We start from the raw sequence: 56,492 nt of genomic DNA on the forward strand, positions 1-56,492 counted from the left end.
GTTATACATATGTTTTATAATTATAAATTTTCTTTCAAAATGGGACTCTTCTCTTTTATAAGAAAATGGTACGATAGCTATAATGTAAATATTTTCTTAACTTCTATGGGGGGTCTTATGATTTACCGAGTAAACAATAATCTAGTAAAGCAGAAATGGATGACTTATAGAATTACTATACTCTATGAACTTATAAATAACCTCCCCGATACAGTATGTTTAAAAGACGGGGAAGGGCGCTGGCTGGAAGCTAATACAGCTACTCTTCAGATCTTTGAAATCGAGGATATTCATTACAAGGGCAAAACGAACTCTGAGCTGGCAAGCTTATGCAAACATACTCATAATGGATTTGCTGTTTGTAGTGATTCAGACAAGCGAGCCTGGGAAGCGGGCAAAGCAATTCGGTGCGAAGAAGTCTTTGGAACCAAAGAGGATTTTCCCCTGTTACTGGTTCCTAAAGGTAAAAAAGAGGCCGTAAAAAATTTAGAGGCGAAAGAAGAGGGAGAAACGATGAATATCGATCGATTAGATCATTTTGTGCTCACGGTTCAAAATATGGAAGCAACATGCCGGTTTTATTGTAACGTACTTGGAATGGAAATGGTCACGTTCGGCAATGGGCGCAAAGCACTTCAATTTGGGCGGCAGAAAATAAATCTCCATCAGGCAGGCAAAGAGTTTGAACCAAAGGCGCTTTATCCAACCCCCGGCTCGGCTGATTTATGCTTTATAACGGAAACACCGCTTGCTGAGGTGCTGAGCCACCTGGAACAGGAGGGGATTTCCATTGAGGAGGGACCTGTAGAAAGAACAGGAGCAACCGGGAAAATTGTCTCTGCATACATCCGGGATCCGGATCAGAACTTAATTGAAATCTCAAATTATGTGGGATAAGGAGCGATAGTAGAAATAACCCCTGGACCTATTTATTTGCAGGGGTTAAGCCAGTTTTTTCCTTCCTAAGAGTGTTCCATGAAATTATATAATCAATAAAAGCCCTAACAGGAGGGGAACACGATTCAAAAGAGCAGCTTGCCACTCCGATTTCCCTGTGGATTTCAGGTGCGAGGGCAGCGGTTAAGTGTGAATAAGCGTCCGGTACGGATAAACGGGGTTTTATGTGAAAAGCCGCTTGCAAATTCTTTAAAACAGGCGGAAGAAATGCGAGATGGGGCGAAAAAAGCCGGCGTTGTCCATGCAATGAATTTTCCAACGTATTACCGCAGCGCTTTTAAGCAATTGGAGAGGCTCGTTTTCGAAGGATACACTGGCAAAATTAGAAGAGTGGAGGTTCAAGCGCACTTCCACAGGTGGCCGCGCGACTGGCAGCACAATGCCTGGATTTCAAGCCGGGAGCAGGGCGGTTTTGTACGCGAAGTCATCCCGCATTTCATCCAGTTGATTGAATACTTATTCGGAACGATCACAAACGTCCGCTCTCAAATCGAATATCCTTCAGACGTGGAGCTATGTGAGATCGGGCTTCTCGCAACAATGGAAGTGCAGGGCGGCATCCCCATTCTGGTAAATGGGCTCAGCCAGATTGCAAAACACGAAGAGGTGTCATTCACGGTGTACGGCACGGAAGGAACACTATCCCTTATCGATTGGAATCGGCTGAAAGGAGGCAGGGCAGGGGAGTACATGGAAGAAATACCGCTGCCGGGCAAAGACCATCTGGAAGACTTAATTACAAATTTGATTAAGGCTGTGAATGGGAAGGAAGCCCGATTGTTTGATTTTGGTGTAGGGTATGATGTGCAGCGAGTTCTGGAAGCTTTGCTGCACCCCGAAAAGAGATGAGGAGGAATTCGTTCATGCGGCTCCCCTCAGCTTTAAATTGTTCTTTAACAATACGGCGAACAGATTGCCCCAGGGGAGGACGAACTGCTTTTATCTATTGCCCTGCGGCAAATGACAGACGAATTTTCCAAACATACGGGTACCAGGGTTCATTTTCAAATACAAGGAGAAGAACGCGGGCTTACTCAGCATGGCAAGCTGACCATCGTTCGCTGCCTGCAGGAGGCGCTGACGAATGCCAAGCGGCATGGAGAGGGGACCGCAATCACTGTCATTCTCGCCTTTCATTATGAAGAGCTGGCTTTAGAGGTGCATGATAATGGCCATGGAGCGGAAGCGATACATACGGGCTTCGGTCTAAAAACGATGAAAGAGAGGCTTGAGATGCTGCAGGGAAAACTGGAAATTACGTCCTCTTCCGGAAGCGGAACAAAGGTAGTATGTTCGATCCCGATAAAAGGGGAGGTGGTCTCGTGAAAAAGATAAAGGTAGTCATTGTTGAAGATCAAGAGCTCGTGAGGGAAGGGCTGCACATTTTGCTAAATACCGAGCCTGACATAGAGGTCATAGGAACCGCGGGAGATGGAAGAGCGGGTGTTACCATGTGCCAGAAGCTGAAGCCGGACATCGTGCTGATGGATATTCATATGCCTGGGATGGATGGGGTGGTGGCAACCGGGCATATCAAAAAGCTCTATCCGGAAATCAAAGTCATTATTCTTACAACCTACCAGGAAATTTCCTATGTTATTGAGGCGCTTAGTGTTGGAGCAGAAGGCTATCTGCTGAAAGCGATTCAGCCAAAGGACCTGTCAGCCGGAATCCGGCTCATTCACCACGGCGGCACGCTCATTCCGCCGGAAATGGCGAGAGGAATTGTTGCAGAGCTGAAGGAATTGAAGACTTTGGTAAAGGCGCCGAAAGAACAGAGGTTATATATCCACGATTTATTCCAAGCTGGAAGTACATAACCGCAAGCAGGTGACAAAAAAAGCGAAGGAAGAAGGTATCGTGTAAGCCCCCTGCGCGTCCGTTTCTGGATGACTGCCTATGGAACAGAGGCTGTATCATATAAAAATAAACAGGTGATACGAAAGGGCGGTGACATAGGCACCTTCCATTCAACCATGTGGCTCCTGCCCAAAGAACGGCTTGGAATCTTTATTACGGCATCGGCGGATGTGAAAGGGATAGGTGAGTTTATTACAAGCTTCATTGATACGCACTACCCTGCTTCAAAGGCTGACAAAGGCCAAAAGGCATATGTAAAGACGCCCGCAGAAGAGCTCACCCAGCTCACAGGGACCTACCGCTATATTCGTTATTCAGAAACAACGTACGGGAAAGTGATAAACTTCTTTCGGCCTTATGTACAGCTTAAAGTTGCTGCTGAGGACGGAGGGCTGCTGGTAGAATTGATGGGGGAACACAGGCAGTTTCGTCAAATAACTCCCCTTGTTTTTGAAGAGAGGAACAGGGAAACCGTAGGAAATCAAAATCGCTTAACCTTTGTCGCAGACAAAAGAAACAATGTCCTTTATTTGCAAATGCCGGAGGAAGCGACGTATTTTAAAAAGGTGGAAGGGTACGAAGACATAACAATTCATAAGTGGCTTGCTATCTTCTTTACGGCTGCATTTCTCATCCTTTCCATCCTTCTGTTTGTGCAAAGAAAACGAGGGGAAAGTTCGCTGCTGAGGAGAATCGCACTGTGGAACTGTCTCGTCCACCTTGTCTTTATTCCTGTTTTTGTCGTAATTGCAATGAAGGTAATGGCGGGAGCTTCTACGGCACTTTTGTACATTCCTCTTACACTCCCGCTGCTGGCGGTTCCCTTAACAGCCTTGTTGATTACACTTGCCATAAAGGATTGGAGCAATAAGGGATGGAGAGGTGGAGTAAGGTTCGTTCCTGTTGCGACCTGCTTTGTAAGCTTCCTGTTTCCACTGTTTTTACGCTATTGGAACTTACTTGGTTATTGACAGAACAAAACAGGGCGGCTTTAAAAAGCCTGCCCTGTTTATTTTCATTCATATATATTGTTTTCTCCACATTCGCCTCAGTCAGACTTTGTAATGTATCAAATAATGTGCGCCAGCCATCCTCCCACATTTGCAGTAAATCGGCTGCGGTTGTATTTGCAGACTCAAATTCGGTGTTCCGGTTTCGATCCGGTTTTTCGCCGTCGGCCGTTAAGAAATCAGTCCACCTGGAAACCATGTTCCCGCTCATATGCCTTATAATGGTGGCAATGCTGTTGGACTCGCTTGCAGGGGACCAGTTCAACTGTTCATCGGTCAACCGAGTGATTGTTTTGTCCCCCAGGCTTTTTGTACTCTGAAAGTTTGCGATACAGCAAGACAGATATTCCCTTTCGATGCTCATTGTTTCCTCTCCTCTCCGATTTGCGCTACTCATATAATTATCCGTAAGAGGAGAAAAAAACTTCCTGCAAAGAGCTACTGCTCTGAGCTGTATAAAATTCCAAGAAAATAATCGGATTCTCTCATAATGTGGTGGATGACAACTTGAACGGTCGGATTTGCCTTTACCGCCTGGCTGTTTTGCAGCATCATTTCAAGAAATCGAATAAACTGCCTGCTTTGTTCAATGCTGAAACAAATGAGCTGGTGAATCGTAGAATGAATCCATGGATTTGCCTGGTGTGTGGATGTAAGTTCGGCCTGAAGGTACTGGCGGGCCGTATTTTCCGTTTCTGTGAAGGAGCCTTCCCATTTTTCCAGTGCCTGGACGTAAACCGGCTCAAGTTGTGTGAGTGCACGAATGACTACCGTATGTTCTCTCTCTTGTGTTTTCCAAAAAACGATTTCTTCTAGGGTTCGAACAGGCATATATGGCCCGTAGACGTGTAACATGCGTTTAGCCTCCTCTTCTAATCAGACAATAACAGGATATTCGCGGAGAAAAGGGAGGTGCACAGGAAGTTAAGGAAATTAAGAACATATAGGCAATACCTATTAATGAGGTAGAAAGTAACTATTTTATTTATTGATAAAAAAATGATATAAATATAATAACTATTTTTCAAAAAATTAATTTTTTCAAAATGAAGCATTGAAGAGGTGTAGAGAGATGGAGCATGAGCTTACAATAGAAAAAACAAAAGAACCGAAACAAAAGCCGGACCAAAACAATTTGGGATTTGGACAGTATTTCACTGATCATATGTTTTTAATGGATTATACAGGCGAAAAAGGATGGCATGATCCGAGAATTGTTCCTTATGCTCCCCTAATGCTTGACCCTGCGTCCATGGTTTTTCATTATGGGCAAACTGTATTTGAAGGGTTGAAAGCTTATAAGGCAGCGAATGAACAAATCCTCTTATTCAGACCTGACAAAAATATGAAGAGAATTAATATATCTAACCAAAGGCTTAGCATGCCGCCTATTGACGGGGATTTTGTCATTAAGGCTATAAAAGAACTAGTAAGCATAGAGAAGGATTGGATTCCTGATGAGGAAGGGACCTCCCTTTATATTAGACCCTTTATTATTGCAACGGAGCCTTGTCTCGGCGTTCGTCCCTCTAACCATTACCATTTTATCGTAATCCTCTCACCTGTCGGCGCCTATTATCCAGAGGGAATTAAACCGATTAAAATTAATGTGGAAAGCAAATATGTTCGTGCTGTACAAGGTGGAACAGGATTTGCCAAAACAGCCGGGAACTACGCTTCCAGTTTAAACGCACAGGTAGAAGCAAAAGAGAATGGATATACTCAAGTGCTATGGTTAGATGGGATCGAAAAGAAGTACATAGAAGAAGTGGGGAGTATGAATGTATTTTTCAAAATAAACGGTGAGGTGTTCACCCCCGCGTTGAATGGAAGCATTCTGGACGGCGTTACAAGGGACTCTGTGATTAAATTGTTACAGGATTGGGGGGTTCCTGTTAGCGAGAGAAAGATTTCCATAGAGGAATTGTATGCCGCTTATGACAGCGGAACACTGGAAGAAGCATTTGGCACAGGAACAGCCGCTGTTATATCCCCCATTGGAGAATTAAATTGGATGAATAAAAGGATGCTGATTCATGGCGGAAATACAGGTGAACTAACTAAAAGGCTTTATGATGCCATTACAGGAATCCAGAGTGGAAAAATCGAGGATAAGTTTGGATGGACAGTTGAGGCGAAAACAATGAATTACACATCATAAATTCCATTTTGTTAAGTAGAAAGAGTCGTTTCCAAGAGAACAAAGAAGAAGATCAATAAAAGAAGGCGTTCTTACAACTATGTAGGAACGTCTCTTTTGATCTGACCCTAGTTGATTTCTTTTTTATGTTTATGTTTTTCTTCTGCTGTAAGAGGGTAAATTAAAACTAAACAGAATTTAAAGGATAGTCTAACACCAAAGGAGACTACAACGATGAATTTCTTTAATAAATTAGAACAAAAGAGCATGTTGGCAGACTATAATGTTGGTGATCGAATTAATCATAAACTGTTTGGGGAAGGCACAATCAAGGAAATTTGTGAGAAGAAAACGCTTATTGACATTGATTTTAACGGAACTACAAAGAAGATGAATTTAGAAGTCCTTACGGTAGGCGACCTTGTTGAAAAAGTTGAGTGATTTATATTCACAGTTCCTTCAACAACTACTCAAGATACAGTTACAACTCACTAAGTAGAACAGAGGAGTCGGGTGATTACACTTGGCTCTTTTTCTTTTGTTATTAAGCTGAGGGAGTTTAGTTCGGTAAATAATGAGGCGAGGTGCTTATGGAAATTACAGTTTGGATTGGCTTCGTCTTAAAATTAACGTTGACGTAAATGTTAGTTATATGGTATTTTATTCCTTGTTACGTCTAAGCAATTGAAGGGAGATGAAATGAAAATTTACAAAATTGAAGATGTTGCCAAACAATGTGGATTAACGAAGCGCACGATTCGATACTACGAGGAAATTGGCTTGCTTTTCCCTCCTGAGAGGAGCGAGGGTGGATTTCGTTTGTATTCCGACCAACATGTTGAACGTCTTAAGAAAATTATTAACGCACGTGATGTGCTTGGCTTTTCATTGCCAGAACTTCAGGAATTCCTTTCGATAAGTGAGGAAATCAACAACCAGCGTCTAGAGATCAGGCAGATTGAGGATATAGAGCTGAAATTGGAGAAGATTACGGAGATGGAGCAAACCGTTGGAAAACAACTAAGAATCATTGATCAAAAGCTTGAGAAGCTGACACTCATTCAGACAGAGTTTCACCAACTGTACGAACGGATTCTTGAAGCCAAAATCAAATATAAATCAGATTAGGAGTGAGCGATAACATGGCACGTTCTTCTGAGGATACGGCAGTAACTGCCGTAACAAAAAATTCTGTCCCAAACGAGGCAGGTCTTCTGCAGCAACCCCGCTCCGTATGGGCTGTTTTTTTTGCCGGGATTATCGCGTTTATGGGGATCGGCCTGGTTGATCCCATTTTACCGGCCATTGCCCACAAAATGCAGGCAACACCCAGTGAAGTAAGCCTGTTGTTCACCACCTATAACGCTGTCATGGCTGTAGCTATGCTGATTACCGGCATGATTACATCCAGAATTGGAGTCAAAGGGACGTTGCTTATGGGCATCATTATCATTGCCGTATTTTCAGGGCTTGGAGGTCTTTCCAATAATATCTGGATACTCGGCGGACTGCGTGGAGGCTGGGGACTCGGCAATGCGCTTTTTGTTGCAACGGCTTTAACTGCGATTGTGTCCTTGTCAAAAAGTGGTGTTACAAAAGCAATTATTCTGTATGAGGCGGCGATCGGGCTCGGTATTTCGGTAGGGCCGCTGATTGGTGGTGAACTGGGGGCTATTTCATGGAGAGGCCCTTTTTTTGGGGTAGCCTCGCTAATGGTCGTTGCATTTATCGCTATTACTGTGTTGATGCCCAAATCAAACAACTCACAGTCTTCGAAAGCTAAGACTTCCTTGATTGATCCGTTTCGCGCTATGAAGCATCGTTCGCTTGTCGTTTTTGGAGTTACCGCTTGCCTGTACAACTTTGGTTTCTTCACCCTAATGGCATATGCTCCATTCGTTATGGGATTGGATGAGCATGGTCTCGGGTATGTGTTCCTTGGCTGGGGCATACTGCTAGCCATAACGTCTGTTTTCATGGCTCCGAGGCTCCAACAAAGTTTTGGGACGGTTAAATCCATGTCCGTTATGTTAGTCCTGTTTGGCCTGACACTGCTGGTGATGGGTATTTGGACGAATACACAATGGGTACTCATTACATCTGTTATTTTTTCAGGTGCATTACTGGGAAATAACAACACATTGATTACAACCGGCGTTATGAATGCGGCTCCGATTGAGCGTTCCACTGCATCTGCCGCTTACAGCTTTCTGCGTTTTCTTGGCGCAGCCATAGCCCCCTTCTTCGCAGGGAAATTAGCAGAATGGTACAATCCTCATGTTCCTTTTATCGTAGGGGCCGGATTTGTACTACTATCCGTTATGTTTGTAATGCTCAACCGTCAACATGTGAAACATGTTGACCAGGCCGGTTCCGCTCATTAATCTGTTATAGACAGCAATCAGAAATTAATCGGTATGGTTAGCGATGGCGACGTGATACGATTCCTCAAACCTAATGCTAGCCGTTCGTATGATTTTTTTGCTTACATTGTAACGACCGCCTCAGAAACATTGGATCGTTCCGTAAAGGAAAAATTAGAGTGTTCGGTAAGTCAGGTTATGAAGAAAAAGAATTTATATGCGGTTTCAACAGATGATCCCCTTGAAAAAGCCATCGACATTCTTTCCAAACATCATTTCAAAAAAATACCCGTGATTAGTAAGAATGGAGAACTCGTTGGCGTCATAAGCAGAGGAGATGTAATTCGCCAGTTGACGAATTTGTTTGTTTTAAAAAAAGGCTAACTATTTGAAAAAATGTCTAGAAAAAAAGGGTTGCCATTTCGGTTATCCCTTTTCAAGTTGGATGTTTTTTAAAAGGAGAGTTCAAAATTGCAATCATTAAAATCAGAATTTCACATTGTTGGAATATGTGGGAGTTTACGTAAATCTTCCTGTAACCTTGGACTATTACGTGCATTTGAGCAGGAACTGCCAGATAATATCAAGTTTACATTAGGGGATATTTCAGAAATCCCGTTTTTTAATGAAGACCGAGAACAGCCCTATCCAGCAACAGTTTTAAAACTTAAAGAATTATTGGATTCTGCTGATGCTTTGGTTATTAGCTCGCCTGAGTATAATTTGTCATATACAGCCGTGCTTAAAAATGCAATAGAATGGTTATCACGCCGTTCGTTACAAACAGAATTAGCAGGGAAACCTGTTGCTCTTATCGGTGCTGCTGTAATTGGAGTTGGGGTATCACAGAGTCATCTGCGAGATGTTATGTTTGCTTTAAATATGAACGTGTTAAATAGACCCATTGTGCAGGTAGGAAACGCACATGAAAAGTTTGATAAGGAAGGAAATCTGACGGATAACACTACTAAAGAACTGCTCGTGAAATTAAAAGATGAATTAATTGATGCTATTAAGTGATTTTTAATCAAAACCGCTATGTGTTTTATTGTCCAAATGCTTCGTAGAAAACGTTTGAATCTCCTTTCCTTATGGTGTCAAAATACAAGCAGTAATGCTGTCCTTATGGATATCCATTCCGCATGCACGTTCAATGATAACCTTCATTGAAATGATCCTTTCTGCTACAAACAAGGATAGGTATTCACCTATGTTTGCCCAAGTGAGTATCTTGTTGCTGATGAGAATTTTATTAAACGGAGGAATCACCATGGGATACTTTGTTACTGTCGAACCGGGTGTAAGAATATATGTAGAAGATGTAAACCCGGTTGGCAACAAGACAATACTGTTTATACATGGTTGGCCGTTAAACCATAAGCAGTTTGAATATCAGTTTGATGTTCTTCCTGCAATGGGATATCGATGTATCGGCATTGACTGGAGAGGCTTCGGCAATTCAGATAAACCAGTGAGTGGCTACAATTATGACAGATTGGCAGATGATATCCGTACTGTAGTTGGTGCACTTCAATTAGAAAACTTCACGCTCGCGGGTCACTCCACAGGGGGAGCGATCGCGATTCGTTATATTGCTCGATATAATGGCTGCGGAGTATCTAAACTTGTCCTTATAGACGCTGCAGCTCCCACTGGTTTTACAATAGAAACTGCAAATAAACTCCTTACTGAAACGTCTAATGACCGCCCTAAAATGATGCAGGGAGTAACGGACACCTTTTTCTTCCAGTATATAACCGGCCCATTCTCGGAGTGGTTCTTTCAACTGGGATTACAGGCAGCAGGTTGGTCGACTGCGGCCATAATCGTCTCACTAAGAGATGAGAAGATGTATCCTGATCTTCATAAAATAGTTGTCCCTACTTTAATTATTCATGGCATTCATGACAAAGTGATTCCATTTTCACAAGCTCAGGAATTAAATAAAAAAATAAGAAATTCACAGCTTGTCCCGTTTCAATACAGCGGTCACGGCCCTTTCTGGGAAGAACGCGACAAGTTTAACCAGCTATTGACACAATTTATTGGATAGTAAAGTTTTTGAAACTATGTACGATGGGAATCGTAGTGAAGTAATACATGGTTTTTATTGTTATCCATATTTTTCGTTTGCTCAACGCTTGGACTGATTTCAATTGTAAAAATAAAACTGCTTGTCCTACCCTCATATGGAGCAGAATAAAAATAAAGAAAAGGTAAAGGGGACTTCCATTATGAAAAAGTAGTTCCTGTTGGTTTTCGCTTCTATTCTGCTTATTGTTTGGGCTAGGGGTGTATTTGCTGCAAACTACGTCATTAAGAGTAAGGGGCAATCAAATAGTGAGGGGCAAACAGAAATACCTGAAGTTTTTAAAGTAAAAGGGTTTTCAAAAGTTAAAATTCCTATATATGTTCCGACGCATTTGCCACTGCCTGATCCTGTAAAGGGATCATTATATCTACTCAATGCCAAATTTAATAAGAACAACTATTCATTTGATGTTTTTACCGGGACATGTGGAACACAGTCCATGGCTGATTGGATTGTCACAATGACGGCAGGGGAAAAGCCTGCTTCTAAATATCCGATTGAAATACAAATGCTTAAAAAGCCCTCGGGAATTGTAGAACTTCACGGTGTAAAAGCCCAATCCTTTGACGATAAAATGATGCTTACATGGAAAAATGGAAACTGGGATATAACCGCTATCGGGCATGCACCTAATGATGGCATTCGTGTAGCTAGAGAAGTAATTGTAGTTATTCCAAAGGGGTTCAATCCTGTTCCTGGTGTCATAAAAGGGCAATTTCGAGCAAGTCAAACGGGAAACCCGATGTATGTTGATGCTAGCTGGACGTATGATGGGAAGATATGGTATGAATTGCATGGAAGAAGCGATGCTTGTTTAAGGACAATTATGCTGTTGTCGATGCAACGTTTTATCCCTGAAAAAGCTAACATCAATTAATAATTATCCCTCTAATTATGCGATTTATTCCAAAATTAAAAACCTCTAAGGAACCTAAATTTTAGGTTCCTTATTTGATTTAACATTCCAGAAAAATTCCCGTATCTGTAAACGTATAAATTGAAAATGTCTTATATTCAAGTCGGATAAAAAAATTAACTATATTCATTATAAAACGGATGTAACAAGCACAAGTCAATAGGTAGGAAATATTGAAAATCCTAATTTTAAAGATGGTTATATACAGTTATTTCAAGATATCTCTAATACCGACCAATATGCAAAGGAATTTAAAAATGGCGTTGATCAAGAGGAAGTTTTAAATTTTTTAATGATTATCTTGTTTTCAAGGTTTATGTAGATAACCAGTTTGACTATTGGGGAATTGATAATGTAATGGTGGTTGGATGTACGAATGATGACTAACTCTTTTGTCTCATTAATTAGGTTAATTAGGTAAAGTTTATCAACACAATGGAAATAAAGATAATAAAGGAGTGAAAGGTATGGTTCATAAAGAGTTAAAATCATTTCCGACAAATTTTCTGTGGGGATCAGCATCGGCAGCATATCAGGTAGAAGGTGCTTGGGATGAGGATGGAAAGGGACCTTCCGTTTGGGATGTGTTTACTAAAATTCCCGGTAAAACATTTAAGGGATCGAATGGGGATGTAGCGGTAGATCATTACCACCGTTATAAAGAAGATATTGCTTTAATGGCGCAAATGGGTTTAAAGGCATATCGATTTTCTGTTAGTTGGCCCAGAATCTATCCAAAAGGAAAGGGCGAAATTAATGAGGCGGGGTTACAGTTTTATGATAATCTTATCAATGAGTTATTAGCTCATCATATTGAGCCCGTTTTAACTCTTTACCATTGGGATGTCCCATACTCTTTAATGGAGGAATATGGGGCATGGGAATCCAGACAAATTATTGAAGACTTCAACAACTATTGTATAACTTTATATAAGCGATTTGGGGATCGTGTTAAATACTGGATATCCTTAAATGAACAAAATTATAACACGCATCATGGTTTTATCACAGCTATGCACCCACCGGGTGTAACAAACCGAAAAAGATTTTATGAAGCTAATCATATTGCTTTTTTAGCAAACGCAAAAGCGATTGAATCATTCAGGAAATACGTACCAGGTGGGAAATTTGGACCCAGCTTTGCTTATTCCCCAGCGTATCCTTTAACCAGTGATCCAAAGGATATATTGGCTTATGAAAATGCCGAAGAATTTACGAACAACTGGTGGCTTGATGTCTACTCTTGGGGAAAATATCCGGAAATTCCATACCGGTATTTATTGGAACAAGGACTAGCACCTACCATACAGAAAGGTGACCTTGAATTACTTCAAAAAGGAAAACCGGATTTTATAGGTGTCAATTATTATCAAACCATTACCTACGAATTTAATCCAGTTGGTGGTGTGGCAGAGGGGAGGTTCAATAGGACCGGAAAAAAAGGCAGTGGTGAAGAAACAGGGATACCGGGATTGTATAAAACTATGCGTAATCCTAACTTAGAAGCTTCAAATTGGGATTGGGCTATCGATCCTATAGGTTTACGAGTAGGACTGCGACGCATTACCAGCCGATATCAACTCCCGATTTTCATCACTGAAAATGGTCTTGGTGAGTTTGATGTTCTAGAATCAAATCATTCGGTTAATGACGATCATAGGATTAAATATCTCCATTCTCACCTTGAGCAATGTGTTGTTCATGTTATTTGATTAATCCCTCCCAATACAAGCCAAGCTTATTCAGCCCTTTTTAGAGAAAAATCGAAGCCGGCTCTTCTTCATTTTCTTGTCGCCATATTCCCCGAGCTTGAATCCCATTGAACGATTATAGAAGGGGCTCAAGGAAAGCGTCATTATCAATCGATTCCATAAAGACAAAAAAGAAAAAGAGGACTAAAACAGAATAATGTGTTTTAATATTATGAAAAAAACGAAATTAAGACTTTATTTTTTTGGTAGATATTAATATAATAAAATCGAGTAAACCGGTTACCTCATATGTGTAAATATTCCCCTGTGTGTTCTGTAACAACATTCGTATAAAAGCAAAGGGATTTATAGGGTAATTCATGCTTTAAAGGCTATAAAGAATAAAATATGAAAGAGTGTTTAAAAATGAGCATAACGATATATGATGTAGCCAAAAAAGCAGGTGTCTCAACTGCTACGGTATCTAAAATTATTAATAACACCGGTTCTATAAGTGAAAGAACAAAAAAGAAAGTACAAGCTGTAATGAAAGAACTTCAATATCAACCTAGCTTGATTGCTACTGCATTAAACGGAAAATGCACGTATACGATTGGACTTCTTATTCCAGATCTCGCCAACCCAATCTTTGCGGAATATGCAAGATGCATAGAAGATAGGGCTCAAGAACTAGGGTTTAATATAATAATGTGCAGTACAGATACAGACATAGAAAGAGAAGCGAAATACGTATCACTTTTAAAACAAAAGTGTGTTGATGGATTTATCATAGCCGCTAAATTTGAAAATGTTAAACTACTCAAAGATTTAATTAAAAATGATAAAATTCCGGTCGCCTTAATAGCGGCTCAAGATGTATCTGAACTTCCTGTAGATAGTGTTACAGTTGATGATTATTTAGGGGGATATCAGGTTACTGAATATTTACTCTCATTAGGTCACAAAAGAATTGGGTTTATTGCTGAGGAAGCTAGGAGCAGCAAAGAACGTATAAGAGGATATAAACAAGCCATTATTGAAGCAGGAGTAGAGTACGACGAAAGTTTAATACTTGTATGCAAACCTAAACCAACGATGGGGTATGCAGAGGTTGCTGCAAAGAAATTACTTGAATTACCTGGACGCCCTACTGCTATATTTGGTGCAAATGATTCATTGGCTATTGGTGCGATATGGGCAGCACGAAAACACGGCTTAACAATACCCAAAGATTTATCAGTAATAGGCTTTGATAATACAGTTATGTCTCAAATTATGGAACCCCCTTTATCAACAGTTCAACAACCGATTCAAGAAATTGGCCGCCAAGTAGTGGATTTATTAACTCAGAAAATCGAAAGAAAAAGGAAATTAACACAGCGGGTTGTTTTATTACCAGAGCTTGTCATACGCCAATCAACCATGAAGATATCAAAATGAGCTGGTGTTCATATAAATTTCGAATATATAAAAACAAGATTCAAAATATTTTAAATTATAGTTGAAAGATGTATCAGAATAGATTAATATAAATGTTGAAGTAACCGGTTACCCTAATGTGTCCATGTTTACTATTTAATTCTTGGAATTCTCAAGCTGAAGAGGTAATAATTGAATGAAATTTCAATTATTATATTCAATTATTAAGTGATTAATAGATTTTTTAGTTAACCGGTTTACTTTAAGTAATTTGAAAATTAAGAAAAAGGAGACATTATTATGAAATTTTCTATTTGTAGTTGGACTTTTGGAAACCAACCTATAAAAAGGGTAATGGAATTTGTAGCACAAACGGGCTATGATTCAATTGAAATACGTGCAGCAATTAACGAATATAACTGGAAGGAATTATTACAGCTTTCTAAGGAATTGTCGTTAGAAATAGGGGGTTTAACTGGGGATACATCCTGGCCTCATGAAGAGCAAGACCTGGCCAACCCTAATGGTAATAACCGTCAAAAAGCAATCGCTTATTTCAAACGACAAATAGAGGCGGTGAGAGAAGTAGAAGGGAAATATCTTGTCGTTTGTCCTTCTGCTGTAGGTAAGACTGCTTTATTGGGGGGACCAGGAGAAGATTGGAAATGGGCAGTCGACTCTGTACAGAAACTGACAACAACAGCAAGTGAGTTAGATGTTATGCTGATTATTGAGCCTTTAAACCGTTATGAAAGCTGCATTGTGAATACAGCTGAACATGCGTCGCGATTTGTACAAGAAGTAGGTCACCCTAAGGTAAAAACGTTGTTGGACTCCTATCACATGAATATTGAAGAAAGAGATATGGAAACACCTTTTCTGCAGGTTAAAGAATATTTAGGGATTCTCCACGTTGCTGATAGTAATCGACAGGCATTAGGAAGAGGTCATATCAATTTTACACAATTTGCTTTGGGTGTGGAAAAAGCTAAATTTGATGGTCCGATTGTTGTTGAATGTTGTGCTCCTGGTTCAAATCCTTTCCAAGCAGATAAAGGATTACCTGCAATGGAGGAAATTTACACGTATGCAACGGAATCACTGGCGTATTTAAAGAAATTATTTGTGCATTAATGTAAGCGGATACAATAAATTGCTGTCAGTAATTAACCCTAAAAAAATGAGGAGGAATAAAAAAATGAAAAGAATAAGGGCTATTTTTGCGACAAGTATTTTAGGGTTGGGTGTATTGTTAAGTGGTTGTGGAAGTACTTCAAGTGAAGCAGGTGCTAATCAATCAACTTCCAATTCAAATGACAGTAAATCAGCTTCTAATGAGAAAATTAAAGTGGGAGTTGTTTTAAAAGCCGCGAATAGTGAGTATTGGAAATTGGTGCAAAGTGGGGCTCAAGACGCTGGCAAAAAGTATGGGGCGGTTGTTAATGTTCTCGGACCTGCTGCTGAAACAGATGTAGAAAAGCAAGTATCGATGATTGAAGACCAAATTATAACTAAGGTAAATGCAATAGCTGTAGCCCCAAGCCAACCTACAGCAGTATTAACATCTTTTGAAAAGGCAAAGCAATCAAATATTCCAGTTGTTCTTATCGACTCAGACGCTGATTTTCCGGATAAAGTAACGTATGTTGGCACGGGGAATCTAGCTGCAGGTAAACAAGGAGGTGAATTTTTGGCAAGTAAACTTCATAAGGGAGATAAGGTTGCCATCATTCGGGGTGCTTTAGGTGATAAAACACATGATGACCGTACTAAAGGAGCTGAGGAGGGCTTAAAAGCGGGAGGTATAAATGTAGACATTGTTCAATCAGCTGATAGCGATAGAGCTAAAGCATTGTCCGCTATGGAAAACATCCTTCAATCGAATCCGGATATTAAAGCTGTATTCGTTACGAATGAGGAGATGGCGTTAGGTGCTTTACGAGCGGTTCAATCTAAGAATAGCAAAATTATGGTTGTTGGTTTTGATGGGACATCTGAGGGTTTAAATTCTATTAAATCTGGCGGATTGACTGCCGAGGTGGCGCAGGATCCTTATATGATTGGTTTCCTGGGAGTGGAGTCAGCTGTTAAAGCGGTTAAGGGAGAGACTGTAGAAAAACGCATAGATTCTGGTGCGAAAATCATATCCAAAGAAAATGCAGAAGAGGCAATTACTCAAATCAATCAACACTTAGGTAAGTAATCTCCGAAATGAAATTTACATTTTATAATGAATGTTTTTTGTGGAATCCTTCTTTACTTACTATTTTTAGAAAAAGCAGCCTAAGTTCGCTGCTTTTTCTATTGTAGTAAAATCATATATTTCGAGCCAAAATTATTATTTAATAGCCAACAATATATCGATATCAGACGACGTTAATTAGAAAAGAACATAAGAACCAGGACCAATCAAAGCTACCCCAATTGCCACAGCGATTAAAACAAGATTGTACTCAAATCCACCTTCTGTTGCCCAATATCCATTTTTACCATGAACAGTAAAAATGGACACCAGCATTGTAATAACGATAAGAGCGGCTCCAATGGGGGTTAAAACGCCTGCCGCAAGCAATAGTCCTCCGACAAGTTCACCTGCTCCAGCGAGGATTGCCATAAGCATACCTGGTTTCGCCCCAATGGATTCCAGCCATCCAGCGGTACCTTTCAACCCATGTCCTCCAAACCATCCAAACAATTTTTGTGTACCGTGCCCTGCAAAGGTTAGGCCTACAACTAAACGTATAATTAAAAGTCCAAGATTCATCATTTTTTTTCTCCTTAAGATGGGATATTTCCCAGTATTATGTCCAAAATTCAAAATTGCATGTATCCTGAAACGCCTATAAATATTAATGTGGATGAATAAGGAAAGCCGACCTGATTGCAGATCGGCTTTTTAGAAAAAAGTCGTTTTGTAATGTAAAGGGTAAAATTAAATTATGCTTTTAGTACATCATGGTCTACGTAGCGTTCTCCATTTATTTCAGAGATGACATTAATCGCTACCTTAGCACCGTCTCCTGCTGTAATGATGCTGTGAACACTTACGCCAGCCACGGTTCCCGCTGCCCAAATACCATCGATGTTTGTTTTACCAGCTGAGTCTATATCCAACACTGTTTTAATTCGAGGTTCTGTTCCAGGTTTCGTTTTTAGACCTACTGTTTCCGCCAGGTCAATAAGAGCACCTGTGGCAAGGATGACATGCTGTGCTTCAAATGAACCTTGTTCTACTTCAATTTGAAATCCGGTATCCGTTTTGACGATATTGGTTACCTTATCTTCAACAATTTCAGCACCGAATTTACCTGCCTGTTTTTTTCCTACTTCGATTAAATCAGGTCCAGAGATTTCCGTTACCCCATAATGATTTTCAATCCATGCCCGCTTTGTCATACTCTTATCCGAATCAAGCACCAACGTTTTCTTTCCTGCTTTTGCAGCAAACAACGCAGCGCTCGCTCCAGCAGGACCAGCTCCTATAATGGCAATATCGTACATATTTAACAACTCCTTTGTTATGAATGTATCTTGTACGCTTTGCAGCAAATTAGAAATGGTTTGCTGCGGTAGCAGCTCTGCGGATTCCTTCTTCGATAATCTCTTCTGCTTTATCAGGGGTCTGAGCATGTCCTTCTACGATAACCTTTGTGAAATCCGTTACCCCGAAGAATGAGAACATGTTCGTCATGTAATTCACTGCCATCTCAAAAGAAGAAGCTGGTTCTTCAGAATACACACCGCCTCTAGCATTTAGGAAAGCTATTTTCTTGTCAGTAACCAAGCCAACGGCTCCTTCTGGTGTGTATTTGAATGTTTTACCTGCCTGGTTTAAGTAATCAACATACGTATGCAGTACAGCTGGAATTGTCATGTTCCATAGCGGGAATGCGAACACAACCTTATCAGCCGCAAGGAATTGATCCAGATACTTCGTAACGATGTCAGCTGCTTTCTTTTCTTCCGGAGTAAGGTCTAGTCCTTTTCCGAGCTTGAACATGCCATTTATCATATCTGGATCATAATATGGAAGGTTTTCTGCGAATAAATCTAGCTCAGTTACTTCGTCTTCTGGATGAGATTCTTTATAGCTTTCAAGAAAAGCATAATACAGTTTTACGCTGACAGCTTGCTCAATTGGACGAGAATTTGCTTTGATAAAAAGAACTTTGTTAGCCATTTTACTATCCCCTAGTTGTTTGATTTAAGATAGGTTGTTGTATCAACTATTGGACGAAAAGGTACCTTGTGTTCTATTGGACATTGGCGCACATCTTCGAAAGAATTCTCCTAACTTCCATAAGTTCTTCATTCGAAATTCCCTGGCATACCAGCTCATTAAATTCTTCAGTGAGAGGAATCACATGATTGCCAAGCTTTTTTCCTTCATCAGTAAGATAAACCCTTAAGGAACGCCGATCATTTTTAATGCTTTCTCTCCAAATAAATCCTTTCTGCTCAAGATTAAAAATCATACGAGCAATGTTGGATTTTTCTTTATTTAGTTCTTCGGCAATTTCACTTTGATTTAGACCATCTTTTTCCCAGAGAAGCATCATAATCAAATTTTGTTCTGGAGCGAGATTGTAAGGAGCTAATCTGTTTTTAATGTGGTTTGTAAGGGTTAAATCTGTCTGATGAACAAAGATGCTTATGTAATCATGAAAAGATAATTTCAAATGAAGCACCTCCAAAGTAATGATACAACAACCGTTGATATAACAACATATTAAATAAGAATGTTTCATATGTCAAATGAATTGTCAAAGAGTGGGCTAAGCCTTTTCATTCTTATTTTAACTAGATTTAATTAAAGCAATACGTTCAAAGCATAAGAAACAGGGAAGTGCCACGGACAATCGTGGCCCCTTCCTGTTTCCGTTATTATTTTTACTCAGGAATGTAGGGAAGTTCAGGATTTTTCGGTATGTTAATCACATGCGTTTCTACGTAAGCTTTTAATCCCTCTGCACCGTATTCACGTCCAATGCCTGATTGTTTCACACCACCGAATGGAAAGCGTACATCCAGCCCCTGAACTGCGGCTGTATTAATCATCGTAGTACCTGCTTCAATTCTTCTTGCTACCTTGAGTGCATGCTCTGTTTCGCCCCATACTGAGCTGGTCAAACCGTAGATACTGTCATTCGCCAAGGAAATCGCGTGTTCATCATCAGTAAAAGGAAGGATCGGTACGGTAGGGCCAAATTGTTCTTCCACTACAATCGGATCGTTGTAATCGACATTCGTCACAAGGGTAGGTTGTAGAAAATACCCTTTTTCAAAAAGTTCAGGATCGAGTATTGTACCTAGCGGAGTGACATTGCCTCCGCGCTTTTTAGCTTCTTCCACTAAACTTTGTACATATTTTACTTGCCCCGGATTATTGACAGCTCCAACAGTGACATTGGGATTGAAAGGGTCCCCTACACGAATCCATTTGTTTGCCGTCTCAATATATTTTTCAATGAACTTGTCGTAAATAGATTGATGTACGTAAACTCGCTTGGCGATCATACAAATCTGCCCTGCTGTGAGGAAGTTAGAGATTACCATCCGCCGCATAGCGCGTTCATCATTGACATCAAAATCGGAAAGAACAATAGCTGCATCATTTCCCCCTAACTCTAATGTCATATGTTTAATGGTGTCTGCAGCCGCCTTCATAATCGACGTAGCTGTTTTCGTACCACCTGTGAAGGCGATTTTACCCACTTTTGGATTGGATGTTAATTCCACTCCGACTTCAGCTTCTCCATGAACCATATTAAGTACACCCGGAGGGAATTCATCCGCAATAATTTTCGCTACCAGGCTAACAGCAAGGGGGGCGAAAGGACTGGGTTTGAACACCATAGTATTGCCAGCCAAGAGAGCGGGAGCAATCTTGATGGTAGAAAGGGATATAGGGTAATTCCAAGGCGTAATCGCAGACACAACCCCGATTGGATCATTGGTGATAATCGTCCTGCCGTTGCCGTGTTCTTGGACATTGTCTTTGAGCACATCCTTCACGGTATTGCAGGCATGTTCCATCCACATAAGAGATACAGCGAATTCTCCGTGCGAGTCATAAAGGGCTTTTCCGTGTTCGCGTGAGAGAAGCTGAGCTAGCTCTGGAGTTTGAACTTTTATTTTTTGAATAGCACGCTGCATCCGTTCGATTCTTTCGTCCAACGCTGTGTTTTTCCATGTGTGAAAAGCTTTTTCAGCAGCATCGATGGCTCGAATGGTTTCCTCCCGTGTATTAAGAGGTCCATATCCTACAATTTCAGACGGATTGCTTGGGTTCTCTCTGGGATATCTATTTTCTGTTGGTACGTATTCACCATTGATAATTGCATGAACAACCACTGGTTCAATAGCCATATAAATAACCACCTTTTCCAACTTAATATTTGGTTTGAAAATCTTCAATTCAATATGTCGCTATATCAACTATTTTTATTAATTAAGTTGATATAACAACTATCAATATAAATACATTGTAAACAAAAATGTTTCAAAAGTCAATTGTTTAACAGTGCTGCTTCGGCAGCCTTTTGCACTTCTGGGGACATTATGAAGAGAATGCCCCGAAGTGAACAAACTCACCAATTGGCTTGCGATAGCCTCTTGGTCTAGGGTGATTCGTCTTCTCTTTGCCAATCGTCATCATCATGACAATATGGTACCTGTCTGGAATGTTCAATAGAGTCCTCAATTGTTGGGGGTCAAAACCAATCATCGGACATGTATCCCAACCTTTTGATTTCGCAATTAACATAAATTGCATAGCCGATAAGGAGGCATTTCGAATAGCTTCCTCTTTACAGAACTCTGGATTCTGGTAGGCTGCATAAATGAAGTCAATGGTTTGTCTAAACTGAAGCTCATCCATCATGCCTAAACGATACATACCATCATAAATTCGTTCTGCATCCGTATAAGCTTCCATATCCCCTAGAACAAGAATTGCGGCAGAAGCGGTTCCTACTTTATGCTGACGATAGGCTGCTTCTTTCACTTGTAGCTTAAGTTCTAGTTCATCGACCACTACATAATTAGCATGTTGCAAGTTGTACGCGGATGGAGCGAATTTAGCGATTTCGAACATTTCCCCTATTTCTTTTTTTGATATCTTTACTTCACTGTTGAAGTTATTAGCAGATCTTCGTGTTCTAACGATTTCTTCTACTGAGTTTTTCATTACCTGATTTATCATCATAATCCCTCCCATTATGTATAGAAAAACGACAATGGATACGCTGGCTTCCCAACAATGCATCTCTATTTTTATTATTTATTCTAAACAAATGTTGTTCTTTTTACTTTTTGTATTTAACTAACTTTATGTAAGCATAATACTGTCTTGTACTTACTTATGTCAAGTATCTTTAAGAAAATTATATAAAATGGTTGTTTACATGGAAGACTTCTGAAAAAAGGTTAACCGTTTATAAAAAATGATGAACTAACGGAGAATAGTTAAGGAGTGCGGTTGCTTATTTAATCCCTATAATCAATGAACTTGACTTTTTCAACAGATATAACCATAATGGTTACAACGGTGGTGGTGCATTTGAAACAAATAAGCACCCGCTTTTCTATTGCTGTTCATATCCTTTCTTTGATTGCTGTCAGTTCGAATGATTGTACCGGGGACTTCATTGCGAGCAGCGTAAATACGAATCCTGTCATCATTCGAAGAATTATGGGAATGTTAAAGAAGGCGGGTTTATTGGAAGTACATGCTGGAGTAGGAGGCGCTTCTTTACTCAAGAGTCCTGAACAAATTACCCTTCTTGATGTTTATCGGGCTATGAATGTAACGGAAGAGAACCAATTATTTCGCATTCACGAAGACCCCAATTATCGATGCCCAGTCGGACGAAACATTGAGTTGGTTCTCCAATCCGAATTGAAAGAAGCTCAATCCGCTATGGAACAAAGGTTGGCACAAACGACTTTGAGCCAGCTGACGGCAAGGTTCAAATAAATGAGAGCTCTTTAAGAGCTTTTATTTTATAATCTCGTTGTAACCGAATTTGTTACAACTATAGTTAGTATAACAAAACATATTTGGAGGAATAAACAATGAAAATGTTAGTAACAGGTGCAACAGGAAAATTGGGTTCAAAAGTTGTGGAGACCTTATTAAAAACTGTACCGGCAAATCAACTGGCTGTCAGTGTTAGAAATCCAGAGAAAGCGGAAGGATTACGAGCTCGTGGAGTAGAAGTTCGTCAAGGAGATTTCGACCGTACAGAAACATTGGATACTGCTTTTGCAGGTATCGATCGCTTATTAATTATTTCAGCGGATGGAGACAACGAAACAAGAATTCGACAGCATACAAATGCGGTTGCTGCGGCAGAGCGTGCTGGAGTTAAATTTATTGCTTATACTAGCATAGCGAACGCAAAGGAAAGTAAAAACTTCCTTGCTCCAACGCATCAGGCAACAGAGGAAGCGATCTTGAAAACAGGCATTCCTTACTCCTTCTTACGCAACAACTGGTACTTGGACAATGAAATTTCAAGCATTCAAGGTGTCCTAGCAGGAGCTCCTTGGGTGACATCAGCAGGAAATGGCAAGGTAGGCTGGGCACTACAACAAGATTATGCAGAGGCTGCTGCAGCGGTACTATCTGGTAGGGGGCACGAAAACACAATTTATGAGCTTTCTGGTAAGTTATTGACTCAGGAAGAACTTGCATCTGCTCTTGGCACTGTATTGGGTAAAGAAGTACCTGTGCAGCAGATTGATGACGCTACTTATGCCGATATTATGAAAGGTGCTGGCGTACCAGATTTCCTTATTCCTATGCTTGTTGACATCCAGAAAGGCATTCGAGAAGGCACATTGGAAATCGAGAGCAATGATTTCGAAAAACTTCTAGGTCGTCCAGGTACACCAATCACCGAGGCACTGACTCAAATCGTGAATGGAATCTCAACGAAATAATTGAACTCAATTGAAAACCGGCCTTCTTCCCTATAGGAAGGTCGGTTTTTAAGTTGTAGGTGATTTATTAGAGGTGCTTTTACATGAATCTAGTGCTCCAAAAAGTGTAGAAATTCCCCGTGAATATGATAAAAAGCGTGTTTTACGGGGAACGATGTTCCTCTTTCTAATGGATGGATATTTTATGTCTTACTTTTCGTTTATTGCTCTTGTATCTTTGATAGGGGAGTCCCTTTCTCGTATTTGACTGACTATTTGGAAAGAAACTATTTGGTTAAGTTGTCACCTTTTTCACTATTTATCGTGAAAGGCTTGCTATATATAGTCGTGGCAGTTATTTTAACCACTTTGTTAGTTTCGATTGTTGCAAGAAGGGTTTTTATAGTATTGGGGTAACAGTTAATGCTTTTAAATAAATTTTTTAAACCCTAAAATATTGATAATAAAGTACAACTGTATTGTCAGATATTATTAAGCTTTGGAAGAACGAAAAAACTTCCATCATCTGTGGTGCTGCGTCAGTAGCATGGTTGGCTAACGGGCAGATTAGCGAAATGACTATCTTATCTCCACTGGTCTTGATTTTTCTCTAATTTAGGATAGAAACCGTCAGAATTACAACTTCTTCTATTATCCATTCATTGGAGTTATAGTTGTGAACGATAAAGTGCATAGCTATCTTTATTGCTTCAACTTTAGATAAAACCTTTTGAGGAGTGGGGCTAATAACAAGAAAAATGATTGGTAAGAGTAATGCAATAAGGAAAAACTAAAAATTGAAGTTTTGCTTTTTAATTATCAAAACAAGTCCTGTTCGAAGCGGCAGGACCTGCTCTAGATTAATAATATACACCCTGGCTGAATCGTCGCAGCAGCCCGCCCGGTGGAGGTGTGGGCTGTGGAGAGCATCCCGGAAACGATGTAACGCCTTGAATTTCATCAAACTGATAATGTTTTGTTGCATATTGAGATGCATATAAGTACTCCAGAACATAGACAAGCCTTTGCGTATAATCAATATTGCACAGGATCCCCGACACACCACGCCCATCCGCAAGTGAAATCCCAACTGGACGGCCAATTAAATAAGCAGCTTGTTGCAGCCATGGAGGCATAATCCCGTCTCCTTTACTTCTCATTTTTTGCCAAGCGATGATAGTACTTTATGTTAGTGAGGAAGAACCAGTGTTAGGCGAATGCCATTAAATTGCTTAATTTTCCTGGGACAACGGCAGCGTTGACAAATAAAGGATAACACTTACAATAAAAGTATCGCAATATTACCAAAACTCCGATTCTAATTTATTGACATAGCTCTTCTTATAAAAAAGAAAGGAGATGTACTATTCATGGACGTAAAAGCGAAAGAGCGGGAAGGAATTCACTACGAAAAATGGGAAAGCGGGAACGATGCCAACTGGTACACAGACGACCCGATTTTACAGCGCTACGCTGCAAGGTACTTGCCTGAAGCCATTTTTCATTATGTAGAACATTCCTTCCACGAAACGGGCCGCCTTGCCGCAGGCCCCATTGACCGGAGGGCGGTACATACTGACAGGGAAGGGGCCCCGCGGCTCATTCGCTACAACCGGAAGGGCGAAGAAATTAACGAAGTATGGTACAACGAAGGGTATCGGCAAACGGTGAGGGAAGGCTACGGTACAGGTGTAGTTGCCTATCGTTATGATAAGAACGCACCTGAAAAAGTTCCATTTCTGGTGAACGCTGTGCTGCTTTATTTGCTGTGTGAAGCAGAATCCGGTTTCACCTGTCCCGTTGGCCTCTCCCAGTCCGCCGCGTTCGTACTCGAGAAGTTCGGATCCGAAGAACAAAGGAAACAATATTTATCCCGCCTGGCATCAACCAATCCGGAACAGCATGCTGAAGGGGCAACGTTCCTGACGGAAATCCAGGGAGGATCCGATGTCGGGGCCGCCCAAACCGTAGCGGTAAAGAACGGGGATCATTATTTGCTTACCGGGGAGAAATGGTTTGCGAGCAATTGTGATGCGGAAATAGCGATTGTCCTGGCGCGAGTGAATGACAAGCCCGGAACCCGCGGACTTGGCCTCTTTCTCATGCCGCGGACGCTTTCTGACGGAACGAGAAACCATATTACGATCCGAAGGCTAAAGGATAAACTCGGAGTGCGGGCTGTAGCGAGCGGAGAGCTGATTCTAAACGGTGCGGTCGGTTATCTGATTGGCGATGAAAATAAGGGATTTAAATATATGGCGGAGGCGCTTAATGTTTCGAGATTAGGAACCGCGCTCGCAGGGCTGGCGCTTGCAAGGCGTTCTTTTCTTGAAGCGGCGGTTTATACAAGTCACCGGGAAGCGTTTGGCAGCAGGATTCAAAACTATCCGATGGTCCAGGAAACGCTTGCGGATATGATAACGGAAATCGAAGCAGGGTGGGCGATCGCCGCACAGATGATTCGCCTGTTTGATCAGGTTCATACCTACGGCCAGGAGAACGAGCAGGAATATGCGCTGCTTCGCATTCTACTCTCCTTAGCGAAATACCGGTGCAGTGAACTTGGAGTCTCGGCGGCGAAGAGCGCTTTAGAATTGCATGGAGGAAATGGCTATATCGAGGAATATGTTACACCAAGGCTGCTGCGCGATGCGATCGTCAATCCGGTGTGGGAAGGAACGGCGAATATTCAGTCGCTTGAAACATTGAAAACGCTTCAAAAAGGAGGCGCGCTCCCTTTTCTTTCTGACCTTCAGAACACGCTCGCAGGCATCACACTTCCTGAATTGCTAACGGCAAAGCATGCGCTTGAGGTGGAAGTAAACCGGGCGGAGCGGATGATTGAGCATGTGCTAAGGCAGGACGAATACACACAAAGCGCACAGGCAAAGAAACTGGCCGATTTTATGTACGATATTTATACGGCTGTCCATCTCGCGGAAGAAGCGCAGCACGATATCCGAGAGGCGAGGGATGGAAGAAGAGCACTCGCACTTGAACACTGGATCCGGTTAGTATTTGACAATGCCCCTGATCGGGGAATTTGTTCTCCCCCTGCCATAAATAAGGACGTTTTCCAATCGCTCGTCTGTTTTCAAAAGCAGGAAGTGTAATCCTATAAAAATAGCCCGGCTGCTTTGCCCACAGCCGGGTTCTTTTGCATTCATATGAATGTACAGGGATGTTAGCCAATCACACCATAACCTAGATACAAAATGAGCAGGAAATCAAGCAAGAACAAAATCCAGAAAACAACCGTGGGACGCCCTTTTCCCGTCCGTATCATAATCATTTCCATCAACCCGATTAGGATGAGGCCAGCGGCTCCCTTAATAAGAGTAGGAGACCAGTAGTTGTACTGAACAACAAGCATTACGCCGGTAACAATGACAAGTATGTAGAACAGGCGTAATATCATGTGAACGATTTTGGCTCCTCTGGCTTTGTCTCCGCGCAGAAGAAAATAGCCTAAGAAGAACAGGATGAGTGTGACCATCCAAAAACCCGCATGTGTATGTACCATTTTCATTTCCTGATTCCGCGATCAATCGCCGGCTCAGGCTCCTCCTTTCCCCACTGTGGCGCAGTCATTATTTTCCCTTTAACTATACCAGTAATCCTTATTTTTAAAAGGGGCTGATATGCTGGTCGGGCAGAAAACGGCGCACCCGCCTCATTATAAAACCGGTGAGAATAGACGGGCCACGGATTCTTTAGAACGGGCAAGAAGACCGCGCCTGTTAAACTCGTCCTTATTTACTTTCATGCTGTCCATCATATCTTCCTCATAGTGGCGAATTAAATCGTTAATGGAGCGCGTACCAAAGAGGAATACATTCACTTCAAAGTTAAGCTGGAAGCTCCTCAGGTCAATGTTCGCCGTTCCAATCGAAGCAAGGTCCCCGTCGACAATAACGACCTTCTGGTGCATGAATCCTTTCTGGTACGTATAAATTTCAATGCCGGAGCGAAGCAGCTCGGCAAAGTAAGAAAATGTTGCATACTGGGTCAGGAAGCTGTCTGAAATCTGCGGGACCATGAGTCGAACCTGCACGCCTTTATGGGCGGCGATTTTCAATGCCGTTCGGATGGCTTCATTCGGGACAAAGTAGGGCGTAGCAATCCAGACTGATTTTGCCGCGCCTGAAATCATGGAATAATAAAGATCGCTAATAAGCCCGAGGCGGGTATCCGGCCCGCCGGCGACAATTTGTACGCCGCCGTCCCCTTCCGCGTCCTTCACTGTATGGTATTTTCTGTCACCCAGCTTCTCTCCGGATATGTATCCCCAGTCCAACAGGAAAACCGTATGCAGGGTACGCACTGCTTCCCCTTTTATCATCAGATGCGTGTCACGCCAGAAGCCAATGAGTTTATTTTTTCCCAGGTATTCGTCCCCGACGTTCAAACCGCCGACAAAACCGATTTCTCCGTCGATGACGATGATTTTTCTGTGATTCCTGAAATTAAATTTCAGATTGAAAAATCCGTACATAATGGGCAGGAACGGGAACACCTTAACGCCCGCCTTTTTCAAGGAGCGGATATCACGGCCCGAGAGGCTGAGGCTTCCGATGGCGTCGTAGAGGAAGCGTACCTCAATGCCTTCCTGCGCTTTTTTAATTAAAATGTTAATAATGTCTTTTCCGAGTTTGTCGGAACGAAAAATATAATATTCCATATGGATGAAATGCTTTGCCTGTTCCAGGTGTCTTTTTATTTCGGAAAACGTTTCTCTCCCGTTCTTTAGAACCGTTGTATCGGAAGCAAAGCTGATGGAAGTAAAACCGATGTGCTGTACAAGATCCGAGAATTGTTTCTGCGCTTGGGTCAGATTTCCCCATTTTATCGAAGGCTTATTTTCTGACATCTCCCGCAAATAATTAATATTGTGCGAACGCTTCCTTTTAAACAGGAGGCCTTTGAGATAGAGCTGGCCTGAGTAGAGGTAGAAAAGGTAACCAAACACAGGAATAAAAAACAGAACAAATAGCCACATCAGTGTATTGTGCGGTGCCCTCTCCTCGAGAATGAGCGAATATGTCACTAAAAAAAGAATGATAATGTACATAGCAACCCATGCGCGCTGTGCCCACACCTCGGTCGAATACAATGAAAAATAGCAAGACCAGGCCATAGCGAGCAGAAGAACAAACTGTCCAAAACGTTTCATGCGCTTCTCCTTGACACGTCAATTGGTAGTATTGGAAGGCGTCTTGCTTCCTAACCCGTGTATTTAAAATCTACACGAAACAGGCAAAAATTAAACAGGGTTATCAATTTTGTGGTAAAAAAAGAAGACATACATTTAAGCCCGTACCCCGCTTGCGATATATAGCCGGGGATATAGAATAGAGAAATTAGGGAAAAACAAACATCAAAGCCACGTTTTTTGCAGTGAAGTGGAGGGGTGAAAATGCAGGCAAACAGACTTGTAAATACAGCAAACTTATCGCAGGAAGAATGGGAGCAGTGGCGGCGGGGCGGCATATCCGGGAGCGATATAGGCGCCATCTGCGGCGTTGATAAATGGCGCTCCCCCATTGCCGTATATCTTGAAAAAATCGGGCAGCTGCCGGAGCGGGAAGACAACGAGTACATGTATTTCGGCCGGCTCCTGGAAGAAGTGGTAGCGGACGAATTTTCCAGAAGGACGGGGTATAAAATTCAACGGAGGAACGCGATTCTGCAGCACCCGCAAAATAAATGGGCAATCGGAAATATCGACCGGCTCATTCTTGATGCGGAGCGGGGGAACGGGGTGCTGGAAGTAAAAACAGCCTCCGAGTTCGTCCGTAAAGAATGGGAAGACGACAACATTCCGGAAGCTTATCAGCTCCAGCTGCAATGGTATTTATACATTACCGGCCTTACGTGGGGAGCGTTTGCCGTACTCATAGGCGGGAACAAATTTCGTTACAAAATTATCGAACGGGACGAAGAGTTGATTGAATTAATGGTTCGGATTTGCAAAAACTTCTGGGAGAATCACGTGCTCGCGGGGATCCCGCCATTGCTGGACGGAAGCGAGGCCTCAACGGAATTGTTAAACAGGATGTACCCTGAAGGGGAAGCGGACGGGAAGACGGTGCTCCCCGATGAAGCCGAAGAACTCATTGCCATGTGGGAAGAAGCAAACCAGGATCTAGAAGAAGCGACACGAAGGAAGCGGGAAGCAGAAAACCGCTTAAAAGCGCTGATTGGAGAAAGTGAAATCGGGATTACACCTGAGCATCGTGTGGTGTGGAAAAACGTAGCGCGACGTTCCGTGGATACGAGGGCGCTAAAGAGAGAGCACCCCGATATATATGAGAAGTTTGCGAGGCCCGGAACGTTACGCAGATTTTGGATTAAACAGGAGGGATAGCAAATGAGCGATTTAAAAGAAAAATTAGAGAAGAGGGCGAATGAAACGGAGGCAGCCCCTCCATCACCCGCACAGACGATCGCGGCTTATTTGAAACGAATGGAGCCGGAAATCGCAAGGGCGCTGCCCAAGCATATGGATGTCGAGCGGCTCACCCGTATTGCACTGACAACGATCAGAACGAACCCGCGCCTGCTCGAGTGCACCGTGCCTTCGCTCCTGGGGGCGGTGATGCAGGCCGCACAGCTGGGCCTGGAACCGGGCCTGCTGGGACAATGCTATATTATCCCGCACGGGCGTGAAGCAACGTTTATTATTGGCTACAAGGGCATGATCGATTTGGCGCGCAGGTCGGGAAACATTAAAAGTATATATGCCCACGACGTAAGAGAAAATGACGAGTTTGAGTACGAGTACGGCCTCCACCCGTTCCTGAAGCACCGCCCGGCGATGACAGACCGCGGGAAATTCATTGGCGTGTATGCGGTTGCCCATTTCAATGACGGGGGCTATCAGTTTGAGTTTATGCCGTATGAGGAGATTGAAAGGCGTAAATTGCGTTCACGGTCTTATAAGAATGGCCCATGGGTAACGGATTATGAAGAAATGGCGAAAAAAACAGTCATCCGCCATATGTTTAAATACCTTCCGCTGAGTGTTGAAATCATGCGGAGTGCGGCCCAGGACGAGACGGTCCGGCCGGATTTGACAAGTGACCCCGTAAGCATCTACGAGCGGCCGATTGAAGGAAAGATCATTACGGCTGAAGATGTGCAGCCTGAGGAAATTCCGAATGTGCCGGATGCAGAACAGGGGGATGTGTAAAAAAGCGCCTGCTAATCAGTAAGGTTAAATTACTATAATGTTTAATTGTTGGCTATTTACTTTCATAAAGAAAAGAATGTATTATACTCAACACAGTGTCACTTATAAGAAGAATCATGCCAGAAAGACTCGACGTAAAGCGGGAAAAGAGGTTTCAGCGACCTATAACTTTCATGATATAAAGGTTGATCGAGATGTTAAGAATGTTCGAAAACGATACAGACAAATGACGAAAGAGGAGTTAATTGAACGCCTGATTCAAGCAGAGCAATTCATCGCCGTCAATTTTGAAGGTTGGCTTGCGGAACAGTTCGGGGCATTTACGAAAGAATAAAGGGATGTCGTTACCTTGAAACAGACGAGGTATCGACATCCTTTTCATTTTCAAAAACCGTTATTATTGAACTATCGATTCCCGTCGCAATAACTTGATTGCCTAATATTAATCATTTAACGTCCCAATAGGGGTACACTCTATTGGGATATACAAACAGTCAAGCCAGCTCCAACTTGACTTTATCTGTGTCGGATAATCTTGAAATTGCAAACTAAAGTGCTTCTTCGAGTTCTACTTTTCAGAAGAAAAGGGGGTAGTATTAACTTTAAAATCTAAGTTAAACACACAAAAACCTCTTTTGAAAAAGAGGTTTTTGTGCGGTGGAAGATATTCATCGGGACAATTCTTCTGCTCTTCATCCTACCTGCTCATAGGATACTAACAATCTATGCGGGGGATATAGAGAAGTGTTAGGTGTTTGCCTTTTTTAAATCGGAATGTACGGTAATCTACACGATGCAAATAAAAAGAACCCCTCTGTTCACAGAAGGGCCCTTTTGTACTCTTTATTACTCACATGCACATGCGATAATAACGAGTAGGATAAAAAGTACGAGAATGATCCCAATTTCTTCACCAAAGCCGCCACAGGACATTTTTCTTCCCCCTCCTTTTTATGAAAGAGATGGTATCAGATTATGTAAATGGGTTTGGACGAGTGTTGGGCGATTGCCCTTTTATGAGATAGAACTTTGTTAAAAGGGGGATTAGTCAATCAATGAGATATTAGTGCCTGAAAAAGCCCTGTTTTCTTCAAAGTACGATTTTTGTTTTTCTCCGGATTTTTTTGTTTAACTAGCAACCCTGCTTTGGATACACTGACATGAAAGTTATCAGCAATTAAAGGTAAGATCCCAATAACCCCCATTTCAGTATTTATGATGCCGAAAACTCCTATGGTCAATATAAATATAAACAAATTATTCCGTTTAGCCAAAAAAATCATCTCCTACCTTCATTTTAAGTTATATTAATTTTGCTAATTTTGATGTCCATTGAAAATTCACATTGATGGTTTAATCCCCATCTGTGTACAATTATAAATAGAAACAGAATGTCAACAATCACTAAATCACCACGATTCGTGTATTAGTACACAAATCGATTGGAATTGTGTATTTATTTTTAAGAAGGTTGGGTGACTCTCACAATGTCTAAGGTTGAATCCCCCTAAAAGTGGTTATCCTTATTTTACCATTTGAAATATCGAAGAAGTAATCTGCCCGTTAGCTGAACAACAAAAATTTAGTGCAACAAAAACGGATGATCTAAAACGGAAATGTTGTTGTAAAAGAGGTCTTATATGTGGTCATAAAAAAGAAAGTATGAGTCAGGATCATTCCTAGACTCATACTCTTTATTTTTGTTATACATTTCATATCTGAGTAGCTAAATCATATGACACACCAAATAAGGTTTATTTAATAAAAGTAGATGCAGGCGCTTTTTCGGTGTATGTCAGGGTTAAGCGAGAAGCTTTAAAGCTTCAATAACCTCTTTATTTTCATCGCTGGTTAACTCAACACCATTGTATTTCACACGGTAATTGTTTAGAAGCTCTTCCAAATCAATGGGAAACTCTGTCCGTACTCTGTCATTAAATAAATCGGTTAATTCAAAAGGCTCATCATCAGGCAGTACGTCTCTTAACGTTTTTTCATTTTTCACTTTCTTTACACCTTTCTGTCACACAATTCTCTTTTTTTATGAATCAAAGCTATATCTTTCCACGCCCGTTTTATCTTATGATAATTTTCTGAGGATGTCTATTATTTTTCGATAAAAACAAAAAAGGAACCGGCTGCCCGCCGGTCCGTTCCTACCTTTAAGAATCCAATCTGTCCTGTGCTTCATCTTTTATTTCATTTCGCATCGCGCCAATCGTCTCTTCCCGCCGTTCATTTTTTTCGCGTATTTGTTCTTTCTGATCTTCACTTAAATTTGGGTTTTGCAATGTGTCCTCGGCAGCTTTCATATTGCCGATCGTATTTTGTACCATTTCCTGAAGCTTTTCAACATTATCGCTCCGGTCATCCGGCTTAGCCATGGAAATATTCCTCCTTTGAATAGGGAAAGTATGATACGGATCCTACGCTAGTGTTTGCACATAGAAGAAAAATTATTACCGTGAGAAAGAGGGAGATTAGGAATGGAAAGAAGAAATTGCAGTAATTGCTGGTGGATTTGCGGTGACTCGAATCAGTGCGTGTTTAATGAAGAGCTGCAGCAGGTGCAGAGGACGCCGCGGGAGGAAGGGGTTGCTGGGCTGGCGCCCGATTGACATGCAGGAGCGCCACTCTTATCTTGAACGTTATGGGCGCGAGGTTGACCGGATTGGCATTTTGCCGACGGTTTGTTTATAGGAAAGCGTGGGAACTAAAAAGGCTGTATAAGGGAAGAGGAAGGCGGTTTTTTACGTCTTCCTTTTTCTCTTTATGCTAAAATAAATGAAATGCGGAGGTGGTATCATGCGTGGGGGTTCGCATCGTCCGGACAAAAATAAGGTCGTGTCGTTAATAAAAAAGCGAAGGCAGAAAAGAAAAGACCCTTTCCACTGGCTGCGTCTAATTCAGCTTGTTGGCGTTCTCTCCGCCTTTTTGCTCCTGTATAAAGGAGGAGAAGCACTTATTCATTTAAATGAATCCTATATTGAAAAGACACTTATCCCTTCTACAAAAGTGAGCGCAGTGGAAAGTCCGGAAGCAAAACAATTCGCCATCGATACGAGCCAGGAGTTTCTTATGAGAGACTGGATAAGCCTACCGAAGGGATCCCATTTTCAATTAACAGCTCCGGCTGTGGTAGGCGAGATAAAAAATGAAGGCCAATACAGGGGCAGGGTGGATGTTCATGTGGCCGGATTGATTTCCGGAAAGGAGAGGCGCTTTATCGTTGAAGTTCCGATCGAGTACATTGCAGGAAAAAAGGCGTATCGCTTATACGGGACGCCTGCAGTGAAAGAAGAAAAAGCAAAATGATGAACCGAACAAGCGGTAAGCTATCGGAAGGGACTATTTGCCTGTATCCGGCAAAAAATTAGGAAGAATGTGGTGACCAATGGTGGATATGGCATGAAAAATTTCACAGCTATAATGAAGCTAGTACATATAGGATGGCGAGGTCACTCTATGAAAAACTATACGTTTTGTTCTGGATGCGGAAATATAAAGCAAAATACGGCAACTCCTTTTTGCATAGAGTGTGAGGAACAGGAGAAGGCTTACCGGCTGGTAAAGGAATACCTTGCCCGGAATCCGCGCTCCAATGCAATGCAAATCGCGAATGCGACCCAGGTTTCTATCTATAAAATTACGAAGTTTGTCAGGGAAGGATTGCTTCATAAACAGAGCAACATCCGCTAAGAGAAAATATATATTTGATTGTACATATATGCCGGGGCCGCATGAGGTCCCGGTTTTTTAGTGTCTGTATCGCGTGCATGGTTTTCCTATTGCTAAACCATACTATGGGTAAACAGGATGGAGGAGGAAGTTACGTGACAGATAAAATGCCTTTTGTACAACTAGGAGCAGGACCCCTTAAACCGGAGGCCGCACCGCCAGTAGCACCAGTGCCAGGAGCAGCACCAATGCCAGGGGCAGCACCAATGCCGGGAGGAGCGCCGATGCCAGGAGCAGCGCCAATGCCTGGGAACCCGGTGCCTGGAACTCCGGATCCTCGGAAAGCGGTAACGGAAATGATCCAGCAATTCGGCCAGACACAGGTCCCAACCGTTCCGGAGAATAACATATACTGCCTGCCAATTATCGGGCAGATTGAGGGCCACCTGCAACTGCCGCCCCAGAATAAAACAACAAAATATGAACACATCATTCCACAATTGGTGGCAGCGGAACAAAATCCGCAAATTGAAGGTGTCCTTATTATCCTTAACACGGTAGGCGGAGATGTCGAGGCCGGGCTTGCGATTGCTGAAATGATCGCTTCCCTTTCTAAACCGACCGTTGCGCTCGTTCTTGGCGGGGGGCACAGCATCGGGGTGCCGATAGCCGTATCAGCCGATTATTCATTTATCGCTGAAACCGCGACAATGACCATACACCCTGTACGATTAACCGGGCTCGTTATCGGCGTGGCAGAAAGCTTTGAATACCTGGAAAAAATGCAGGACAGGGTCGTGAATTTCGTTACCCGCCACTCCAAAATATCGGGGGATGATTTCCGTAAACTTATGCTTAAGGTTGGAGAGCTAACAAGGGATGTCGGTACGAACGTTATTGGAACGAAAGCCGTGGAACATGGACTTATTGATGAAGTGGGCGGATTAGGGCCGGCGATTAGGGAATTAAAATCAAGAGTGGAAGCGAACAGGCAGCCCCAGATGGAGCAGGTGGTTCAATGATTATTTATTCAGCCATGCCGCTTGAGCTTATGTTCCAAAACCAGGAGACTGCATCCTATGACTATGAGGAAATTCAAATGAACGGTGTGACAATGCTTGTCCAGCCATCCGGTGTGAATGAAGCGAAAATCATTCGCTTAATCAGTCCGAACCCTTATGATTATATGAATCCTTCCTACGCCCCCGGGCAAAAAATTTACTTTCGGCCCAGTTTATCAAGCGATAGTTAATGGGCAATGAATTGTTAAGGAGGTGTTTCGTAATGGAGAACAATGAAAACAAAGCGGGGAGTAACGCGGCCAACCCGAAGCTAGCAGCCGGTGAAGTAGCACATATATGGGATTCCTATATGGTTGAAAGCGCATCCATCGTCGTTCTTAAATACTTTAACAGGATAGTAAAAAGTGATGATATTCGTTCGCTTACATCCCAAACTCTCCAGTCTTTACAGAAGGATATCGAACAAATCACTAAAATAATGAAGGATGAAAATTATCCGCTGCCTAACGGTTTTTCTGAAAAAGATTTAAACAATGAAATCGGAAATTTATTTACAGATGAGTTTATTCTCTTTTACCTGAACAATATGGCCAAAACTGATTTTGCTTTGACGAGTGTTTCGCTAACTGATGCCGTTCGAGCTGATGTCCGAGGATTTTATGAGGGCAGGATGAAAAACGCAATGGAACTCAACGATAAAGCTGTCAGCCTGCTGTTAGAAAAGGGGCTCTTCGTTCGATGTCCCTATATCTACATACCGAAAGAAGCTGAAGAAGTTCAAAAATTAGCTGAGCCTGGTTTTCTCGATGGGCTTTTTACAAAGCAGCGTCCACTTTTAGCCCGCGAAGTGAGTGAACTGCATAAGAATGTGATGACGAATTGGCATGGCAGTGCCTTATTAATGGGCTTTCATCAGGTAAGCAAGTCAGAAGATGTGCGTGACTTATTATTAAGAGGAAAAGAAATAGCAAACAAGCATATGAAGATTTTTAGTGATATTCTTATTGAAAATGATTTACCCGTTGGAATGACCTGGGATACGCATGTTTTAAATTCTCAGGAATCCCCCTTCTCCGGTAAGCTCATTATGTTTCTTCTTACCGAGTTAAACAAACTCGGAATTATGAATTATGGGTTAAGCCTCGCAGTTAGTGCGCGAGAAGATTTACAAACAACCTATGCGCGGTTAATAATCGAAGTACAGAGATATGCGGAAGACATAAAACAATTGAGGATTAAAAAAGAGTGGATGGAGAAACCACCGACTTCACTGGACCGCAGTGAATTAGCCAAAGTCTGATACATCCCCATATATCGACATAATATGTACCATGACCGCTCGTGTGTTCCTGTGATATAATATGCGTATGAACGCTGCTAAAATTAGGAAAGAAAGGCAACCGGAGTCCAGGTAGGCTCGGATGCCTTTTTCCTTGTTTAATGACATAAGGGGGTGAAGCTGGTGGCAACAAAAAAAACCGTCAGGAAAGAAGCCGGAAATAAAAAACGGAACACGAGAGTAAAAATGCGCTTTGAGATATACGGCTTGCTAATCATTGCACTTTCCCTGCTTGTTTTGCTAACCTTCTCAAGCTCGAACTTGTTTGGACATTATTTTTCCTGGTTGTTTCGTATTGCGGCAGGAACTTTTGACTTTATGCTGCCATTAATGGGGATTGGCATCGGGCTGTATGTCATGGTGAAGCAGAAGTGGCCTTATTTCTTCTCACAGCGCTGGATTGGTGTGTTCTTGCTTTTTTCCGCCCTTCTTATTTGGTATCATTCAGCCTTATTTGAACAGTTAACCGCAGGGGGAAGATTTGCAGGAGGACAATCGATACTGTCTGTGACGTGGGAACAGCTTATGAAGGAGAAATTGCAGACGGCTGCCGGCAAGCCGTCCACAACTGGCGTTGGGGGAGGGATGTTAGGTGCGCTCGGTTATGCGCTTTTGTACAACCTGGCTGGCGAGACGGGAACAACGCTTATTCTTCTCTTCATGCTTCTAATCGGTTTGATGCTTGCGCTTCAAATCTCATACGTACATATTTTCAGTGCCATAAAGCGCGCACTCCTCACGGCAGCGAAGCGATCCAGGAGAACGGCCGAGGATGCGTTCGTCCTCTTAAGTGAACGAAGGGAGCAGCGGCTGCTTGAGAGGCAGGAAGAGGAGAAATCTTTAGAGGAAGAGGAAGAGCGCGATGATTCAGCACATACGGAGGAAGAAGAAAAGCCGTCCTTTCTAGCAAAGTATTTCAAAAGAAACACAGAGAAAGACGAAACAAACGCGCGCACTTCCGGCAAGAAGAAACGGCCAACTGCAAGTGTTCCTGCTGCTTCCCCACCGGTACAACTGGACGGGCAGGAAGAAGAGGCAAACATTATCGTCCGTGATTTTACAGAGACGGCCTATGGGCAGAAGGAAATGAGTTTTCCGGAAATCCGGACCGAGGAAGGGTCTGCCCAATTAAAAGTAACATTGCAGGAGAACAAGCGGACGGAGAATCAATGGCCGGAACAGCCGGGAACGGACTCGGGCATGGAAGAGGCGCTGTCTTTCGATCCGCAAGAAGAAAGCGCGTATGTTCTTCCTGTTCTTGATTTAATGGACCGTCCGAAATTGACAAAACAGAGCGCTGCCGGAAAAAATATGCAGAGCAATGCCCGCAAATTGGAGGCAACGCTTGAAAGCTTCGGCGTCCAGGCGAAGGTGCTCGAAATCCAGCGCGGACCTACGGTAACGAGGTACGAGCTTCAGCCGGCGGCGGGCGTTAAAGTAAGCCGGATTGTGAACCTGACGGACGACATTGCGCTTGCTCTGGCGGCCCGGGGCATTCGAATCGAAGCGCCGATTCCGGGTAAATCAGCCATTGGAATTGAAGTTCCGAATGATGAGGTTTCTATCGTTACGCTGCGGGAAGTGCTTGACAGCACAGACTACCAGGATTCACCCGACAGGCTGAGTGTCGCGTTAGGACGTGATATTTCCGGGCAGCCGATAATCGGCAATTTGGCCAAAATGCCCCACCTGCTCGTTGCAGGGGCGACAGGAAGCGGTAAATCGGTTTGTATCAACGGGATTATTATGAGCATTCTTTTCAAAGCAAAGCCGTCGGAGGTTAAGTTGATGATGATTGACCCGAAAATGGTGGAGTTGAACGTGTATAACGGAATTCCGCATCTGCTTTCCCCGGTGGTAACTGACCCGCGCAGAGCCTCCGTAGCGCTAAAAAAGGTCCTGCAGGAAATGGAGCGGCGGTATGAGCTGTTTGCAGGTACAGGCACGAGGGACATCGAACGCTATAACCAGCATATCGCACAGCAGGGAACAGGCCCTCAGCTTCCTTTAATCGTCGTCATTGTAGATGAACTGGCGGACTTAATGATGGTCGCGCCTGCGGATGTGGAAGACGCCATCTGCCGTCTGGCGCAGATGGCGAGAGCGGCCGGAATTCATCTTATCATTGCCACCCAGCGGCCCTCCGTCGATGTTATTACCGGGGTTATTAAGGCAAACATTCCGTCGCGGATTGCCTTCGGGGTTTCTTCGATGGCTGACTCCCGAACCATACTTGACATGGGCGGCGCAGAGAAGCTGCTTGGCCGGGGGGACATGCTGTATCTTCCGGTGGGTGCTTCCAAGCCGGTGCGTATTCAGGGCGCTTTTATTAGTGACGGAGAAGTGGAAAGAATTGTTACGTTCGTAAAGGAACAGCAGGAAGCCCGCTACCATCCTGATATGATCCCGGGTGACGAAGTAGTAGAATCGAATGACCTGCCGGAGGATGAGATGTATGATCGGGCAGTCCAGCTTGTCAGAGAGGCGCAGACGGCTTCGGTTTCGCTTATTCAACGGAGGCTGCGCGTAGGATATACAAGAGCGGCCCGGCTCGTTGACATGATGGAAGCCCGGGGAATTGTAGGGCCTTATGAAGGAAGCAAACCACGGGAAGTCCTGATTCCACGCGGTGACTCTCAAATCTCGTAAAAATATTTGGTGTTTGTTAAAATTTTTGCCGAAAATAGCTTGCTCACACCATACAGGTGGTGATAAGCTGTTTTCTGTGAATCGAAGTTGCAATCGGTTACAGATGTAATGTTATAACAAGAAAGAAAATTGGAAGGGGTATGGCATGGCAAAGAAACGGATTTTCCTCACAATGATCGCGTTGCTGCTTGTCATGGCGACAGTTCTGGCAGGTTGTGGCGGCGGAAATAAGGGCGCCGAGCAGAAGCAGCCGCAGAACGGTGGAGCCGGTGAAAGTGCGCAAAAAGGGAAAGACTTTAAGGTTGGCATGGTAACGGACGTTGGCGGTGTTGATGACAATTCGTTTAACCAATCGGCATGGGAAGGCTTAAAGAAAGCGAAGGGAGACCTCGGCATGAACGCTGACTATCTCCAGAGTAAATCAGCAACAGACTATGAGCCGAACTTCAACGAATTCGCCCAAAGCAAAACCAACTTAATCTGGGGTATTGGCTACAAGCTGGAAAAAGACATTAAGAAAACAGCGGCAGCAAATCCGGATACACACTTTGCTATTGTTGACCACACATGGGGTCCAGACACTCCGAAAAACATCGTAGCGGTAACGTTTAAAGAAGAAGAAGGCTCTTTCTTAATGGGTGTTATTGCAGCTAAGATGACAAAGACGAAAAAAATCGGGTTCCTTGGCGGTGCGGAATTTGATTTGATTAAGAAATTTGAATACGGCTACCGTGCGGGTGTTGCTTCGGTTGACCCGTCGATCAAAGTTATATCCAACTATGCCGGTGACTTCAACAAACCGGATAAAGGAAAAACGTTTGCCAACACAATGTACGGACAGGGTGTTGATATTATCTATCATGCTTCCGGCCAAACAGGCGACGGCGTATTTACTGAAGCGAAAGACCAGCGCAAGAACGGCAAGAACGTTTGGGTAATCGGGGTAGATAAAGATCAATCCTTCCTTGGTCCGGACGTTACGCTTTCTTCCATGGTTAAACGTGTAGATGTAGCTGTATACGATGTAACGAAAGCAGCTTCTGAAGGCACATTCGATGGCGGCCAAACAAAAGTATTCGGCCTGAAAGAGGACGGAGTAGCTCCGGCTGATACAACAAATAAAAACGTACCGGCTGATGTGCTGAAGATTGTTGATGATTACAAGCAAAAAATTATCAAAGGTGACATCAAAGTCCCTGCAACCGAGGCCGATTTTAAGAAGGCATTTCCACAAGGCTAGTTTTATACTAGCCTTCTTTTCTGTCTTAACGGTGAAGATTGATAGAGTTATGTGGTACAGGGAGGGAATGGTATGGATTACGTAGTAGAAATGCGGTCGATTACGAAAATTTTCGGGGATTTTATAGCCAATGAAAATATTACCCTCCAGGTAAAAAAAGGCGAAATTCATGCTCTTCTCGGCGAGAACGGGGCAGGGAAATCTACTTTAATGAATGTATTATTCGGACTGTATCAGCCTGATGGCGGGGAAATTTACGTAAACGGGAACAAGGTGAACATCACCAGTCCGAATGTTGCTAATGATCTGGGGATTGGAATGGTGCACCAGCACTTTATGCTCGTAGAACCCTTTACAGTAACGGAGAATATTATCCTTGGAATAGAACCGAAAAAAGGCATGAAGATTGACATCAAGCGAGCGGAGAAAGAGGTACAGCGCATCTCTGAGCAGTATGGCTTGATGGTGGACCCGCGGGCGAAAATTGAAAACATTTCGGTTGGCATGCAGCAGCGTGTCGAGATTTTAAAGACGCTCTATCGGGGGGCTGACATCCTTATTTTTGACGAGCCGACAGCGGTATTAACCCCGCAGGAAATTGAAGAATTAGAACAGATTATGCGCAACCTCGTAAGAGAAGGCAAATCTATTATTTTAATTACACATAAATTAAAAGAAATCATGGCAACATCTGACCGCGTTACGATTATCCGGCGCGGAAAGTGGATTGATACAATTGATATTGCCGGAACGAATGAAAACGACTTAGCGGCGAAAATGGTCGGACGTGAAGTTACATTCTCTGTTGAGAAGAAACCTGTCGAGCCGAAGCAGGCCGTGCTTCAGATTAGTGATCTGGTCGTAAAAGACGAACGCAATGTAAACGTCGTAAATGGACTGTCCCTTGATGTGAAAGCAGGGGAAATTCTCGGGATAGCCGGTATAGACGGAAACGGTCAGCGCGAGCTCATTGAGGCCATTACAGGGCTTCGGTCCACTTCTTCCGGCCGGATTATGCTGAACGGGAAAGAAATTACAAACATGAAACCTCGCAAAATTATGAAGGCAGGGGTCGGGCATATCCCTGAAGACCGTCATAAACGCGGGCTTGTCCTGGATTTTCCAATCGGAGAAAACATGGTTCTTGAAACCTATTATGAAAAGCCGTTTGCACGAAATGGGTTCATGAACTTTAAACAAATATATAAACATGCGGAGAAGCTCATACAGGAGTTTGACGTGCGGACTCCGTCATCCCGTATACAGGCGCGGGCGCTTTCCGGGGGAAATCAGCAAAAAGCTATCATTGCGCGTGAAGTTCATAGCAACCCGGACCTTTTGCTTGCCGCCCAGCCAACCCGTGGTCTGGACGTGGGGGCCATTGAATTTATCCACAAGCGCTTAATTGAACAGCGCGACCACGGGAAGGCAGTGCTGCTCCTTTCTTTTGAACTAGATGAAATCTTAAATGTTTCCGATCGGATTGCGGTTATTTATGAAGGCCAAATTGTCGGTATTGTACAGGCATCTGAAACAAACGACAAGGAATTGGGTCTCATGATGGCTGGCGGCGGCCGGAAGGCGACGAGCGAGGTGTAATGAAATGGAAGCCGTAAAGAAGGTTAAAGGGCAGAGCGGGTTTGTGATTTCGCTCATTGCCGTTATATTAGGCATGCTGGTTGGCGCTGTCATTATGCTTATAAGCGGATTCAATCCGATAGATGCTTACAGCGCTTTATGGAACGGAATATTTGGCAGCCCCTACCGGTTCGGTGAAACGCTTCGTCAGGTTACTCCGCTGATTTTTACAGGTTTATCGGTCGCTTTTGCGTTCCGTACCGGCCTGTTTAATATCGGGGCGGAGGGGCAGTTCGTTATCGGCTCGCTGTGCGCGCTCCTTGTCGGCATTGTATCGCCACTGCCTGCATTCTTAACCGTTGTCCTTGCTCTCATTGCAGGTGCGCTCGGCGGGGCGATCTGGGGCTTCCTTCCGGGCCTTCTAAAAGCCCGGTTTAAAGTACACGAGGTTATTACAACCATTATGTTGAATTACATCGGTTTGTACCTCACCATGTACATTGTCCGCACTTTTTACCGGGACGGGGACTTCTCAAAACCGGTGCAGGACGGCGTTACATTAAAAGCGGCCTGGTTAACTCAGATTTTTCCGGGTTCGCGCATCCATCTTGGGATTTTTGTTGCTATCATTGCTGCCTATTTGGTTTATCTTTTATTGTGGAAAACGACCCTTGGTTTTGAATTGCGCTCCGTTGGATTCAGCCCAAGCGCGTCGGAATATGCGGGGATGAGTGTTCCCCGTAATATTATAGCTTCGATGATGCTTTCCGGTGCGCTGGCAGGGCTCGGAGGCGCTGTTGAACTTCTTGGAGTGTATGGCTATATTGCACTGGAATCTTCCTCTCCGGGATACGGGTTTGACGGCATTGCCGTGGCGCTTATCGGGAGCAACACACCGATTGGCGTGCTGCTTGGCGGCTTTCTTTTTGGGGCGTTAACATTCGGTTCCACTCTCATTGAGAGGGCAGCGGATGTTCCGACAGAAATCGTGCGCATTATTATCGCCCTGATTATTTTCTTCGTTGCGGCAAACGGGATCGTCCGCGGCGTCCTCGGTGCCTTTACCCGCCGTAAGAAGGAGGGACTATAAGTCAATGCTCGACATTATCGTTATACTCATTAACAACATGCTTGTATATGCTACACCGCTTATCTTTGCGGCACTTGGCGGTGTTTTCTCTGAGCGTTCCGGGGTTGTTAACATCGGACTTGAAGGAATGATGATCATCGGGGCATTCGGCGGTGCGCTGGGGACGATTTGGTTCGGCCAGGAGGCACAGGCGGGCTCGTTTGCTGCGGCTGCGGCTCCCTGGATCGGGATTGCTGTAGCGGCCCTATTCGGACTGCTCCTTGCAATACCGCATGCTGTGGCGTCGATCCATTTTAAAGCGGATCAGGTCGTAAGCGGGGTAGCGATTAACTTCCTTGCCCTTGGTGTATCTGTCTATTTCGTTAAACAAATTTATAATGCGGCACAAACACCGGCCGTTGCCCAGCTCATCCATAAACAGGCGATTCCGTTGCTCTCATCCATTCCTGTTGTTGGCCAGGCCTTCTTTGTACTGTACCCGACGACGATACTGGCGCTGCTGTTTGTGGCATTAGCTTATTACATTTTATATAAGACGCCGTTTGGCCTTCGCCTTCGGGCGGTCGGCGAACATCCGGCAGCTGCAGACACGAACGGAATTAATGTTTATAAAATGCGTTATATTGCCGTGTTGATTAGCGGAATGCTGGCAGGAATCGGCGGTGCCGTTCAATCTCTTGCCATCGCGGGGAACTACCAGTATGGCACGATTTCCGGCCAGGGATTTATGGCGCTTGCCGCCATGATTTTTGGGAAATGGCACCCGGTAGGTGCAATGCTTGCGGCCCTTTTCTTTGGCCTTGCCCAGGCGATCAGTGCACTCAGCCAAACGATTGGCCTGAATGCCTACATTCCAAATGATTTTATTAATATGTTCCCGTATGTGGTTACGATCCTTGCACTCGCCGGCCTTGTTGGAAAGACAAATGCCCCGGCAGCCGATGGCAAGCCTTACGAGAAAGGAAGCCGCTGATCGTTCAGCGGCTTTTTTCTCACCCGTTTAAGAAAATAAAAAGTGTGGAATTATCCTAAGGGAGTGAACACATGCTAACGGTGAGTGTTTGCTATTTGAACATTGGGAAAGGAATTGGATGATGCGTTTTTTTCATGATTTTAAGAAGTTTATTAACAAAGGGAATGTAATCGACTTAGCTGTCGGGGTTGCCCTCGGTACGGCCTTCAATAATATTGTTACGTCTCTCGTAAATGATATTCTTATGCCGCCCATCGGGAAAATTCTAAACGGTGTCGATTTCTCCGAACTATATATCAATCTTTCCTCACAGCACTATGCTTCACTGAAGGAGGCCAAAAATGACGGCGCCGCTACGATTAACTACGGACTCTTCCTGAACAACGTGCTTCGGTTTCTTATCGTTGCCCTGTCGCTGTATGTTGTTGTCCGTGTATATACACGGTTGAGCGAGATAAGGGAGAGCGAAGTAGAGAAGAAGGAAGAGGCGGTTACTAAGGATTGTCCATTCTGCCTGACGGAAATCCCGGAGGCTGCTGTCCGCTGCCCTTCGTGCACGTCTTATCTGGAGACCGCAGAAGACGTAACCTGAAGAAAAAAGTGCGTAACAATCGGTTGCATGATAAAATAAAAGTCAAGATTACATAAAGGGATGCGATTCATGCATGGGGAAAATAGAAAAAGAGATTGTTTTTAAAGAGGGCGTTAAGGAGTTAATGATTCCGGCAAATAAGGTCGCTATCGTACAGGTAGGGAACTCGCTGGAGCATGCTCTGCTCGTGCTTATTAAATCAGGGTATTCTGCGATTCCTGTTGTAGACAGGGACTATAAGCTGCAGGGATTAATCAGCACAACACGTATTCTTGATTTTTCGCTGGGCATTGAAAGAATCGAGTATGAAAAACTGGGCCAGCACACGGTGGAAGAAGTCATGGAGAAGAAAGTGGCGTGGATTAAAGAGAGCGGCTTATTCTTTAAAGCTTTGGAATTGTCTATCAACCATCCGTTTCTATGCGTGGTTGACGACGAGGGCGTTTTTGTTGGAATTCTAACCCGTAAATCCATCCTTGCGCTTGTTCACCGGTATTTGAAACATCCGTAGAGTGTTCCTGGCTGTGAAAAAACATAAAAAAGCATCTGTATTTCTGTTATGTTGAGAGTGGGGCCAAACAATGTAACAGGATATACAGATGCTGCAATATCACAAAAATTTTTCCATCGCCATTACATCAATAAATTTTCTTCAGCGAAACGTTTAACTCTATCCTCGATTTGATCGCGTACACGCTGGAAAACAGCCCACTTTTCTTCGTCTGTGCCGGTTGCTTTCGCCGGATCATTGAATCCCCAATGGCCGCGTTTTACATGGGGAGGTGTCATTGGACATTTATCATTTGCATCACCACAAAGTGTCACGACAAAATCAGCTTTATTTAAAAGTTCCGGGTCGATAATATCTGATGTTTGTTTTGAAATGTCGATTTCTTTTTCTGCCATTGCTTTTACTGCATTTGGATTCAAGCCGTGTGCCTCGATGCCTGCACTGTACACATTATATTTATCCCCTAAATATTTTTTGCCGAATCCTTCTGCCATTTGGCTGCGGCAGGAGTTCCCTGTACAAAGAAAGTAAATGATTTTTTTGTTTTCTGCCATGATGACTTCTCCTTGTGATATCGCTTATTTTTTGAAGCTGCCAAGATTTCCGAATTCGATTGCAACAGGCTCAGGCGTACAGCACACACCTTCAATGACGGGTTCATCTGCTGATTCAAATTCAGAATCCTCTTTTGTATAGAATACTTCCCAGGCATTGCCCTCCGGGTCATGAACCCAAATTTTATCCTGGACAGCGTAGCAGCAAGTTGTATTCATTTCATCAAGTGTAACAATCCCTGCTTCTTGGAAACGCGCTCTCATGACGATGACAGCTTCTGTATCAGCTACCTGGAATCCCATGTGATTCAATGCACCCTTGTTATCATATGGACGCACATTCATTGAGAAATGGAGAGGGGGATTATTCAATTCGAATTTTGCATAATTGTCTCTGACTTTCGTTGGTTCCTCACCAAAAAAAGCGCGATAAAACGTAAGATTTTCCTCCAGGCTTTTTACATTAATCGCAACATGCATTCTAAATGTAGGTGTAGACATATCCTTCATCCTTTCATATTTTTATTTATGAAATCAGGTTAAGCCATAAGTACAGCCCAACAAGGGTAATAAACAGCGTTGGAATGGTTAAGAGTATCCCGATTTTGAAATAGTAGCCCCATGTGATTTTTATGCCTTTACGGGATAACACGTGAAGCCAGAGTAAGGTCGCAAGGGAACCAATCGGTGTAATTTTCGGCCCTAAATCAGAACCAATGACGTTGGCGAAAACAAGAGCTTCCCTGATGGCTCCTTGTGTATGGGTTGCTTGAATCGCTAAGGCATCAATCATCACTGTTGGCATGTTGTTCATAATGGATGAGAGGATGGCGGCGATAAAGCCCATTCCTACGGTTGCAGCAAACAGTCCCTGGTTTGCTGTCCCTTGAATCAATTGACCGAGCATATCGGTTAACCCAACGTTTCGTAATCCATAGACAACAACATACATTCCGATAGAAAACACAACAACCGCCCAGGGTGCTTCTTTGATGAGTTTAGCTGTTTGAATATCCTGACTCATTCTTGCAGCAATAATAAAGATGATGGCAACAATACCTGCAATAATCGAAACAGGAATACCAAGGGGTTCACTAAACAGGTATCCCGCAAGCAACACACCAAGAACGACCCATGATAAACGGAATAATTTCTTATCGGTTAACGCTTCATGCGGCTTTTTCAACTGTGACAAGTCGTAATTGGCTGGAATATCTTTTCGGAAAAACAGATACAGCACAAGCAAGCTTGCTCCTACGGAGAAAAGAGTCGGGACAATCATTCGGCCTGCATATTCAACAAACCCGACATTAAAGTAATCAGCCGACACGATGTTCACCAGGTTACTTACTACAAGAGGAAGAGACGCAGTATCCGCAATAAACCCACTTGCCATAATAAACGGAAGGATCATTCGGTCATCAAATTTCAGTGCTCGAACCATTGCTAACACGATGGGTGTAAGAATAAGTGCAGCTCCATCATTTGCAAAGAAAGCAGCCACGGCAGCTCCTAACAACACCGTATAAATAAACATCAATCTGCCGTTTCCTCTGGCAAGGCGAGCCATATGTAAAGCTGCCCACTCGAAAAATCCAATTTCGTCGAGAATAAGGGAAATAAGAATAACAGCCACAAACGCCAGGGTAGCGTTCCAAACAATTCCTGTTACGGTTATGACATCAGCGAAACTTACCACTCCAAAAATCAGGGCTAATATCGCTCCTGCTGATGCTGACCAGCCAATGTTCAGTCCTTTAGGCTGCCAGATAACAAACACCAGGGTAATCGCAAAAATGAAAAAGGCAATCCAGGTATGCATGAATCGGTACTCTCCACTTCTCGTTATTTTTCTGCCTCAGCTCAACAGCAATGATTTTGATTGGATCCCCGATATCGTTCTAACTCAGATTTTTGTGAAGGGATTGCATCAATAATATGAGCAAGATAAGGCTCGATTTCCGTATTAAGGCGGAAATACGCCCAGGTTCCTTCCCTTCGTTCAAGGATGAACCCGGCAGTGCGCAGTTTTTTTAGATGCTGGCTTATACCCGGTTGTGATGCGCCTAATAAGTCAACCAAATCACAAACGCATAGTTCTTTTTCCTTCAGATAACCAAGAATAGTAAGACGTGTTTTGTCACTCACGATTTTAAGCAGAGAAGACATATTTTCGATAGCATGCTCCATGTATTCACCTCCTTTTATATAATTTTATAATTATATTAACCTGTAATTATATATAATGCAACTTTTGGGAAACAATCAAATCATTGTTTGACCGTTTTTGAGAAACGGAATATAATAACAATCAAATAAATATTTGATTGTGAAGTGAAACTATGAAAAAAACAGAAGATTGCTGTGAGGTTTTTTGTTATGACGAGGAAAAGGTAAATCGAATTAGGAACGACCTTGCTAATCAGGAAATGCTCTCGGTTACGAAGGTTTTTAAGGCTCTGGCTGATGATACACGCGTGAAAATCGCTTATGCGTTATGCCGGGAAGATGAGTTATGTGTTTGTGACGTAGCAAATATCACGGGTTCCTCTATGGCAACGGCTTCCCACCACCTGCGAACACTAAAGAACTTAGGTTTGGCAAAATACCGTAAAGAAGGAAAGCTGGTCTTCTATTCTTTAGATGATGACCATGTGAAGCAGTTAATCCTGCTCGCCCTCCTGCATAGTAAGGAGGTGGCAATCCCACATGGAAACTAATATAGAAAACAAAAGCGTATACCGGGTTCAAGGATTCACCTGAAGCGGTTGTGCTGCTCGGTTCGAGCGGAACGTGAAGGAATTGCAAGGTGTTGCGGATGCTAAAGTTAATTTTGGTGCTGCCAAAGTTACGGTATATGGAGAGGCCACGGTTGAGGAATTGGAAAAAGCGGGAGCGTTTGAAAACCTTAAATTAACACCCGAGGGGCAGCGGATTGAAGTAAAAAAAGAGCCATTCTGGAAAGAAAACGGAAAGGTTGTTCTTTCTGCCGTATTCCTTATCATTGGCTACCTTCTCGGAAGGCAGTACGGCGAAGAGAGCCTGCCTTCTTCGCTGGTTTACGCTGCATCCATTCTTATTGGCGGTTACGAATTATTTAGTAAAGGTGCCAAAAATCTCGCCCGCTTCCAATTTGACATGAACACGTTAATGACGGTTGCCATTATTGGCGCTGCCGCGATTGGTCAATGGGGTGAAGGTGCTACGGTTGTCATTCTCTTTGCGATTAGCGAAGTATTGGAGCGCTACTCAATGGAGAAAGCCCGGCAATCTATCCGTTCTTTAATGGACATTGCGCCAAAAGAAGCGTTGATCCGCCGTGGAAATCAGGAATTTATGAGCGATGTGGACGACATTCAAGTTGAGGACATTATGATCGTAAAACCAGGACAGAAGCTTGCCATGGACGGAATCGTAGTCAAAGGAACATCAACGATTAACCAGGCGGCCATTACAGGGGAATCGGTTCCTGCAGCCAAAACGATGGATGACGAAGTGTTTGCAGGAACACTCAATGAAGAGGGGCTGCTTGAAGTCAAAGTGACCAGGCGAGTGGAAGATACGACCCTTTCAAAAATCATCCACCTTGTTGAAGAAGCCCAGGCAGAACGTGCCCCTTCTCAAGCCTTTGTTGACAGGTTTGCTAAATACTACACACCTGCCGTCATGATTTTGGCTTTAGCGGTTGCTGTCATTCCTCCGTTATTCAACGGGAATTGGAGCGCATGGCTTTATGAAGGATTAGCACTCTTAGTCGTTGGCTGTCCTTGCGCACTGGTTGTTTCAACTCCTGTAGCCATCGTGACAGCCATTGGGAATGCAGCGAGACGCGGTGTTCTCATTAAGGGAGGCATTCACCTGGAGGAAGCAGGCAGATTATCCGCTGTTGCCTTTGATAAAACAGGTACCTTAACGAAAGGCGTACCCGAAGTAACGGAGTTTATTACGTTCGGCAATAAGAGCAAGAAGGAGCTTTTACGAATGGCAGCGGTCCTTGAAAAAGGCTCCCAGCATCCATTAGCTTCTGCCATCTTGCGAAAAGCAGACCAGGAACACGTGGGCTTTGATGCAGAAGTTGAGGAGTTTGGCTCTATCACTGGAAAAGGCGTAAGGGCGAAGATAGACGGTGAATTGTACTACATTGGCAGTCCCAATCTTTTTACTGAACTGAACCCATCAAACGTATCTGAGGATAGAGCAAGCAAAATTGAAGAACTGCAAAAGCAAAGTAAAACCGTCATGGTTCTTGGAACGGAACAAAACATTCTTGCTCTGATTGCCGTTGCGGATGATGTTCGGGATTCCAGTAAAGATGTTATCGAGAAGCTTCATAGGTTAGGTATTAGGAAAACCATCATGCTGACTGGCGATAACCGCGCTACTGCCGAAGCCATTGGCAAACGTTTAGGCGTTGCTGAGGTAAAAGCAGAGCTGCTGCCACAGGATAAGCTCGAATATATCAAGCAGCTCCGTAAAGACTACGGAAATGTAGCCATGGTTGGCGATGGGATAAACGATGCCCCTGCACTTGCCGCAGCTACGGTCGGCATAGCAATGGGTGGTGCAGGTACAGATACGGCTTTAGAAACAGCTGATATTGCGTTAATGGCTGATGATTTAGAGAAGCTGTCATATACGATAAGGCTAAGCCGTAAGGCACTAACCATTATCAAGCAAAACATTACGTTTTCACTGGCGATTAAAGTACTCGCATTGTTGTTAATTGTTCCAGGTTGGTTAACGCTCTGGCTGGCTATTTTCGCGGACATGGGGGCAACGTTACTTGTTACATTGAACAGTTTGAGATTATTGAACATCAAAGAATAAACAGTAAAAAGCTGATTGTAGCCAGCAGGTTAAGGTACAATCAGCTTTTTGCTGTTTTCTTACGGTTCCATTACATACGAAATTTTTATGGATAGCTGACCATCCCGCAACCCGACATATTCAAGGTTTGAAAAGGTTGCTTCAGGAAATCTTGTGTGCACATCTTTCATCGTATTATACATTTCATCGGCGGAATTAATAAGGACTTCCATGCGGTTCGGTATATTGAATTCAATCGAACTGTTCACTTATATCACCTCATACCCATAGTATTCGGCAAGCTGCAGCCATTTATGGGGGGCTAAAAAAACAATAAAAAAGCTCCTGCATTTGCTGCAGGAGCTGCTTGATTTTATATAGTAGGTTGTGAGGGATACGTAGCTTCCACTGCTTTACGATTGCATCGCGGGACGAATTCGATTGTATATTGGATACGTAATGAGCGCCTCAATAATTCCCTTTATCAGGTTAAAAGGAAGAATTGCGTAGAGAATCAATGTCCATAAGCTTGTGATGCCCGCATTTGCGCTCTGAGAGAATTGAACCATTCCTTCCACAGAAGAGCCCATTAGGTAAGCATACGCCGGTATGAAAATGAAATAGTTGGCCACTGACATAATGATGGCCATGGCGACGGTGCCCGCAAGCGTTCCGACCCAGAAACTGACCTTTTTTGCCTGTATTTTTCGAATGAAAAATACGGAGGTGACAACAAAAGTACTGCCGGCAATGAAGTTAGATAACTCGCCAACAGCCATTCCACCCTGGTTGGTCAGCAAAAAGTGGAGAATATTTTTAATTAATTCAACCGCTACACCTGCCAGCGGTCCAAACAAAATCGCGCCGATGAGTGCTGGAATTTCACTCACCCCGATTTTCAGAAACACCGGAAACCCTGGAAGCGGCATCTCCACAAACATAAGTAAAAAACCGATTGTAGACAGCAGCGAAAGAAGCGCTGTCCGCTTTACATTAGTACCTCGCATTTTTAGTTGTCTCCCTTCTCCCATCCAGACTATACTGTCGGTCTCGGAGTTTCACCGAGTCCACCGAATGCGAATGATTTGCATTCGGGTCACGGACTGAGGGCGCATGCAGTACGCCCATCACCGCCGGTAGGGAATTTCACCCTGCCCCGAAGGATTCTGTAACCTTTTTCACAACCTAATAGAAATATGCCATGAAAAGGTGCGGGCGTCAATATATTATTATATAATTGTTAGTAGTTTATCCGATATCCAAAAACAGGGAGTGACGAATGTGCTGTTTGGTATTTCCTATACGGAATGGACCGGTTATGTAATTGCTATTCTATTTATTATATTACTTAGCTTGCCTAACGGGGTTCTAAAGCGGTTTGAAAAATACTATTCAAACGATCATTTGCATGAGGGAATTCCGTTAAAGGAAGGGACAAGTGTTTTTCTACATGTTGGAACAGAAGAGAAGAGCCAGGAGGGGAAATTACCGTCAGCGGAGGCTGAGCAGTTTATCGCCTGGTTTAACGAAGCCAGGCTTGTTCAGAAGATTCGGTTTCCTGCAGGGCAGAGAAGAGGAATTCTGGTACATATCACAACAGGAACAGGTGAACATATCAACATCGTCCCGTATCGTAACGACTTCGCCGTTCGGCGGGTTGCTGAAAGCAAGAACACGAGGCCGGTGGAGTACTGGGCAAAGCAGGAAGAGATTAGCCAATTTTTTGACAAGCTCACAGCAGCGGAAAGCAAGGTTTATGCCGATGAAACAACAACGATTTCAAAATGGGATTGAACACCTCTCAAGCACAGATCCGATTATGCGTGAACTGATTCAGATGTACGGAGACTGCCGCGTACCTTCCCGTACAGATTCCTTTCTGGTGCTTTGCGAATCGATTATTTCCCAGCAGCTTTCTGTAAAAGCGGCTGCGTCGATTTGCAGGCGCTTTATGGAGTATTTCCACAATCAGCCGACAGACCGTTTGATTTTATCCGCGCCGGAAGATGAACTCCGGGCGCTGGGCCTTTCTTATTCGAAAATTAAATATCTTAAGGACCTGGCCCTGCATCATGGAGACGGCAGGCTGGAGTTTGAAGAAATGGGCGGCATGTCCAACGAAGAGATTATCGACCGGCTTATTCAGGTGAAGGGAATCGGCAGGTGGACGGCGGAGATGTTTCTTATTTTTGGCCTTGGACGGTTCGATGTTTTTCCCGTCGACGATTTAGGAATTAAGAAGGCGATCCAGTTCAATTATGGACTGGCTGATTTGCCGGGGAAGGACGAGATGAGGGCCATTGGACAGGCCTGGGCGCCTTATGAATCGATTGCCTCGCTTTATTTGTGGAGAAGTCTTAATAACAAGCCGCCAATCGAAAAGAGTGTCAAGTGAAAAGCCGCCGTAAATGGCGGCTTTTCATATTCGTTATCTATCTTTGTCACTTTCCATTTGGCGGGCTTGGATTGCTTCCTTCCGGAGGACCGGCTCATTCTTGCTTTTCTCGAAATCTGTTTTATCGTCATCATAAAAAGGCACCTGATTAATCATTGGCTGTTCCTGATCGTTTAATCCTTCCCGATTTGGCTGCATGGCCCGTCCTTTTGTTTTGTTTTTCTGGCCGTGTTCTGCATTATTTTGGTTTGTACCCATTATGCAAACCTCCTTATTTTAGTTAATCCGAATTGGCTTTCTGTCTCTTTTTCTGGAATATGCCCGGTACATGCCATAGGCCAGTGCTGCTAATCCTGCCGTTTTCATCCATTTTTTCATGCTGCACCTCCATGCTTTCTATTTCCACAGTTTCCCCTGCGGCAATCATTTTTTGTTTTATAAAGTATGGTATTCTAGTTAAGTAGGCTTCAACTTTAGGAGGACAACAACATTGGATGTTAGCCAATTTTTCAAAATGTTTATGTTAAATGCCGGAGCCATTACGATTTTTTGCTACATATTCGTAAAGACTTATTACTCTCTCCTATATACCTACCGGAAGTACAGAGAATGGTGGGCCGCCGCAGGTGCGATCGCAGCTGGCGGACTGTCTATGTATTTGGGGATCGCGGAGGCTGATTTTGTCAGCTTTGATTTACGCTATGTTCCCATTGTTCTTGCCCCATTTTTTGTAAGGCGCCGATCCTCTATTTTCATTATTGCAGCAGGAATCGGATTGTTCAGACTGTGCTTCGGGCTTAATCAGGCGGCATACGCAGGAGCAGTAAACATGCTCATTATCGGGCTTGGCATGTTTTTGATTTCCAGCGTCCTGCCGCGGAAGAATAGCAATTTTTCTACTGTGGTTATCGCACTTATCTATATTACAACAGGTAATTTGATTAATATTGTGGCCATTTCCCTGCTCGGCGTCATATCTTTCCACGTATATGCAGCCCAGATTGCGCCTATTTCCTTTTTTTTCGGTATGCTTGGCAGTGTGATTATTGCGTTTTTATTGCGTGATATGGACTTTGATATACGAATGAGAAGACAACTGCAGGAAGAAGTGCTTACAGACCCATTAACGGGAGTTTACAATTACAGGTATATTGACCAATTTTTAAACTCCTTTGACACTTCTTTTTCTAAAAGCCTGTCCGTTGCTTTTATTGACGCAGATTATTTCAAACGAATTAATGACACGTATGGCCATACAGTAGGTGACACGGTGTTAAAAACCCTGGCCCAATCGCTCGCTAGGCAAACCGAGGGAAAAGGGCATACAGCGCGGTATGCAGGAGAGGAATTTATGCTTCTTTTCCCTGATTCAGCGCTTGAAGAAGCGTACACAATTGTGGAGAATGTCCGCCGTCACATCGAGACACTTGATATTTACACGCCCGATGGAGAAGTTGTTCCGCTTACGGTTTCCTGCGGAATTGCGGCTTATCCCGATTATCCGTTAGACGAAGTCGTCCGTAAAGCGGACGAAGCGTTATATGAGGCAAAATCAACAGGCCGCAACCGCGTAAGTGTGGCTTCACCGATCCTTGCTCTGGACCCAATCCTTTAAAGGATTTGCAAAAGCGATAGCACCCACTTTTCTATGCTCACATAGTTTATTATGTGATGGCAGATGAGGAGGCGTGCTATGGAGCGACCCTATGTTGGAATTTTGCTGAATCAGTCTATGTATCGCGGAATTCCGCAAGGAAAAACACAAACTGAAAATCTGGAATTATATGAAGAGGGCAGCCGTATGTATGGAATCAAGCCGTGCTATTTACGTCTTGAGGATCTTCATCCGGATCAGAATAAGGTGCCTGCGTACGTGAAGGAAGGGGAACGATACCGCAAAGTCCTGATTCCCTGCCCCAGAGTCATTCACAACCGTGCACTGCATTTTTCCCGTGTCTCGAAAGAAAGAATTCGGCAACTGCTTGATCGAAACTACATTATATTTAATTATTGGAATCGGTACAGTAAATGGTACGTTCACAGGGTTTTGAGTGAGGATCCGCATATTAGACCGCACCTTCCCTATACGGTGATGGGGACGCCTGAAAACCTGCATATGATGATGCGGAGGTATTCTGGGCTTTTCTTAAAGCCTAACAGCGGAAGCATCGGGGTAGGAATTATGCATTTGTCAAAGAATGGAGGTAAATGGCAGCTTTCTTACTCCAGCGTCGTTGGTGGAAAAAGAGCATGGCGTACTATGTTGTTTTCAAACCGGCTACCCGAGTATATTAGAGGGACGATAAAAAAGCGTTCCTACCAAATCCAGCAGCAGCTTCCCCTTGCCCGCTACCAAAAAAAACCGTTCGATATTCGTGTTTCAGTCCAGCGGGGGGCATCTGGAGATTGGAACATCACCGGGATGGTAGGAAAAGTCGCTGCCGCCGGGCGATTTATAAGCAACGTGGCGCAGGGGGGCAAAGTGTACCCGCTTGCTTTTCTTCTCAGGCAGTATCCATCCCTTTCAATAAAAAGGACAGAAGCTGAAATCAGTGCCTTATCGCTGCGGATTGTTGAGCGCTTGAGTGAGGTTGTGCCAGGGCTGGCGGATGTAGGCCTTGATATTGGGATAACGGCGGATGGATTTCCGATGTTTATCGAATGTAACGGGCGGGACCAGCGTTACAGTTTTCGAAATGGCCGTATGATAGACGAATGGAAGGCCACATACTCAAATCCGATGGGATATGCAAGCTATCTGCTGCAAACGATAGAGGAGAGAAGCGAATCAGAGCCTGTTATTCAAAAATAATGGGAAACAGGGGCAGTGCTCTTCGGCACTGCCCCTGTTTCTTTGTGTATTGTGTATAAGAAAATTGGTACTGTATCGTGATTATTCCGCTTCTTTTAGCTCACTTAACTTCATAGGTTCGATTGGCTGGGTTGTATCCATATGGCCAAGAATCGTGTCGGTCTCTTTTCCGTCAACTTCGATTTTTGTATTCTTATAGCCAAACTGGCCTAGAATTGTAGCGATTTCCTGCAGCATAAATTCCTCTCCGGAGGAGCCGAGGTTGGCATTTTTAACTTCAGAGGATAGGCTTACGACCGCCGTAGCGCCTTCTTTTTTAATCGACTGGATTTTTACACTTTCCGGCAGGATCGGAATGAGTTTTTTGCTTTTGGGCCCTTTTTGCCACTGTTTAAGAGCCAGCATTGGTAAATCTTTTTCATCTTCATATTGAATGGCATGCGTTTCTTTGTACTGGTCCATCAGGTTATCGTCACTAAACACAAGAACGACTTCTTTTGCTTTTGCGGCATTTTTCGGCTGCTCCGCCGGCTGTGCTTGCGTTTGATCCTGCGGCTGGGTTTGCTGGGGCTGTTGTGAATTCGTATTGTTCTGCTGCGCTGTTACCCCCTGATTATTATCGGCCGGAGCCGGATTGGTGCTTTGTGTAGGAGTCGAGCATCCTGCGACGGTGAGCAGCATAAGCGCC

General features: G+C 43.4%; 61 protein-coding genes, 4 pseudogenes and 1 riboswitch (1 of these 66 running past the window's edge). Of the genes and pseudogenes, 43 read left to right on the top strand and 22 right to left on the bottom strand.

Features of this window, described 5'->3' with window-relative positions; all coding sequences use genetic code 11:
* Positions 1–159: 159 nt before the first annotated feature.
* From MBEAL2_RS32605 to MBEAL2_RS32615, 6 genes and pseudogenes are all read left to right on the top strand, one after another.
* Positions 160–411, top strand: a pseudogene (locus tag MBEAL2_RS32605) (PAS domain-containing protein); the annotation flags it as partial.
* 102 nt (positions 412–513) lie between these two features.
* Complete coding sequence (locus MBEAL2_RS32610; protein WP_047151169.1) at positions 514–897, top strand: VOC family protein; 384 nt, start codon at positions 514–516, stop codon at positions 895–897.
* 189 nt (positions 898–1,086) lie between these two features.
* The gene (locus MBEAL2_RS03545; protein ID WP_152667683.1) at positions 1,087–1,806 is read left to right on the top strand and encodes a Gfo/Idh/MocA family protein; all 720 of its coding nucleotides are present in this window, start codon (positions 1,087–1,089) and stop codon (positions 1,804–1,806) included.
* Positions 1,807–1,917: 111 nt separating this feature from the next.
* Complete coding sequence (locus MBEAL2_RS03550; protein ID WP_047150975.1) at positions 1,918–2,283, top strand: sensor histidine kinase; 366 nt, start codon at positions 1,918–1,920, stop codon at positions 2,281–2,283.
* Positions 2,280–2,777, top strand: coding sequence for a response regulator (locus MBEAL2_RS03555; RefSeq protein WP_052947416.1), 498 nt, complete (start codon positions 2,280–2,282; stop codon positions 2,775–2,777). Before MBEAL2_RS03550 ends, MBEAL2_RS03555 begins: the two co-directional genes overlap by 4 nt.
* A gap of 69 nt (positions 2,778–2,846) precedes the next feature.
* Positions 2,847–3,788, top strand: a complete 942-nt coding sequence (locus MBEAL2_RS32615) for a hypothetical protein (protein ID WP_047150976.1) — start codon at positions 2,847–2,849, stop codon at positions 3,786–3,788.
* A gap of 52 nt (positions 3,789–3,840) precedes the next feature.
* On the opposite strand, the pseudogene MBEAL2_RS33915 reads toward MBEAL2_RS32615, so the two are convergent.
* Together MBEAL2_RS33915 and MBEAL2_RS03565 are read right to left on the bottom strand one after the other, a co-directional pair.
* Positions 3,841–4,224, bottom strand: a pseudogene (locus tag MBEAL2_RS33915) (DUF1572 family protein); the annotation flags it as partial.
* Between the two features lie 41 nt (positions 4,225–4,265).
* A complete protein-coding gene (locus MBEAL2_RS03565) occupies positions 4,266–4,682 on the bottom strand; it encodes a DUF2935 domain-containing protein (protein ID WP_047150977.1) in 417 nt (138 codons plus the stop codon).
* Positions 4,683–4,899: 217 nt separating this feature from the next.
* On the opposite strand from MBEAL2_RS03565, the gene MBEAL2_RS03570 reads away from it, so the two are divergent.
* The 12 genes and pseudogenes from MBEAL2_RS03570 to MBEAL2_RS03625 all read left to right on the top strand — a co-directional run bounded on the left by MBEAL2_RS03570 (position 4,900) and on the right by MBEAL2_RS03625 (position 16,651).
* Positions 4,900–5,988: a branched-chain amino acid aminotransferase gene (locus MBEAL2_RS03570; RefSeq protein ID WP_047150978.1), complete on the top strand. Its 1,089-nt coding sequence runs from the start codon at positions 4,900–4,902 to the stop codon at positions 5,986–5,988.
* A 213-nt stretch (positions 5,989–6,201) separates the two neighbouring features.
* Entirely contained in the window at positions 6,202–6,408 is a 207-nt protein-coding gene (locus tag MBEAL2_RS03575; protein WP_047150979.1) for a hypothetical protein, read from the top strand.
* 258 nt (positions 6,409–6,666) lie between these two features.
* Positions 6,667–7,095, top strand: a complete 429-nt coding sequence (locus MBEAL2_RS03580; RefSeq protein ID WP_047150980.1) for a MerR family transcriptional regulator — start codon at positions 6,667–6,669, stop codon at positions 7,093–7,095.
* 14 nt (positions 7,096–7,109) lie between these two features.
* Positions 7,110–8,351 (top strand): MFS transporter, encoded by a 1,242-nt coding sequence (locus MBEAL2_RS03585; protein WP_047150981.1) that lies wholly within the window; start codon positions 7,110–7,112, stop codon positions 8,349–8,351.
* 33 nt (positions 8,352–8,384) lie between these two features.
* On the top strand, positions 8,385–8,714 hold the full coding sequence (locus MBEAL2_RS03590; protein WP_052947417.1) for a CBS domain-containing protein: 330 nt from the start codon (positions 8,385–8,387) through the stop codon (positions 8,712–8,714).
* Positions 8,715–8,801: 87 nt separating this feature from the next.
* Positions 8,802–9,350 carry an NADPH-dependent FMN reductase gene (locus tag MBEAL2_RS03595; protein ID WP_082129737.1) on the top strand — a complete coding sequence of 183 codons (549 nt, stop codon included), beginning with the start codon at positions 8,802–8,804 and terminating at the stop codon, positions 9,348–9,350.
* A gap of 250 nt (positions 9,351–9,600) precedes the next feature.
* Positions 9,601–10,383 (top strand): alpha/beta fold hydrolase, encoded by a 783-nt coding sequence (locus MBEAL2_RS03600; protein WP_047150982.1) that lies wholly within the window; start codon positions 9,601–9,603, stop codon positions 10,381–10,383.
* A 199-nt stretch (positions 10,384–10,582) separates the two neighbouring features.
* Positions 10,583–11,299: a hypothetical protein gene (locus MBEAL2_RS03605; protein ID WP_047150983.1), complete on the top strand. Its 717-nt coding sequence runs from the start codon at positions 10,583–10,585 to the stop codon at positions 11,297–11,299.
* Positions 11,300–11,805: 506 nt separating this feature from the next.
* Positions 11,806–13,032, top strand: a pseudogene (locus MBEAL2_RS03610) (glycoside hydrolase family 1 protein); the annotation flags it as partial.
* A 423-nt stretch (positions 13,033–13,455) separates the two neighbouring features.
* Entirely contained in the window at positions 13,456–14,469 is a 1,014-nt protein-coding gene (locus MBEAL2_RS03615) for a LacI family DNA-binding transcriptional regulator (protein WP_047150984.1), read from the top strand.
* Between the two features lie 279 nt (positions 14,470–14,748).
* Positions 14,749–15,582: a sugar phosphate isomerase/epimerase family protein gene (locus MBEAL2_RS03620; RefSeq protein WP_047150985.1), complete on the top strand. Its 834-nt coding sequence runs from the start codon at positions 14,749–14,751 to the stop codon at positions 15,580–15,582.
* 64 nt (positions 15,583–15,646) lie between these two features.
* Positions 15,647–16,651 carry a sugar ABC transporter substrate-binding protein gene (locus MBEAL2_RS03625; protein ID WP_047150986.1) on the top strand — a complete coding sequence of 335 codons (1,005 nt, stop codon included), beginning with the start codon at positions 15,647–15,649 and terminating at the stop codon, positions 16,649–16,651.
* A 177-nt stretch (positions 16,652–16,828) separates the two neighbouring features.
* Here MBEAL2_RS03625 and MBEAL2_RS03630 read toward each other — a convergent pair whose 3' ends face one another.
* The 6 genes from MBEAL2_RS03630 to MBEAL2_RS03655 form a co-directional block, all read right to left on the bottom strand.
* Entirely contained in the window at positions 16,829–17,215 is a 387-nt protein-coding gene (locus MBEAL2_RS03630; RefSeq protein WP_047150987.1) for a DoxX family protein, read from the bottom strand.
* A 170-nt stretch (positions 17,216–17,385) separates the two neighbouring features.
* Positions 17,386–17,949 carry an FAD-dependent oxidoreductase gene (locus tag MBEAL2_RS03635; protein ID WP_047150988.1) on the bottom strand — a complete coding sequence of 188 codons (564 nt, stop codon included), beginning with the start codon at positions 17,947–17,949 and terminating at the stop codon, positions 17,386–17,388.
* 49 nt (positions 17,950–17,998) lie between these two features.
* A complete protein-coding gene (locus MBEAL2_RS03640) occupies positions 17,999–18,628 on the bottom strand; it encodes an FMN-dependent NADH-azoreductase (protein WP_047150989.1) in 630 nt (209 codons plus the stop codon).
* 73 nt (positions 18,629–18,701) lie between these two features.
* Positions 18,702–19,136 (bottom strand): MarR family winged helix-turn-helix transcriptional regulator, encoded by a 435-nt coding sequence (locus MBEAL2_RS03645; RefSeq protein WP_369405467.1) that lies wholly within the window; start codon positions 19,134–19,136, stop codon positions 18,702–18,704.
* A gap of 202 nt (positions 19,137–19,338) precedes the next feature.
* Complete coding sequence (locus MBEAL2_RS03650; protein WP_047150991.1) at positions 19,339–20,817, bottom strand: aldehyde dehydrogenase family protein; 1,479 nt, start codon at positions 20,815–20,817, stop codon at positions 19,339–19,341.
* Positions 20,818–21,007: 190 nt separating this feature from the next.
* Positions 21,008–21,637, bottom strand: coding sequence for a nitroreductase family protein (locus tag MBEAL2_RS03655; protein ID WP_047151175.1), 630 nt, complete (start codon positions 21,635–21,637; stop codon positions 21,008–21,010).
* A 372-nt stretch (positions 21,638–22,009) separates the two neighbouring features.
* On the opposite strand from MBEAL2_RS03655, the gene MBEAL2_RS03660 reads away from it, so the two are divergent.
* Together MBEAL2_RS03660 and MBEAL2_RS03665 are read left to right on the top strand one after the other, a co-directional pair.
* Positions 22,010–22,426, top strand: coding sequence for an Rrf2 family transcriptional regulator (locus MBEAL2_RS03660; protein ID WP_047151176.1), 417 nt, complete (start codon positions 22,010–22,012; stop codon positions 22,424–22,426).
* Positions 22,427–22,524: 98 nt separating this feature from the next.
* A complete protein-coding gene (locus MBEAL2_RS03665; RefSeq protein WP_047150992.1) occupies positions 22,525–23,394 on the top strand; it encodes an SDR family oxidoreductase in 870 nt (289 codons plus the stop codon).
* A gap of 839 nt (positions 23,395–24,233) precedes the next feature.
* Here MBEAL2_RS03665 and MBEAL2_RS03670 read toward each other — a convergent pair.
* A complete protein-coding gene (locus MBEAL2_RS03670) occupies positions 24,234–24,509 on the bottom strand; it encodes a hypothetical protein (protein ID WP_047150993.1) in 276 nt (91 codons plus the stop codon).
* Positions 24,510–24,743: 234 nt separating this feature from the next.
* Between MBEAL2_RS03670 and MBEAL2_RS03675 the strand changes: the two genes are divergently transcribed.
* Positions 24,744–26,486, top strand: coding sequence for an acyl-CoA dehydrogenase family protein (locus MBEAL2_RS03675; protein WP_052947418.1), 1,743 nt, complete (start codon positions 24,744–24,746; stop codon positions 26,484–26,486).
* A 71-nt stretch (positions 26,487–26,557) separates the two neighbouring features.
* Here MBEAL2_RS03675 and MBEAL2_RS03680 read toward each other — a convergent pair whose 3' ends face one another.
* Entirely contained in the window at positions 26,558–26,896 is a 339-nt protein-coding gene (locus MBEAL2_RS03680; RefSeq protein WP_161798160.1) for a DUF1516 family protein, read from the bottom strand.
* Between the two features lie 153 nt (positions 26,897–27,049).
* The gene (gene cls / locus MBEAL2_RS03685; RefSeq protein ID WP_082129739.1) at positions 27,050–28,546 is read right to left on the bottom strand and encodes a cardiolipin synthase; all 1,497 of its coding nucleotides are present in this window, start codon (positions 28,544–28,546) and stop codon (positions 27,050–27,052) included.
* 243 nt (positions 28,547–28,789) lie between these two features.
* Between cls and MBEAL2_RS03690 the strand changes: the two genes are divergently transcribed.
* The 3 genes from MBEAL2_RS03690 (at position 28,790) to MBEAL2_RS03700 (ending at position 30,899) form a co-directional block, all read left to right on the top strand.
* Positions 28,790–29,740: a YqaJ viral recombinase family nuclease gene (locus MBEAL2_RS03690; protein WP_047150995.1), complete on the top strand. Its 951-nt coding sequence runs from the start codon at positions 28,790–28,792 to the stop codon at positions 29,738–29,740.
* Between the two features lie 3 nt (positions 29,741–29,743).
* Positions 29,744–30,565: a recombination protein RecT gene (gene recT, locus MBEAL2_RS03695; RefSeq protein WP_047150996.1), complete on the top strand. Its 822-nt coding sequence runs from the start codon at positions 29,744–29,746 to the stop codon at positions 30,563–30,565.
* Positions 30,566–30,641: 76 nt separating this feature from the next.
* Positions 30,642–30,899, top strand: coding sequence for a hypothetical protein (locus MBEAL2_RS03700; RefSeq protein ID WP_047151179.1), 258 nt, complete (start codon positions 30,642–30,644; stop codon positions 30,897–30,899).
* Between the two features lie 796 nt (positions 30,900–31,695).
* Here the strand turns inward: MBEAL2_RS03700 and MBEAL2_RS30970 are convergent.
* From MBEAL2_RS30970 to tlp, 3 genes and pseudogenes are all read right to left on the bottom strand, one after another.
* Positions 31,696–31,839 (bottom strand): annotated as a pseudogene (locus MBEAL2_RS30970) (MFS transporter); the annotation flags it as partial.
* A 527-nt stretch (positions 31,840–32,366) separates the two neighbouring features.
* On the bottom strand, positions 32,367–32,570 hold the full coding sequence (locus tag MBEAL2_RS03710; RefSeq protein WP_047150998.1) for a hypothetical protein: 204 nt from the start codon (positions 32,568–32,570) through the stop codon (positions 32,367–32,369).
* Positions 32,571–32,727: 157 nt separating this feature from the next.
* Complete coding sequence (gene tlp / locus MBEAL2_RS03715; protein ID WP_047150999.1) at positions 32,728–32,949, bottom strand: small acid-soluble spore protein Tlp; 222 nt, start codon at positions 32,947–32,949, stop codon at positions 32,728–32,730.
* A 102-nt stretch (positions 32,950–33,051) separates the two neighbouring features.
* On the opposite strand from tlp, the gene MBEAL2_RS33470 reads away from it, so the two are divergent.
* The 13 genes from MBEAL2_RS33470 to cbpB all read left to right on the top strand — a co-directional run bounded on the left by MBEAL2_RS33470 (position 33,052) and on the right by cbpB (position 45,237).
* A complete protein-coding gene (locus MBEAL2_RS33470; RefSeq protein WP_269082436.1) occupies positions 33,052–33,183 on the top strand; it encodes a hypothetical protein in 132 nt (43 codons plus the stop codon).
* Positions 33,184–33,370: 187 nt separating this feature from the next.
* Positions 33,371–33,880, top strand: a complete 510-nt coding sequence (locus MBEAL2_RS03720; RefSeq protein WP_047151000.1) for a hypothetical protein — start codon at positions 33,371–33,373, stop codon at positions 33,878–33,880.
* A 150-nt stretch (positions 33,881–34,030) separates the two neighbouring features.
* The gene (locus tag MBEAL2_RS03725) at positions 34,031–34,264 is read left to right on the top strand and encodes a hypothetical protein (protein WP_052947420.1); all 234 of its coding nucleotides are present in this window, start codon (positions 34,031–34,033) and stop codon (positions 34,262–34,264) included.
* Between the two features lie 245 nt (positions 34,265–34,509).
* Positions 34,510–35,265 carry a ClpP family protease gene (locus MBEAL2_RS03730; protein ID WP_052947479.1) on the top strand — a complete coding sequence of 252 codons (756 nt, stop codon included), beginning with the start codon at positions 34,510–34,512 and terminating at the stop codon, positions 35,263–35,265.
* A complete protein-coding gene (locus MBEAL2_RS03735; protein WP_047151001.1) occupies positions 35,262–35,495 on the top strand; it encodes a YlzJ-like family protein in 234 nt (77 codons plus the stop codon). Before MBEAL2_RS03730 ends, MBEAL2_RS03735 begins: the two co-directional genes overlap by 4 nt.
* A gap of 32 nt (positions 35,496–35,527) precedes the next feature.
* Entirely contained in the window at positions 35,528–36,565 is a 1,038-nt protein-coding gene (locus tag MBEAL2_RS03740) for a DUF3231 family protein (protein WP_047151002.1), read from the top strand.
* A 162-nt stretch (positions 36,566–36,727) separates the two neighbouring features.
* Entirely contained in the window at positions 36,728–39,253 is a 2,526-nt protein-coding gene (locus MBEAL2_RS03745) for an FtsK/SpoIIIE family DNA translocase (protein WP_439644821.1), read from the top strand.
* A 145-nt stretch (positions 39,254–39,398) separates the two neighbouring features.
* Positions 39,399–40,493, top strand: a complete 1,095-nt coding sequence (locus tag MBEAL2_RS03750) for a BMP family lipoprotein (RefSeq protein ID WP_047151003.1) — start codon at positions 39,399–39,401, stop codon at positions 40,491–40,493.
* A gap of 72 nt (positions 40,494–40,565) precedes the next feature.
* The gene (locus MBEAL2_RS03755) at positions 40,566–42,092 is read left to right on the top strand and encodes an ABC transporter ATP-binding protein (protein ID WP_047151004.1); all 1,527 of its coding nucleotides are present in this window, start codon (positions 40,566–40,568) and stop codon (positions 42,090–42,092) included.
* Positions 42,093–42,096: 4 nt separating this feature from the next.
* Positions 42,097–43,161, top strand: a complete 1,065-nt coding sequence (locus MBEAL2_RS03760; RefSeq protein ID WP_047151005.1) for an ABC transporter permease — start codon at positions 42,097–42,099, stop codon at positions 43,159–43,161.
* 4 nt (positions 43,162–43,165) lie between these two features.
* Positions 43,166–44,134, top strand: a complete 969-nt coding sequence (locus tag MBEAL2_RS03765; RefSeq protein ID WP_047151006.1) for an ABC transporter permease — start codon at positions 43,166–43,168, stop codon at positions 44,132–44,134.
* A gap of 121 nt (positions 44,135–44,255) precedes the next feature.
* On the top strand, positions 44,256–44,726 hold the full coding sequence (mscL, locus tag MBEAL2_RS03770; protein WP_047151183.1) for a large conductance mechanosensitive channel protein MscL: 471 nt from the start codon (positions 44,256–44,258) through the stop codon (positions 44,724–44,726).
* Positions 44,727–44,799: 73 nt separating this feature from the next.
* Complete coding sequence (cbpB, locus tag MBEAL2_RS03775) at positions 44,800–45,237, top strand: cyclic-di-AMP-binding protein CbpB (RefSeq protein WP_152667685.1); 438 nt, start codon at positions 44,800–44,802, stop codon at positions 45,235–45,237.
* A 122-nt stretch (positions 45,238–45,359) separates the two neighbouring features.
* Here cbpB and arsC read toward each other — a convergent pair whose 3' ends face one another.
* From arsC to MBEAL2_RS03795, 4 genes are read right to left on the bottom strand one after another with little or no spacing between them, the layout of a single operon-like run.
* Positions 45,360–45,791, bottom strand: coding sequence for an arsenate reductase (thioredoxin) (gene arsC, locus MBEAL2_RS03780; RefSeq protein WP_047151007.1), 432 nt, complete (start codon positions 45,789–45,791; stop codon positions 45,360–45,362).
* A gap of 24 nt (positions 45,792–45,815) precedes the next feature.
* Complete coding sequence (locus MBEAL2_RS03785; RefSeq protein ID WP_047151008.1) at positions 45,816–46,292, bottom strand: ArsI/CadI family heavy metal resistance metalloenzyme; 477 nt, start codon at positions 46,290–46,292, stop codon at positions 45,816–45,818.
* A gap of 25 nt (positions 46,293–46,317) precedes the next feature.
* The gene (locus tag MBEAL2_RS03790) at positions 46,318–47,613 is read right to left on the bottom strand and encodes an arsenic transporter (protein ID WP_047151009.1); all 1,296 of its coding nucleotides are present in this window, start codon (positions 47,611–47,613) and stop codon (positions 46,318–46,320) included.
* A 41-nt stretch (positions 47,614–47,654) separates the two neighbouring features.
* Positions 47,655–47,981: an ArsR/SmtB family transcription factor gene (locus MBEAL2_RS03795; RefSeq protein ID WP_047151010.1), complete on the bottom strand. Its 327-nt coding sequence runs from the start codon at positions 47,979–47,981 to the stop codon at positions 47,655–47,657.
* A 152-nt stretch (positions 47,982–48,133) separates the two neighbouring features.
* Between MBEAL2_RS03795 and MBEAL2_RS03800 the strand changes: the two genes are divergently transcribed.
* Together MBEAL2_RS03800 and MBEAL2_RS03805 are read left to right on the top strand one after the other, a co-directional pair.
* On the top strand, positions 48,134–48,511 hold the full coding sequence (locus MBEAL2_RS03800; RefSeq protein ID WP_047151011.1) for an ArsR/SmtB family transcription factor: 378 nt from the start codon (positions 48,134–48,136) through the stop codon (positions 48,509–48,511).
* Entirely contained in the window at positions 48,501–50,618 is a 2,118-nt protein-coding gene (locus MBEAL2_RS03805; RefSeq protein ID WP_082129741.1) for a heavy metal translocating P-type ATPase, read from the top strand. Before MBEAL2_RS03800 ends, MBEAL2_RS03805 begins: the two co-directional genes overlap by 11 nt.
* A 59-nt stretch (positions 50,619–50,677) precedes the next feature.
* Here the strand turns inward: MBEAL2_RS03805 and MBEAL2_RS03810 are convergent, their stop codons facing one another.
* Together MBEAL2_RS03810 and MBEAL2_RS03815 are read right to left on the bottom strand one after the other, a co-directional pair.
* Entirely contained in the window at positions 50,678–50,866 is a 189-nt protein-coding gene (locus MBEAL2_RS03810; protein ID WP_047151012.1) for a hypothetical protein, read from the bottom strand.
* A gap of 144 nt (positions 50,867–51,010) precedes the next feature.
* Positions 51,011–51,604: an ECF transporter S component gene (locus MBEAL2_RS03815; protein WP_047151013.1), complete on the bottom strand. Its 594-nt coding sequence runs from the start codon at positions 51,602–51,604 to the stop codon at positions 51,011–51,013.
* Between the two features lie 8 nt (positions 51,605–51,612).
* A riboswitch (FMN riboswitch) is annotated at positions 51,613–51,765 on the bottom strand.
* Between the two features lie 113 nt (positions 51,766–51,878).
* On the opposite strand from MBEAL2_RS03815, the gene MBEAL2_RS31580 reads away from it, so the two are divergent.
* Complete coding sequence (locus MBEAL2_RS31580) at positions 51,879–52,391, top strand: hypothetical protein (protein WP_047151014.1); 513 nt, start codon at positions 51,879–51,881, stop codon at positions 52,389–52,391.
* The gene (locus MBEAL2_RS03825; protein ID WP_047151015.1) at positions 52,354–52,992 is read left to right on the top strand and encodes a DNA-3-methyladenine glycosylase family protein; all 639 of its coding nucleotides are present in this window, start codon (positions 52,354–52,356) and stop codon (positions 52,990–52,992) included. The genes MBEAL2_RS31580 and MBEAL2_RS03825 overlap by 38 nt, the downstream gene beginning before the upstream one ends.
* A 33-nt stretch (positions 52,993–53,025) precedes the next feature.
* On the opposite strand, the gene MBEAL2_RS03830 is transcribed toward MBEAL2_RS03825, so the two are convergent.
* Complete coding sequence (locus MBEAL2_RS03830) at positions 53,026–53,250, bottom strand: hypothetical protein (protein WP_047151016.1); 225 nt, start codon at positions 53,248–53,250, stop codon at positions 53,026–53,028.
* Between the two features lie 232 nt (positions 53,251–53,482).
* On the opposite strand from MBEAL2_RS03830, the gene MBEAL2_RS03835 reads away from it, so the two are divergent.
* Positions 53,483–54,607 (top strand): GGDEF domain-containing protein, encoded by a 1,125-nt coding sequence (locus MBEAL2_RS03835; protein WP_047151017.1) that lies wholly within the window; start codon positions 53,483–53,485, stop codon positions 54,605–54,607.
* A gap of 78 nt (positions 54,608–54,685) precedes the next feature.
* Positions 54,686–55,804, top strand: coding sequence for a YheC/YheD family endospore coat-associated protein (locus MBEAL2_RS03840; protein WP_047151018.1), 1,119 nt, complete (start codon positions 54,686–54,688; stop codon positions 55,802–55,804).
* An 81-nt stretch (positions 55,805–55,885) separates the two neighbouring features.
* Here MBEAL2_RS03840 and MBEAL2_RS03845 read toward each other — a convergent pair whose 3' ends face one another.
* Positions 55,886–56,492: the 3' portion of a GerMN domain-containing protein gene (locus MBEAL2_RS03845; protein WP_052947426.1), read on the bottom strand. 29 nt of this gene lie beyond the right edge of the window; 607 of the gene's 636 nt are visible here — the last part of the coding sequence; the start codon falls outside the window, past its right edge; it ends in the stop codon at positions 55,886–55,888.

Origin of the sequence: Aneurinibacillus tyrosinisolvens (assembly GCF_001015055.1) — a bacterium.
Taxonomy (GTDB): Bacteria; Bacillota; Bacilli; order Aneurinibacillales; family Aneurinibacillaceae; genus Aneurinibacillus_A; species Aneurinibacillus_A tyrosinisolvens.

What these genes read in the sequence shown, in the direction of transcription:
- MBEAL2_RS32610 (WP_047151169.1), top strand. Translation starts at nt 514, where the DNA reads ATGAATATCGATCGATTAGATCATTTTGTGCTCACGGTTCAAAATATG.
- MBEAL2_RS03550 (WP_047150975.1), top strand. Translation starts at nt 1,918, where the DNA reads ATGACAGACGAATTTTCCAAACATACGGGTACCAGGGTTCATTTTCAA.
- MBEAL2_RS32615 (WP_047150976.1), top strand. Translation starts at nt 2,847, where the DNA reads ATGACTGCCTATGGAACAGAGGCTGTATCATATAAAAATAAACAGGTG.
- MBEAL2_RS03565 (WP_047150977.1), bottom strand. Translation starts at nt 4,682, where the DNA reads ATGTTACACGTCTACGGGCCATATATGCCTGTTCGAACCCTAGAAGAA.
- MBEAL2_RS03570 (WP_047150978.1), top strand. Translation starts at nt 4,900, where the DNA reads ATGGAGCATGAGCTTACAATAGAAAAAACAAAAGAACCGAAACAAAAG.
- MBEAL2_RS03575 (WP_047150979.1), top strand. Translation starts at nt 6,202, where the DNA reads ATGAATTTCTTTAATAAATTAGAACAAAAGAGCATGTTGGCAGACTAT.
- MBEAL2_RS03580 (WP_047150980.1), top strand. Translation starts at nt 6,667, where the DNA reads ATGAAAATTTACAAAATTGAAGATGTTGCCAAACAATGTGGATTAACG.
- MBEAL2_RS03585 (WP_047150981.1), top strand. Translation starts at nt 7,110, where the DNA reads ATGGCACGTTCTTCTGAGGATACGGCAGTAACTGCCGTAACAAAAAAT.
- MBEAL2_RS03590 (WP_052947417.1), top strand. Translation starts at nt 8,385, where the DNA reads ATGGTTAGCGATGGCGACGTGATACGATTCCTCAAACCTAATGCTAGC.
- MBEAL2_RS03600 (WP_047150982.1), top strand. Translation starts at nt 9,601, where the DNA reads ATGGGATACTTTGTTACTGTCGAACCGGGTGTAAGAATATATGTAGAA.
- MBEAL2_RS03615 (WP_047150984.1), top strand. Translation starts at nt 13,456, where the DNA reads ATGAGCATAACGATATATGATGTAGCCAAAAAAGCAGGTGTCTCAACT.
- MBEAL2_RS03620 (WP_047150985.1), top strand. Translation starts at nt 14,749, where the DNA reads ATGAAATTTTCTATTTGTAGTTGGACTTTTGGAAACCAACCTATAAAA.
- MBEAL2_RS03625 (WP_047150986.1), top strand. Translation starts at nt 15,647, where the DNA reads ATGAAAAGAATAAGGGCTATTTTTGCGACAAGTATTTTAGGGTTGGGT.
- MBEAL2_RS03630 (WP_047150987.1), bottom strand. Translation starts at nt 17,215, where the DNA reads ATGATGAATCTTGGACTTTTAATTATACGTTTAGTTGTAGGCCTAACC.
- MBEAL2_RS03635 (WP_047150988.1), bottom strand. Translation starts at nt 17,949, where the DNA reads ATGTACGATATTGCCATTATAGGAGCTGGTCCTGCTGGAGCGAGCGCT.
- MBEAL2_RS03640 (WP_047150989.1), bottom strand. Translation starts at nt 18,628, where the DNA reads ATGGCTAACAAAGTTCTTTTTATCAAAGCAAATTCTCGTCCAATTGAG.
- MBEAL2_RS03650 (WP_047150991.1), bottom strand. Translation starts at nt 20,817, where the DNA reads ATGGCTATTGAACCAGTGGTTGTTCATGCAATTATCAATGGTGAATAC.
- MBEAL2_RS03655 (WP_047151175.1), bottom strand. Translation starts at nt 21,637, where the DNA reads ATGAAAAACTCAGTAGAAGAAATCGTTAGAACACGAAGATCTGCTAAT.
- MBEAL2_RS03665 (WP_047150992.1), top strand. Translation starts at nt 22,525, where the DNA reads ATGAAAATGTTAGTAACAGGTGCAACAGGAAAATTGGGTTCAAAAGTT.
- MBEAL2_RS03670 (WP_047150993.1), bottom strand. Translation starts at nt 24,509, where the DNA reads ATGCCTCCATGGCTGCAACAAGCTGCTTATTTAATTGGCCGTCCAGTT.
- MBEAL2_RS03675 (WP_052947418.1), top strand. Translation starts at nt 24,744, where the DNA reads ATGGACGTAAAAGCGAAAGAGCGGGAAGGAATTCACTACGAAAAATGG.
- MBEAL2_RS03680 (WP_161798160.1), bottom strand. Translation starts at nt 26,896, where the DNA reads ATGGTACATACACATGCGGGTTTTTGGATGGTCACACTCATCCTGTTC.
- cls (WP_082129739.1), bottom strand. Translation starts at nt 28,546, where the DNA reads ATGAAACGTTTTGGACAGTTTGTTCTTCTGCTCGCTATGGCCTGGTCT.
- MBEAL2_RS03690 (WP_047150995.1), top strand. Translation starts at nt 28,790, where the DNA reads ATGCAGGCAAACAGACTTGTAAATACAGCAAACTTATCGCAGGAAGAA.
- recT (WP_047150996.1), top strand. Translation starts at nt 29,744, where the DNA reads ATGAGCGATTTAAAAGAAAAATTAGAGAAGAGGGCGAATGAAACGGAG.
- MBEAL2_RS03700 (WP_047151179.1), top strand. Translation starts at nt 30,642, where the DNA reads ATGTATTATACTCAACACAGTGTCACTTATAAGAAGAATCATGCCAGA.
- tlp (WP_047150999.1), bottom strand. Translation starts at nt 32,949, where the DNA reads ATGGCTAAGCCGGATGACCGGAGCGATAATGTTGAAAAGCTTCAGGAA.
- MBEAL2_RS33470 (WP_269082436.1), top strand. Translation starts at nt 33,052, where the DNA reads ATGGAAAGAAGAAATTGCAGTAATTGCTGGTGGATTTGCGGTGACTCG.
- MBEAL2_RS03720 (WP_047151000.1), top strand. Translation starts at nt 33,371, where the DNA reads ATGCGTGGGGGTTCGCATCGTCCGGACAAAAATAAGGTCGTGTCGTTA.
- MBEAL2_RS03725 (WP_052947420.1), top strand. Translation starts at nt 34,031, where the DNA reads ATGAAAAACTATACGTTTTGTTCTGGATGCGGAAATATAAAGCAAAAT.
- MBEAL2_RS03730 (WP_052947479.1), top strand. Translation starts at nt 34,510, where the DNA reads ATGCCGGGAGGAGCGCCGATGCCAGGAGCAGCGCCAATGCCTGGGAAC.
- MBEAL2_RS03735 (WP_047151001.1), top strand. Translation starts at nt 35,262, where the DNA reads ATGATTATTTATTCAGCCATGCCGCTTGAGCTTATGTTCCAAAACCAG.
- MBEAL2_RS03740 (WP_047151002.1), top strand. Translation starts at nt 35,528, where the DNA reads ATGGAGAACAATGAAAACAAAGCGGGGAGTAACGCGGCCAACCCGAAG.
- MBEAL2_RS03750 (WP_047151003.1), top strand. Translation starts at nt 39,399, where the DNA reads ATGGCAAAGAAACGGATTTTCCTCACAATGATCGCGTTGCTGCTTGTC.
- MBEAL2_RS03755 (WP_047151004.1), top strand. Translation starts at nt 40,566, where the DNA reads ATGGATTACGTAGTAGAAATGCGGTCGATTACGAAAATTTTCGGGGAT.
- MBEAL2_RS03760 (WP_047151005.1), top strand. Translation starts at nt 42,097, where the DNA reads ATGGAAGCCGTAAAGAAGGTTAAAGGGCAGAGCGGGTTTGTGATTTCG.
- MBEAL2_RS03765 (WP_047151006.1), top strand. Translation starts at nt 43,166, where the DNA reads ATGCTCGACATTATCGTTATACTCATTAACAACATGCTTGTATATGCT.
- mscL (WP_047151183.1), top strand. Translation starts at nt 44,256, where the DNA reads ATGCGTTTTTTTCATGATTTTAAGAAGTTTATTAACAAAGGGAATGTA.
- cbpB (WP_152667685.1), top strand. Translation starts at nt 44,800, where the DNA reads ATGGGGAAAATAGAAAAAGAGATTGTTTTTAAAGAGGGCGTTAAGGAG.
- arsC (WP_047151007.1), bottom strand. Translation starts at nt 45,791, where the DNA reads ATGGCAGAAAACAAAAAAATCATTTACTTTCTTTGTACAGGGAACTCC.
- MBEAL2_RS03785 (WP_047151008.1), bottom strand. Translation starts at nt 46,292, where the DNA reads ATGTCTACACCTACATTTAGAATGCATGTTGCGATTAATGTAAAAAGC.
- MBEAL2_RS03790 (WP_047151009.1), bottom strand. Translation starts at nt 47,613, where the DNA reads ATGCATACCTGGATTGCCTTTTTCATTTTTGCGATTACCCTGGTGTTT.
- MBEAL2_RS03795 (WP_047151010.1), bottom strand. Translation starts at nt 47,981, where the DNA reads ATGGAGCATGCTATCGAAAATATGTCTTCTCTGCTTAAAATCGTGAGT.
- MBEAL2_RS03800 (WP_047151011.1), top strand. Translation starts at nt 48,134, where the DNA reads ATGAAAAAAACAGAAGATTGCTGTGAGGTTTTTTGTTATGACGAGGAA.
- MBEAL2_RS03815 (WP_047151013.1), bottom strand. Translation starts at nt 51,604, where the DNA reads ATGCGAGGTACTAATGTAAAGCGGACAGCGCTTCTTTCGCTGCTGTCT.
- MBEAL2_RS03825 (WP_047151015.1), top strand. Translation starts at nt 52,354, where the DNA reads ATGCCGATGAAACAACAACGATTTCAAAATGGGATTGAACACCTCTCA.
- MBEAL2_RS03830 (WP_047151016.1), bottom strand. Translation starts at nt 53,250, where the DNA reads ATGGGTACAAACCAAAATAATGCAGAACACGGCCAGAAAAACAAAACA.
- MBEAL2_RS03840 (WP_047151018.1), top strand. Translation starts at nt 54,686, where the DNA reads ATGGAGCGACCCTATGTTGGAATTTTGCTGAATCAGTCTATGTATCGC.